The following is a 57,671-nucleotide window of genomic DNA, read 5'->3' as shown; positions in this document are numbered from 1 at the left end:
GGCGCGCATGTATTCGTCCCAATGGCCGCGCTCCGCCAAGTCGGCCGACGAGAACTTCCAGTTCTTCTCCGGTCGGTCGAGGCGATCGAGAAAACGCTTCCGCTGCTCCTCTTTGGAGACGTGCAGAAAAAACTTGAGCACCACCGTGCCGTTTCGCGTCAGGTGACGCTCAAAGGCATTGATGTCTTCGTACCGATCCTTCCAAAATCGCTTCTTGCCGACGCCGACCGCCAGCTTCTGCCGCGCCAGCAACTCGGGATGGACCCGTACCACCAGGACGTCTTCGTAGTAGGACCGGTTGAAAATTCCGATCCGTCCCCGCTCCGGCGCCGCCTTGGCGTATCGCCACAGGAAGTTGTGGTCGAGTTCCTCGGCCGACGGCTGCTTGAAACTGAAGACCTGACACCCCTGCGGGTTGATCCCCGACATGACGTGCTTGATCGTGCCGTCCTTGCCGGCGGCGTCCATCGCCTGAAAGACCAACAGAACGGCATAGCGATCGTCCGCGTACAGCAGTTCCTGGGCGGCGGCCAGATCGGCCAGATTCTGGTCAAGGATCGCCTGGGCCCGCTCCTTGACGGCGGTCTTTCCCAACGCCTTCATTTCCTTCGTCTGAGCCCAACCCGGATCGTAGTCTTTCAGACTCACCTTGCTGCCGGGGGCGACGCGAAGCCGAGCGAGAATCTCTGCCTGAATCATGCCCATCTCCTCGGGCCGGCGAGCGCCACCGCCCGCGTCGCCGGAGTCGGTCAATTGGTTCGAAGAGAACGCGCCCCTTCAGTCGCGAACGCGAACGGCTTGTCGCCGAACTTGAGCCTACGAGTCGCCGAAAGCAGCAGCATTGGACCTTCGTCCAATTCCCCGCGTCATGGCGGCGCTTTCCAATGGGACCGGCTCGAACCAAACCGGGCGGTCGTCGCTGCAAACCTCGCCTTCCAAGGCCAGCGGCTCCGCTACGAGAGTCGCTGGCCGACACGGCACGACGGATCGTCCTGTACGCTCGCCTTCACTTGTCCTTCTCGCGTTTTGGAGCGTCATGCCATGAATTGGCTTCCTGGGAAGTTCGCCGCCTTGGTCGTCGCGTGGTTCGCCGTCGGCCGCAGTCCGGCCGCGGAAACGTTCGAGTCGCTCGCGACGCGGATTCCGGGGGCCGCCAACGCCCTGGTCCTGATCGACGTCGAAGCGATCCTGGCAACCCCCGTGGCGCAGGCCGGCGGCTGGTCCAAGAAGCTGGAGGTCGCCTACGTCGAGCGGCCCGTGTTTCTCCCCCCGGAGGCGAAGAAGATGGCCTTGGGCGCCGTCCTGCAGCCCAGCACCGACTTCAAGGGACTGTGGCAAGTCGCCCTGATGGAACTCGCCGAGCCGGTCGGAATCCGGGCCATCGCCCGTAGCGAAGCAGGGTATGTCGACGAAATCGGCGGCCGCACTGCGGCAATCACTCCGCAAGACGCCGCGTTCGTCGATCTGGGCGACAACGTCCTGGCCGTGCTGTGCCCCGTCGATCGGCAGTTCCTTGGCCGCTGGCTCGCCCGCGTCGACGCCGGTGCGTCGGCAGACCTTGGCGACTATCTGAAATCGTCGCTCGCGCTGGTGAACAACCGCGTGCAAGTGCTGCTGGCAATCGACCTGCAAGACGTTATGACGCCGCGCGACGTCGAGTCGAGACTCGCCGCCGCAGCCTGGGCGCCCAAGAACCAATCGGAACTCGCCGCCATGACCAGCGCGATAACGAGCCTCCGCGGGGCAGTCCTGCGAATCGCCATCGGCGAGGATTGCCAAGGCCAGTTGCAGGTCGATTTTGCCGATGATCTCAGCCCCGTCCGCGAACACGCCCAGGAACTCGTCCTGCAAGCCTTGGGAAACCTCGGGATGTCGACCGACGAGTTGGCCAAGTGGGACGTTTCGACGACGACCCGCTCGATTCGCCTACAGGGAGATTTGTCGCCCGACGCCATGCGCCGCATTTTCAGCGTCATCGAACTTCCGACCGCCGACCTGCAGTCCGGCGACGGCGGGACGGAGACCGCCGGCACGCCCTCAGAGAGCCAGGTCCGCGAGAGCTCGCTCGCCTACTTCAAATCGACGCAGGTCCTGTTGGACGACCTCCGCAAAGGGCTCAAGGACACGAAGGCCACGTCCGCCTGGATGGAACGCTACGCCCGTCGCATCGACGAGTTGCCCGTGCTGCACGTCGACGAGGTGCTGCTCGACTACGGCGACAAGCTGGCCGAGACGTTGCGGATCATGGGCCTCTCGAAACGCGAAGCGGGCATCCGCTACGGCGTCCGGGCGACCGAAGGGGGCGGGGGAGGGGGGTACTACGACGGCTACTACTACGGCGACGACGCGTACACCCGCGCCGCGGAACGCTCGCAAGCCCGCAAGGAAGAAATGGCCGTCGCCTCCGACACCCGCGTCCAGGGATGGAATCTCATCGACAACGCCACCGCCGACATCCGTCGGACGCTGACGAAAAAATACGACACGGAGTTCTGAGCAAGCACGACCGAACTTGCGAATCCGCCGACAAGCCCCGGCAGATCAAGGCCGTCTGCGCCGCGCTCCCCCTGCCGCGGCGCTGGCGCTCATCTGGCAAGAAAGGTCGTCTGTCGCCCCGCAGCGACCTCTTCCTTCCTCCCCCCCGAGCCGCGAGGCGTCAGCCCGCGGAGCGCAGCAACTTAAGCTGATAGATCGGCAAGTGCCGGTAATAAACCTCCAGCATGAAGGTGTGGAGACACGTCACCAGCAACCGCCCCCCGCCGCGCGAGCCCCACTCGTCCCCTTGCGGGTCCCAGCTCCCCCGCTCGCGACCTTCCTTCACCTGGTGCTCGGGCAGCACGACGCGCATCACGGCGTTCCACTTGCGCCACGGTTCCCCTTCCATGTGGTGGCACGCCTGGGCGGCGTAATACCAGTAGTAGCTGTCGCGCAGGCCCTGCTTGGGGCTCCAACTCGGCAAGTTCTGCGTCAGCACCTCGACCCCGCGGTTCAGCGGCGCGCTGTCGTGCGTCCACCCCAGGTACTGCCGGCAAAGCAGCCCCTCGGCCGTCATGCTCAGTTTCTTCCCCTGACCGCGGACGTACGCATACTGGGCCCCGCCGTCGTGCGACACCGAATCAAGAAACCGGCTCACCCGCTGAAACGTTTCCGGCGGCACGTCGAGCCCCGCCATCCGCGCGCTTTGCAGAGCGATGACGAACCACCCGGTGACCGACAGGTCGGAATCCTCGCCGGGGAAATACCGCCACCCCCCCTCGGACGATTGGATCTTCACGCAGTAGTTGACGGCCCGCTCGGCCTGCTCGCGATAGATCGAGTCGCGCGTCATTCCGTACAACTCGCACAGCGCGATCGTGCACATCGCTTGCGTGTACAACCGCCCGTGGGAGCTCCCCTCCTGGAAGAAGTTCCCCTGTTCGTCCTGGCGCGCGAGCAGCGCCTTCCACGCCTTGCCGGTCAGGCGCGTGTACGGGTCGTTGGAATCGCCCGCGGGCGTGTGGCCGTTTCCTTGAAAGGCGATCAGCGCCAGCGCCGTCGCCGCGTCGCGATTGTTCGGCCCGGTCCCGTCGGCGTACGGCCCGTCGAGATGCCACAGCCCCGTCTTCTGCTGGTTGCGGGCGAGCCACCGCAACGCCTCCTCGACGGCCAATTGCGTTCCCGCGGTGCCGCCGTAGGCCTTCAGCAGCCCCTCCTTCATCCCCGCCTCGCGCCCGCTGAGCGCCGCTTGGATCGGCTCGGTCGCCGCGGCGCTGGCCGCTCCCAACGCGGCGGTCGGCACGGGCAAGGTCGACGTCAAATCGGCCGCCTCGGCCACGGCGATCGGTTGCGGCTCGAAGCCTCCCGCGTCGTCGAGCGACGCCGCGTCGAAGTCCATCGGCATGTCCAAATCGCCCGCCAGCAAATCCTCGCCCGCCTGCTCCGGCCCCAAGGTCAGCGTAAACCGCTCGACGATCGGCTGGCCGATGGCGATCAATCCCAGAATGATCATCAGCAACATGTGAACGACCGCGCTGGCAAGCCACGCCGGCGCTTCGCGCACCAAATCGGCCCCGCCGGGAAGCGCCGGCAAGTCGTCGTCCGGATCGCCTTCGGTCGGCGAAGCCCCCCGTCCGGTCGCGGCCGCCAGGGAAAGCTCCTCGAGCTTCGCTATTGGCTTCGCAACTGACCCCGCGACATCGCCGAGCGGAAGCGGCGGCGCCGGGGCGGGCGTGCGAGCGACCTCGGCGCCGGCCGGCAACGGCAACGCCGTCGGCAGCGAAGCGAGCTCCGCCGTCAATTCCGACGCCGTCGACGGCGATGAGTCGGCCATGGGGCGCTGCGATGCCTCACGAGTCACAGCTACGGGGTCTCATGCTCACGGCAGTCTTCCGACGCAAGCATGCTGAATCCACGGGGGTCACGGCACGGTCCCGACGCGCGCCTGGTCCGCACCACGGCCCCGCTCCACAAAACGACCGGCCCGGCCCCCGTCCGGCGAGGACCTTCGCCCCGTCGCACCGGACCGCTTCGGCAAGAACGCCAGCAGCCGCGGCTCCCCGCCGAAAGTCTATCGGCACTCGTCGCCCCGGGCAAGGAAAGTACCGTCGCGGCAACCGGTTGCGTCGATTCTCCGGCCCGCGAAACCCGGCCGTTGCTTCGTCTCGCCGCGACGAGCGATCGCATGCCTCGGCGAGTGCCGTTTGAGCCTCCGGGGCTTGCCCCCCGGCCCAATCCATCGGGCCTTGCTGCCCGGACTCGGGTCGTGATCCCATTTGCCAATATTGAGGGGCGCCTGGGGTCGCAGCACAGCGGAGCCCCCAGGAAATCACCTGGGGGCTCACTTTGTTCGACCCCAGCCACCCGTCCATGTCCATCGCCGCAAATGGTATCGCTGTCCGGACTCGTTCCCCCGCCAGCAGATCTTCTCCGCCCTGCGCCGCCCGAACTTCGCGCCCCGCGAATATTCCGCCGGCGCCGATTCCGCACCGCGGTCCGCCGATTCTCCGGAGGTTTTTCGCGTTTCCGCAACTTGCCGAAGTCCCGGCTGCCGAATAAGATACGGAACCTATCGCGGGGTGGAGCAGCCAGGTAGCTCGCGAGGCTCATAACCTCGAGGTCGTCGGTTCGAATCCGGCCCCCGCCACTTAACCTAAGTCCTTATCTGACAACGCTTTAGAAGTACCGGCCTGCGGTTGGCCGAGCGGCTTGCTGAACGCAAAAAGGGTAACCAAACGAGGTACGCCTCGGAGGTCTACCCTGTTTGGTTTCCAATCAGCGAGTTCCGCCGTGCCCAAGCTCATCAACCGCCCGCCCCAGTACCGTCTTCACAAGAGCACCGGTCAAGCCGTCGTCTCGGTCCACGGCAAGGTCATTCAGCTCGGTCCGTTTGGCTCCCGAAAGAGCCACGCGAGATACCAAGAGGAGATCGCCAACTGGCGTGCCCTCCGACTGAAGCTAGAAGTCGAAAAGGCCGCCGAGCCGGAACCAGAAGTCTGTCTTAAAGAGCTGCAGGCTCGCCGGATGCGCGGCTACCCGGTGGTGATCGACGAGCTGGCCCTCGCCTACCTCGACTTCGCCCGCGGCTACTACAAGAAGAACGGCCGCGTGACCCGCGAGGCGGAGATCATCGGCGACATGCTCCGTGTCTTGGTTCGCCACCACAGCGGCGAGGCGGCCGAAGAGTTCGGGCCGGTGAAGCTCAAAGAACTTCGCGAGAGCATGATCGAAGAGGTCGATTGGTGCCGCAAGCACATCAACAAGCAGGTCTCGCGACTGACACGGATGTTCAAGTGGGCGGTCTCCAACGAACTGATCGGGCCAACCGTCTACCAGGCGCTTGCCACGGTTCCTGGTTTGAAGCGGGGACGCTCCGAAGCGCGAGAGACCGGGCCGGTGTTGCCGGTCGAGGACTCTGTGGTCGACGCCACGCTGCCCCATCTGCCGCGGATCGTCGCCGACATGGTGCGTGTCCAGCGGCTTACCGGCGCGAGGCCGGGTGAGATTTGCTCGCTGCGGCCATGCGACGTCGATCAGTCAGGCGAGGTGTGGGTCTATGAGCCGGGCGAGCACAAGATGGAGCACCACGGAACGAGCCGCTTGGTGATGATTGGTCCCAAAGCCCAGAAGTTGCTCGCTCTCTACCTTGATCGTCATCCTATGGCACCCTGCTTCCTCGGCGACGAGACGGTCTGGCTCTCCCGCCGCCGCGGCGAGGAGGCTGACATGCCGCTTAACGCCGACCTGATCCAGAGAGCCCACCGCTTCGCCCTCGGCCGCGGCAGGTTGGAGCCCTACAACGTCAACGCCTACCGCATCGCGATCCATCGAGCGTGCGAAAAGGCGGGCCATGCGAAGTGGTCGCCTAATCAGCTGCGGCACACGGCGGCGACGGAGGTGCGGAAAAAATTCGGGCTTGAAGCAGCCCAAGTAATCTGCGGACATCAGTCAGCCGACGTGACACAGATTTACGCGGAGCGGGATGTCGCTTTGGCGAAAAAGGTCGCCCACTCGGTTGGATAACCGATTCCCGCTATCATGGTGGCTTTCGGTTTAACCCGGTTTGGTCGAGGGAACTGATGGCCAAGGAATCTGCGCCCACTTGGGAAACACTGTTGAGCAGCAACCGCCTCGGCCGTGACCACAAGCAAGGTTTCTCGCATAGTACGCGCACTGATTTCGATCGCGATTTTGATCGGATAGTGTTCTCAAGTGCGTTTCGTCGCCTTAAGGACAAGACGCAGGTGTTTCCGCTTTCGCGAAACGACTTTACCAGAACTCGCCTGACTCACAGCATCGAGGTTGCGTCAGTAGGTCGCTCTCTTGGACGGATGGTGTGCGATGAGTTGCGAGCGAGCGGAGTTTTGTCAAACGATTGCGCTGATCTCGGCAGCATCGTCGCTGCAGCATGTTTGGCACACGACATCGGCAACCCGCCGTTCGGACATTCAGGAGAAGCAGCAATCCAACACTGGGCATCTAATCGAGTTCGCCACGACGCTGCAGAAGGTGCTTCTGCGACGAAAGATGAATTCGCATCGCCAATAGTGGTGGGCAACCATCAACAAGCTAGCGACCTCCAGAACTTTGAAGGCAATGCTCAGGGCATTAGGGTGGTAACTCGCCTTCAGACCAAACGACGCTCGGGAGGCATGCAGCTGACACTTGCAACGATCGGTGCCATGATGAAGTATCCCTGCACCTCGCTTTCCGGCTGCAAGGGAAAAGCCGCATCAAGTGTTGACCAGAAGAAGTTTGGATTTTTTCAGGATGATCAGTCCTTGATAATAAGCGGCCTGCGAAGCCTCGGTCTGCCTGAGTATGAAGATGGAGCATTCAGGCGTCACCCGCTCGCATTCCTAGTGGAGGCGGCTGATGATATCACCAACGCGATTGTCGATCTGGAAGACGCTGTCGATCAGGGGGCAGTGGAAATAGACACTGCTATAGCACTAATGGAGCCGATAGCACGACATGTCGATGGGTACAAAGACACAGGATACACAGGCACTTCGCGACTTCAGTGGCTGCGTGCATATTCAATTGACGCACTAACCGCAAAGTGCGTTGAGTCATTTGTTCAGATGGAGAGGCAAATCGTTCAAGGTGAGATGTGTGAGCCGCTGATCGACTCGACTTCATTGCTGAAGGAGTACAATGATGTGAAGTCCGAAGTAGAGAAGAATGCATACACGGACCGCCGTGTGCTGTTGGTTGAGGTTGCCGGATTCAAAGTGATTGCTGGATTGCTGGAAGAGTTCACGTCTGCATTGCTAAGCCCTGACACACCGTCCGGTAAAAAACTCTTGCAACTCTTTCCGGTCAGCTATTTGGGTGTTGAGCAGCCCGATGTGAGCAAAGAAGATGCCGTCAAGAAGCTCAGTACGTACCAGCGGCTATTAGCGGTTACCGACTATGTGTCCGGCATGACCGATAGTTTCGCGTTGAACCTTTATCAGCAATTGTCCGGCATTAGATTGCCTGAGTAACTTGATTGCAAATACTCTGCGTTAGTCGCGTCTGATGCTACCGGACGCTGTTGTGCGGCGGAGCCAATCGATAGCTGGTACTTCGGCCCCCGCCGGAATTCTGGATCAAGACGCCCCGCTCCAACAGTTCGCGGATGTCTCGCAATGCGGTGTCGGTCGAGCACTTGGCCAGCTTGGCGTACTTTGAAGTGGTCAAGAAGCCTTCCCAGTCATCGAGCATCCTGTTGATGACGGTGCGTTGCCGTTCGTTGACGGGGCGGTCCTGCAGCCGTTGCCAGATGTGGGCCTTATTCAGGACTCCAGCCAGTTGTTCGCCCGAGCGGTCGATCGCGCGGCTGAGGCAGCCAACGAACCAGTCCAGCCAGGCCGTGACGTCGAGTTTTCCGCGCTGCGCGATTTCCAGTTGGCGGTAATAGTCCTTCCGCTCGGACTCGATCTGCGACGACATGCTGTAGAAACGGTCCTTCGAGCCATCGGCGCGGGCCAGCGACATGTCGGCGATTGCGCGGGCGATGCGGCCGTTGCCGTCCTCGAAGGGGTGGATCGTCACGAACCAGAAATGAGCCAGCGCGGCCTTCAGCACCGGGTCGATGTCTTTCGAGCCATTGAACCATTTGAGGAACTGGTCTGTTTCGATTGCCAAGCGGTCCGCCGTTGGCGCCTGAAAGTGAACCCGTTCTTTTCCTATCGCCCCCGAGACGACCTGCATCGGTCCCGCCTCGTCGGTGCGCCACTTCCCGACATCGATCTTGTGAATGCCACTGTGGCCAGTAGGGAAGAGTGCCGCGTGCCAGCCATAGAGGCGGTCGGCGGTAAGCGGCTCTTGGAACTGCTGCGTGGCGTCGAGCATCATCTCGACCACGCCGTCCACGTTGCGGCTTGGCAGCGGTAAGCCAGCCACGTCGAGCCCCAGCTTGCGGGCAATCGAGGAGCGGACTTCGTGGGGGTCGAGCTGTTCCCCTTCGATCGCCGAGGAGTTCACCACGTCGGCCGTGAGCACCACCAGGCTCGCCTCGCTGCGGAGATCGAAGCCGAGTGTTTCCATCTTGCCAAGCAGCCGCCCTTGCTGGTGACGCACTTCAGCCAGCGGGGCCGCCAGCTGGTCGTTGTCCCACGTCAGCTGGGGCCAGTCAGGTTGTTCATGGATATAAGCCATCTATTCACCGCATCTCCTGCGGTAATTATAGCCTCTATTCGCCGCAGATCGCAAGTTCTTATGCGGATAGGCCTTACAGCTCGGTAAATGCACGCATTCGCGGGCATTCAGCCAGCGGCGGTCCCCTTTTCTGCCAGACTTCGCTTCTGGTCACGCCCGATCGACCTCGCCACTTGCCGGTCGGCTTTCCTCCACGGCAGGGTGCCGAGGACTCCTCCGCTGCGCAGCTATCTGACGCCTTCCCACTCACTGACACGGGCAGTCCTCCGGAGAGTCCCTCCCTAACTGAAGCCGCCGGGTTTCAATTTTCGCCGGCCATCGGCAGTCACTTGCTGTGTCATCCGAGCAGCCCCGCGGCAGTAGCCTGGAAAAGCTGGCGGCTCATTCCGCTCTCGTCCTTGGTGATATGCATCGCGGGAGTCAGTCCTCGCTTCGTGCATAGGGTTCGCGGAAGAGTGTTCTGGCTCGTCGTTCTTCCTGCTTTCAAGTCAGATTGACTAGCGCTATCCTGTCCCCCGCAGCGGACGAATCAAATGCCAAAAACAATTTCACGGAGACGCTAACGCTTGAAATTCTTTTGTGGTCCCTCCGGGCAAACATTTGACACGACACGCTTTGCGGGGAATGCTACTTGCTTGCGCAGACCCTTGAAGACAACCTGCGCTACCCGGGCCGCACTGATGGGTAGCCCAGGTTGTCCCCAACCTGGGTGGCGCAGCCGCAAGAGGCATCCCACTGTCGCGCGGCGCTCCAGTTTGGGGCGAGGGTGGGAGAAATGCTTCTTGCTTGCGCACACCCTTGGGGACAACCGGTACTACCCTGGGGGGCCGCGACAAGGCCGGAATCGTCCGCTCAATTCCCCGCGGGATTCTGGTAGAAAATGGGCCGCCGCATCGCGTAGAACAGAGGCTGCACGCCGTGCGCTTCACCCGCGCTTGCGACGCAATCGCGCGTCGGGCGCGACCCGGGGCCGGTCGCGAGTTTTGCTCGCCCGCTGCGAGTTTTGCTGGCAAAACCAGTCAGCCCGCGATCAGCGTCCCGGCGCGCAAGACGTTGGCCCCCAACACGTACGGCGATGTCCCCGTCGAACCGCACCCCGGAGTTTTGCACGAGATAATGATGTCATTTTGCTCGCCGGCAAAATGCTAATGCGTTCTCCGCCCCCAGCCCCCCTTCCATGGCGCACATCGCAACACGACCGCCCCCGGTCGTTTGCTGGCGTGCCGACCGCCGGAGGATTATCCTGGGGTTCCTGCTCATTTCGCCTTGACCGGCCGTGTTCCCACGGCGGGTCGCGTTCTCTCGGGACGCGGGACTCGCGCCGGGCGTTTGAACTCTCATTTCGACCTGCTTGGAGTGCCGACCATGATTCGGTTGATGTTGCTCGCCGCGTGTTTGTTGAGCGTCGTCGTCACCCGTGGAACTGCCGCCGCGGCTGAGGCGCCCCCCGCCGCCGGGGCCGATCAGTTTTTCAAGGCCTATGTCGAAGCGTTCGCCGCCGGCGACGCCAAGAAGCTGGCCGCCATGTGGACCGCCGACGCCGAGTGGACCAACGGGGTGACCGGCGAGCACAGTTCGGGACGTGACGCGGTCGAGGCCGACTTTGCCGCGTTCTTTGCCGACAACCCGGGCGCCCGGCTGACGGGGGACGTGGAACGGGCGAAGGAAGTGGCGCCGGGGGTCATGTGCATCGAGGGAGTCGCGGTGGTGAGCACCCCCGGGGGCGAACCCGCGACAAGCGCGTTCACGGCGGTGCTCGTCTCGCAGCAGGGCGCGTGGCGACTGGCCAGCGTCCGCGAGTCGGCCCCGGCGACGCCTGACACGCCCTATCTCAAACTTAAGGAACTGGAGTTCCTGGTCGGCGACTGGCGCGACGACGGCGGCGAAGCCGAGGTGAGAACCTCGTTCCGGTGGGCCGCCGAGGGGGCGTTTTTGGTGCGGACCTACTCGGCGACCCGCGACGACGTGACGACCACCGGCACCCAGGTCATCGGGTGGGACCCGCGGCAGAATCGGATTCGCTCGTGGAACTTCGTCTCCGACGGTTCCTTCGGCGAAGGGCTGTGGTCCAAGAGCGGCGACGAGTGGCTGGGTCGACAGAGCCAGACTCTGGCCGACGGCGGCGTCGCGGCAGCCACGCAGATCATCCGCCAGGTTGATGCGAACACTCTGGAAGTCCAAACGATCGGCCGCGAGATCGACGGCGAGCCGCAGCCCTCGACGCCGCCGGTGCGCGTCGTGCGCGTTGCGGACGAGGACGCCGCGACCGAGGCGACGACGGCAGAAGGAGGGCAGTCATGAACCGCTTTACGATCACGCTGCCGGCGGTGTTGATCGCCGGGACGCTGTTCGTCTGCGACGCCGCGGCCGTGGGTCGCGGGGGAGGGGGCGGTCGCATGGGCGGGGGCGGCATGGGAGGGGGCATGTACGGCGGCGGGCGCCCGGCGATGAGCGCTCCCCACTACGGCGGCGGGCGACCGCAGATGAATATGCCCGCGATGAACCGCCCGCAGATGAGCCGGCCGCAGATGCCGCAGGCTCAGATCAGCCGCCCGCAGATGAACTATCCCTCGGGCGGCATGTCTCAGGCGGGCCGGCCCTCGATGAGCCGTCCGCAACTGCCGACGACCCGGCCCGGCAGCGGGCTGAAGCCGGTCACGACGCGTCCCGGCGCAGGCATGGCGACGCCGTATCCTGGGCGTCCGTCGGGGCCCGGCGCGGGCGCGACACGCCCCGGCGGTTCGAGCAGTCTGCCTCACTTGGGCGGCGCTCGCCCTGGTGACGCGCGCCCTGGCGCCCGGCCGAGCCCGGCGCCCTCGACGCGCCCCAACCCGGGCGCGGTTGACGACTTTCTGGGGATCAGCCGACCGGGGGGCGCGACGCGACCGGCCCCGCTGCCGGGACAAATCGGCGGCAATCGCCCAGGCCGCCCCGGCGGCGATCGGCCCGGCGGAGCGACGCGGCCGACGCCGCTGCCTGGACAGATCGGCGGCAACCGCCCCGGCGGAAATCGCCCCGGCAACCGACCGGAGTGGATCGGCGGAGGCAATCGCCCTTGGAACCCCGGCGGGAACAACGGGCACATTCACCGTCCTCCCTCCTGGTCCAATCGCCCCGGCGCCGGCAACGTTCACGACAACTGGTACAACATCGTCAATCGCCCCGGCCACCCGGGCATGAATCAGTGGCTCGATCGCCATCCCTCGCGATACGCCTATTGGAACTACTGGGGAAGCAACGTCCGGCAGCACTGGGGGCATTATCACGATCACAACTCCTGGTTCCGCGCCGATTGGTGGAATCGCTATCCCCACCATCTGGGCGGGTGGCACTACATGTATTGGAATCGCTCCCGCGGCTGGAATTACTGGTGGACCGTGCCGACCTACATGAACGTCGTCACGTGGTTCAACTGGTCGGCGCCGCAAGCGGTTTGGTCGCAGCCGATCTACTACGATTACGGCTCGGGGGGCAACGTCTACTACGAGGACAACTCGGTCTACGTCAACGGGCAGCAGATCGGCACGGCCGAGGATTTCGCCGCCAGCGCCGCGACGCTGGCGACCGTCGAACCGCCGGCGACGCAGGAAGAAGCCGAGTCGGCCGAGTGGATGCCGCTCGGCACGTTCGCGGTCTCGTCGAACGAGTCGGAGACGGATCCGTCGCGGATCGTGCAGTTGGCCGTCAATCGCCAGGGGATCGTCAGCGGCTCGTTCTACAACACGGCGACCGACGAGGCCCAAGCCGTGCTGGGACAAGTCGACAAGGACACGCAGCGCGTCGCGCTGCGGATCGGCGAGAGCGACGACGTGATCCTGGAGACCGGGCTCTACAATCTCACCAAGGACGAGGCGCCGGCGATGGTCCACTTCGGCCCGGACCGGGTCGAGTACTGGCTGTTGGTGCGATTGAAAAGCGACGAGGAGGCGCCGGGCTCGGGGCGCTAGACTCAGTGCGCCAGGCGTTGTCGGGCGTCGAGACTTCAGCCGCGCCGGTCGTCTCGCCGGCTCGGTTCGCGACGAGGAGGAGTCAAAACGCCCATACGCGGGGGATGATGAGAACCGCGACCGCCCACAACACGAGATTGAGCGGCGTGCCGACGCGCAGGAAGTCGCCGAACCGGTACCCGCCCGGGCCGTAGATCATCATGTTCGTCTGGTATCCGATCGGGGTGACGAAACTCGCCGAGGCCGCCAGGGTCAGCGCGATGATAAACGGTCGCGGGCTTACGCCGTAGACGGCGGCGGTCTCGATGCACACCGGGAACAGCAGCACCGCGGCCGCGTTGTTCGTAATCATCTCGGTCAAGAGCGAGCCGATCAGATACAGGCACGCCAGTGCGGCCACGGGCCCCCACGACTTGATCGAGTCGAACATCCCCTCGGCGAGGGCCGCCGCGGCGCCGGAGTTTTGCAGCGCCGCGCCGACGCCGAACGCCGCGGCGATCGTCACCAGCACCTGCCACTCGACGCTCTGGCGCGCCTCGCCCGCCGAAATGCAGCCGCAGCCGATCATCGCGACGGCCGCCAGCCCCGCGGCCAAGTGCGTCGGCATGAGGTTGGTCGTCATCATGACCAACAGCACGACGAAGATCAGCATCGCCAGCCACGACCGATCGTGTCGCACCGGGCGCCATTCCTCGACGTCGCTGATGAGATAGAACGCGGGATCGTTGCGATACGCCCGCAGGAAGTGGGGTTGGGTTTGCAACAGCAGCGTATCGCCCGGACGCAACCGGACGTCGCCGATCTTCTGCGTGACGCGCGCTCCCCCGCGATGCACCGCGACGACCGCCGCGCCATACGCGGCGCGGAAGTCGGCGTCGCGGATCGTCTTGCCGATCAGCGGGGAGTTGCTCGAAACCACCGCCTCGCACAACCGGCGTCGCCGCTGCTGGCCCGGGGCGACCTCGTACGTCGGATCAGCGGCTGGAACGAACCCGGGGATTCGCTCGAGTTCTACGATGCTGCTCACGACCCCGGTGAACAAGACCCGGTCGTTCACGCGGATCAGTTCGTCCGGTCCTACGGGGCTGATGAGCTTGTCTCCGCGGTCGATCTCAATGAGGAACAACCCCGGCAGGTGGCGCAGCCCGGCCGCCTCGATCGTCTGGCCGATCAGGCGGCAATGCGGCTGCACCGACATCTCGACCAAGAATTCGCGCCGCGATTCGCCCAATTGTTCGAGCAGCTCTTTTCGATCCGGCAACAACCGTCGTCCGACGGTCGTGAGATAGACGAGCCCGATGATCGCATAGGGAACGCCTGCGGCCGAGATCTCGAAGAGCGTCATCGGCTCCATCTTGCTCGTCTGCATCAGGCCGTTCACCACGAGATTGGTCGACGTGCCAATAAGCGTGCAGGTTCCGCCGAGGATCGCCAGGAACGACAACGGCATCAGCACCCGCGACGGGGCGATCCGGTGACGTCGGCTCCAACTGAGGATGACCGGAACGAACATCGCCACGATCGGCGTGTTGTTCAGAAACGCCGACATGGGCAGCACGACCGCCGCCAGGCGCAACAGCAGTTGCCGATCGGTTTGGGCGGCGCCGAGCACCCGTTGTCCCAGCGCGTCCAGCACGCCCGTCTCGCGCAAGCCCGCGGCGACGACGAACAGAAACGCGACGGTCAACATGCCCGAGTTGGCGAACCCCGAAAACGCCTCCTCCGGCGTGATGATGTCCAGGGCCGCAAACACGAGCGTCGCGCCGAGGAACAGCGCATCCGGCGGAGCGATCCCGCGCGCCAGCGACGCGAACAGACCCCCGACCATCGCCAGCGTAAACCAGGCTTCCCAACTCATGTGAACTGTCGCAGGCTCGGCGAACGGCTTGGCGGGAATGGAATCCGGCGGCAGGCGGAACGAACGCCGGGGGGCGGACCGGGGCGTTTTGATCTCGTCGCCGTCGTGAAGGCGAGTGTAATCCGAACCGCGAAGTTTGCTAGCGCAGAATCGGGGTCTCGGCGGCGGCGACCGGATCGTCCGGGCCCGACCCCGCAAGCAGCCGGCCTGCTCGCGGCAAATCCTGCCAATCGGCCGGAAGCGGGGGAATTTCGGCTCCCGGGACCACGGTCGCGTCCGAGGCCAAGCGACGGCAGTCGGCGCACAGGTCTTCGACCGTCCAGCGATACGTCGGAACCGTTTCGACGATCGTTCGCTTCATGAGCTTCTTCCGGGTGAACATCCGCGCCCCGCCGGGGAGCCACTCGGTCCACTGAAACGGCTTTGCCGGGGAGCGAACCAATTCGCTTCCTCCCGCGCCGCATTGGCAGTCGATCAGCTTGCACCGTTCGCACTTCACGCGACTGGGGCGCGGCACGCAAAACTCCTCGCACCGACACCCCCAGCACGTCACCTCGACCTTCGTCTCTTCGCAGACGAGCCGGCAGACCTTCGTGCAGCGCTCAGGACGACGACAATGCGCGCAACCTCCGCAATGCTCGTTTGTGGCGGCGACGGACGCAGCGCATGCGACGATGCAAGCGAACACAGTCGCGAACGGGTGCAAGAATCGACTGCCGGCGACGAATCGAGCACGCGAGCGGGCGGGCTCGCAAGCCGCTCGTTCCGCAGGAGACGTTGCTACGGTCCGCAGGCCAGCGTCTCGATCCGACGACTTGCCAGGCATGAATCAAGTCCTTGATGGAATGCAGAGATTTCGCAGTGACGGCGCCGGATGTGAAGCGCAACTTACCAGTTCACGTCAAACCGCATGGCGATCAGGTCCGACTCGGTCGCACCGAACGGGGTGTCGGAGGTCGTCAGCGGATGAATCCAATCGAACATGATTCGCGTCCGGTCCGACCAGTACCAGTTGAACCCGACAGTCAGGTCGTTGTATTGCCCGCTGGCAAGGTCGGTCAGGTCGAGGTACGACCACCGGGCTTTGGCCTCCCAGGCGCCCCAACCGACTCCTCCCGGAGTCGCGAAGAAGTTGGTGAACGGCTTGTTCCGTCCGAATTGGGCTCCATGCTGCCCGAACCGCTCGTAGACGCGATTTTCGCCGGTCAGGAACCAGCTCAGGTGGGAGTAAGCCCCGCCAACGTGAGCGTCGGCCCCGGCAAGCGTATGCACGCTGGACAGGAAAGCCTCGTTCTGCCACGTGAAGCGGCCCCAGACGATCGCGAGCTCGAGATTGCCGGTGGTGTAGGAATCGGCCGCCACGTTGCCGCTGTCGATCAGGATGGGCCCTCGCTGCACTTGCGGGCGGGCAAAAAAGCGGACGCTGTTGTCGTAGTCGTTGGTATGCAGCACGCCGACGCCCGTGTGGACGAGATACCGGCCGTTCGACGGCTCGTCGTAGTAGGGGAGCCAGACGAGGCGCCCGCTGAGGCGATAGCCCTGATTGTCGTCGAACCGCGTCTTGACCGTGTCGCTGATGCTGTCGAAAAACATGCCCCCCGCCCAGGAGACGTTCTGGTCCTCCGTGCAGTTGTAGACGGCGATTCCCACTTCCCGGTCGGCGGCAAAGACGCCCTGGGTCGGGATCGACCGTTCATTGAAGATGTTCATCGTATCGTTGGTGACCTGTTCCAGGCTGAACGGCACGAAGAAGTTGCCGATGCGAACTCGCCCGATTCCGGGAATCTCGTTCATCGACACGTAGGCGTCTTTGACGTCGGGGGAGGCAAACTGGTTGTCGTTCGCTCCCGAGCCCGGTTCGAGCGTCATTTGCAGGCGGAAGTCAAATACGCCGTAACCGACGCCGTCCGCCACCAACCGCAGGCGTCGATAATTGAAGTAGTTCTGAGCGTCGACAATCGCCGGGTCGGCGTCGGCCCAAGTGACGTAGTCCATTTGGATGTGGCCGCCCAGCTTGACGGTCCATTTCTCGTCGGACACGTCGATCCAGTCGCCAAGCGGTGAGGATTCCTTCGCCGGGGCGGCGTCTTTCTTGCCCGGGTCGGTTTCCTTCTTCTCCGGCGGCTTCGCGAGCGCCGAATCTGCTCCCGCCGCCGGATCAGGCAAGGCGTTCGTCTCGCCCGGCGCCAGTTCTTCAGGCTCGTCGAGCCGCGCTCGGAGCCGATCGAGCTCAGCTTGCTGTGCTTCAAGCTGCCGCCTGATCGCGGCTAGTTCATCGGCCGGATCGGCCCAGGCCGACGTCGCGACGAGGGGCCAAACAACCAACGCCGCCTTGAGCTTCGGCGCGCATCGGGCCGAAGCTCGCAAGCACGCTAGCAACAGGCGCCAGACGACTTCCAGGAGGACGAACATCTGATGGCCTTGAACGGTATGCAGCCCTCTGCTGGTCGCCCAGTGAGCCGCCTGTTCGTCGTCCTTGCCTCCCGAAATTCCGGGTCAGCCTGAGTCGAAGGAGTCTTCGACTTTATCGATTATCGGAATTCTGACGCCGAACCCTTAAAGCTAGTGTTTTGGCAGTTCGACTATTTCGGGCTGGCGACGACGCAATCCGTTGGCAGAGAGAGCTGTTTCGTCGCCGCCACCCCAATATCTAGCCCGTGTCAAAGCGCCGGCCTCTGCGATGCGTGCGAGGACTGCGAGAAGCGACGTGCGAACGATCCCGGTCGATGGCATTGCCAGCAACGACGGCAGGAGCGGTTCAGCGAACCGCCGTCAGTTCGGCCCCCGCGCGGGTCACCAACCGGGCGTAATCCCGGATGTCGATGTCGTCGCGCAGGGAGTGCACCGATCCGTCGCCGTAGACGTGGTTCGCAATCCCGGGGTGAAACGCAAACGGCTCGCTGGTGCCGAACGTCACGTGATACGGGTGCGGATAGCCCGATTCGACAATGTCGCTGCCGTTCGCGCAGTTCACCGCGCACGTGCCGGTTTCCGTGAGCCCGTCGGCCGAGAGCCCCGCCACGATGATGTCGGACGCCGGTCGGCACCAACCGCCGCCGTTCACGCGGGCCTGAGTCAGATCGGAGCTCACCTTGCCGCCGCCGCCCTTTCTATACAAGAAGGGGCGTCCCGCCGACTCGGCGAACAGAATCGTGTTCGACAGACCGTCGGTCACATAGGCAAAGCTCGCCTTGGGATTGTTGTATTCCATGATCCCCGGCTCATTGTCAGGAGTGCCGTCGGGGTTGTTCGTCCGATCCACGAGCCCCGCGGAGAGGAGTCGCTTGTCGACCCACACTGTGGGGGAGTAGTCGGTGGGGACGCTGATCTCGGGCGTCCAGGGGCTGTTTTCCGGGAGACCGTCCAAGCGATCGGGCGCCTCGGGAGTCGACGGGCAGTTGAGGACTGGGATCACTGAGTTGACCGCAGTGCGATTGGCGGTCGCCCCCCAGTTCTGCTTGAGATCGAAGACGCCGTGGATGTTGCCCGCCTCAAGATAGGGCAGCAGGTGCGTCATCGCTGCAATGCGCGGCAGGTTCGTCAGCCCGACCGGTCGGGCGCTCACCGGCACGGCTTTGTAAGCGTCGTGATAGTTTTGGACCGCGAGCCCAAGCTGCTTCAGGCCGTTGACGCATTGCATGCGCCGGGCGGCCTCGCGAGCGGACTGAACGGCTGGCAGCAGGAGCGCGACGAGCACGCCGATGATGGCGATCACCACCAACAGCTCGACCAAAGTGAAACCAGAACGTCGGCGAGTCATGGGAGATCCTTTCGAGATCGAGTATGGCTTGTTCAATTGACGGCGCGAGAGATATCCAGTGCGTAGTTACAGCTTGATCGGCGGCAGTTCGGTTGCGTTGGCGGCCACCGAGACGACGAGACCGGACGTCCGCGGCGACGTGTATTTCTTCGGAATGACGTTCGGCCCCGGGACGACGTCGGCGCCCGTCTTGATCGGCTTGTACCACTCGACGGTCAGCACGTACTCGCCCTCGGGAGCGCCGTCGCCGCCGTCATAGGTCGAGATTTTCAGCTTGCCGTCGGGGCCGACGCTGGCCCGCGGCGCGGGGACGTTGGGGAGGGGCGTCTTGGGGTGCATCGCCACGAACGCCCCGGGGATCGGCCCCCCTTTGAAGGTGATCGAACCCGTCACCGGGAACGTCGGGACGCGCTCAGGCTTCGCCTCGCCGCAGCCAACGAGGCTCGCCGCGACGACTGCCGCGAACAGTCCCTTCCAGAGGCGCGGCAGGCTTCCGGCCCAGCGACCAGAGCGACGCTTGAAATCTGGCGGAAGCGGCGTCGCACCGGACGACCGCTCACGACCAGTTGCGGACACGAGGGGCAATTCCGATCGCAACACCTCCAACTCGTCGACGACGGCTCGCACTCCCGCCATGTGGCGGACCCGATCGACGATGTGATTGCGAACCGTCGCGGTCGCGACGACTCCGCCCAGCTTGACGACGGCGTTGTCGACTTGAATATCGATCGCGTGGGCGGATCGATCCAGTCGCAGCGTCAACGCGATGCCGACGCGAGTCAGCAATTCGGCGTCAGATTGATCTTGGAACGTGCGGTTTGAGTTTGAAGCAAATGCGCTCACGGCAGGCGTTTCCTGTACGGAATTCGTCGCCTCCGGAGAACCGGTCGGACTTGTAACAGAACGTCCTCTCGATGGATTCGAGTCGGATCAAGCAGCAGGGCCTAGCCCTACGAGCGGCTGACGCAATCGCCGCGGCTTCTCAATCGGCGTTTCTCCGTGCGATCAATCTGGATGACGACCCCGTCCTGCACGACGATGTTCACCGAGCCGAACCGCAGGCCCCGCAGGGCCCGCGAGATCTGCAGCAGTTCCTCATTCGTCGGCCGGTCGGCGTCCGTTTCCGCGGCGGGATTGTCGTTCATCGGAAGTCCTTTCACGAAACCGGACCGACGGCGAGCGGCTCAGCGGCCTCCGGGGCCGATTGCGCCTCGCCTTGCACGAACACGCGGGCCTGTTTGGGGTACAGGTGCACCGACTCGCCGTCCTGCAGGTCTAGCTCGCGCAGGTCGTCGAGCGGCATCTCGACCAGGATCAAGCGTCCGTCGTCCGACGTGAGCGACACCCGGGCCAGCGAGCCCGCCGCGTTGATTCGCTCGACGGTCGCGGGCACGCACGGTTTGCCGTTGGCGATCCGGCGAATCTCGAAGTCGTGCGGCCGCAGGTACACGTTCGCCGGCCGCTCTTCGGCCCCGGCGTAGCTCGGGTACTCGACGCACAACGGGCCCGCCGTCGCCTTGCCGTTGCCCACCCGGCCCTGAAACACGTTGACTTGACCCAGAAATTCCATGACGAACGGCGTCCGGGCCTGATGGAACAACTCGTCGGGCGGCCCGGCTTGTTCGATGCGGCCTTCGTTCATGACGACGACCTTGTCCGCCACCTCGAGCGCCTCCTCCTGATCGTGCGTCACCAGGACGGTCGTCACGTGCATCTTGTCGTGCAGCCGTCGCAGCCACTGCCGCAGTTCGAGCCGCACCTTGGCGTCGAGGGCCCCGAACGGCTCGTCGAGCAACAACACCTTGGGCTCGACCGCCAGGGCTCGGGCGAGCGCCACTCGCTGCCGCTGCCCCCCCGAGAGCTGCGAGGGGTAACGCTCGGCAAACTGCTGCAACTGCACCAACGACAGCAGGCTCTCGACTCGCTCGCGAATCTCTTCTTTGGACGGCCGTTCACGCCGCGGCTGGACCCGCAGCCCGAACGCGACGTTTTCGAAGACCGTCATGTGCCGAAACAGGGCGTAGTGCTGGAAGACGAAGCCCACGCGCCGCTCGCCGACGCTACGAGCCGACACGTCTTCGTCGTGAAAACTCACGGCCGCGCCGGGATGCGGGTCAGGCTGCTCGAGCCCCGCGATGATCCGCAACAGCGTCGTCTTGCCCGAACCCGACGGCCCGAGCAGAGCCACCAACTCGCCCGCGTCGACCCGCAGGTTGACGTCGTCGAGGGCCTGGTATGCCCCGAAGCTTTTCGAGATGTGTTGAACGGAAATGCTCATAGTCGGCGTGGTCTCGAGTGAATTGCAAACGGTCGCGGCATTCGAGCCGGCGACGTCAAGACTTTTCCGTGGCTCCGCGCTCGTCGTGCAGGCGCCATTCCACCGCGGCCTTCAGCGCGAGCGTGACCAGGGCCAGCAGCGCCAAGACGGACGCGACCGCGAAGGCCGCGACAAAGTTGTATTCGTTGTAAAGGACCTCGACGTGCAACGGCATCGTGTTCGTGCGACCGCGGATGTGCCCCGAAACGACCGACACCGCTCCGAATTCGCCCATCGCGCGGGCGTTGCTGAGAATCACGCCGTACAACAGGGCCCACTTCACGTTCGGTAGCGTGACGCGGAAGAACGTCTGCCAACCGCTGGCGCCCAACGAGACGGCCGCCTGCTCCTCGTCGGCCCCTTGCTCCTGCATCAGCGGAATCACCTCGCGGGCTACGAACGGAAAGGTGACGAACACCGTCGCCAGCACGATTCCCGGCACGGCGAAGATGATCTGCACGTCGTGCCCCGCCAGCCACGGCCCCAACCATCCCTGCATGCCGAACACGAGCACATAGATCAGCCCCGACACGACCGGCGAGACCGCGAACGGCAGGTCGATCAGCGTAATCAGCAGGCTCTTGCCGCGAAACTCGAACTTGGCGATCGCCCAAGACGCAGCGAGCCCGAACGCCAGGTTCAGCGGCACGGCGATCGCCGTCACCAGCAGGGTGAGCCGCACGGCGGACCAGCAATGCGGATCGTTGAAGCTCGCCAGGTAAGCGCCCCAGCCTTTCCGCAACGCTTCGGCGAACACCGCGGCCAGCGGCACGAACAGGAACAACCCCAGGAACCCGACCGACAGCGCGATCAGACCCCAGCGCACCAGCGGCGATTCCTCCGTGGCGATCCGCGGACGCGTCGCCGGGCGGACGCTCAAGGTCGGTTGTGGGAGTGCAGCGTCCATGTCAGAGCGCTCCTTGATAGCGGCGACCCGACAGGCGTTGAACCAAGTTGATCGCCAAGAGCAGCATGAAAGAGATCAACAGCATCGTCACCGCCACCGCCGCGGCCCCCGCGAAGTCGTACTGCTCGAGTTTCGAGATGATCTGAAGCGAGGTGATTTCGGTCTTCATGGGCATGTTGCCGGAGATGAATACGATCGATCCGTACTCGCCGATCCCTCGCGCCAGCGACAGGGCGAACCCCGTCAGCAGCGCCGGCAGCACGCTGGGCAGAATCACCTTGAAGAACGTCTGCAATCGCGAGGCCCCGAGACTGGCCGCCGCCTCCTCGCTCTCGCGTTCCAGGTCGGCCAGCGCGGGCTGCAAGGTTCGCACGACGAACGGCAGCCCGATAAACGTCATGGCCACGATGATCCCCAGCGGCGTGAAAGCGACCTTCACCCCCAGCGGCTCCAGGTGCTGGCCTAGCCATCCGTTCTTGGAATAGACGGCCGTCAGCGCGATCCCCGACACGGCGGTCGGCAGCGCGAACGGCAAGTCGACCATCGCGTCCACAAGTCGCCGCCCCGGGAACTGGTAACGGACCAGGGTCCAAGCGACGATGAATCCGAACGCCGCGTTCAGCGTCGCCGCCACGAACGCCGTGCCGAACGTCAGCCGATAGGAGGCCATGACCCGCGGACTGGTCGCCGCGGCCCAGAAGTCGGTCCACCCCAGCCCCGCGGCCTTCAGCAGCAAGGCCGCCAAGGGGATCAGGACCACGAGACTCAGATACAGCACCGTATAGCCCATCGTCAGGCCGAAACCGGGCAGCACGTTGCGTGATCGTCGGGCGGACATGAGCGATACCTTTCTGCGTCCCTGCGGAAGCGGTTTGTGCGATGCGTCACTTGGCCTGGTAGATCGCGTCGAACACGCCGCCGTCGGCAAAGTGCTTCCGCTGGGCTTCCTGCCACCCGCCGAATTCGTCGTGGACGGTAAACAACTCCAGCTTCGGGAACCGAGCGACATCGGCCGGATCAGCCAACTCGGGCTGCTGCGGACGGTAGTAGTGTTTGGCCGCGAGTCGCTGCCCTGCGGGCGAGTACAGGTACTGCAAGTACGCATTGGCGACCTCCAGCGCCTCGTGGGCGGCGGCGTTCTTGTCGACGACCGCCACGGGGGGCTCGGCCAGCACGCTCACCGAGGGAATGACAATCTCGACGGTCCCGGCTCCCAACTCGTCGATGGCCAACAAGGCTTCGTTCTCCCAAGCCAGCAGCACGTCGCCGATGCCCCGCTGGACGAACGTCGTCGTCGACCCGCGGGCGCCCGAATCAAGGACCGGAACGTTCTTGAAAAGCCGAGCGACGAACTGCTGCGCTTTCGCCTCGTCGCCGTCGTTCTGGCGAAGGGCGTACCCCCAAGCGGCAAGGTAGTTGTAGCGAGCCCCGCCGGAGGTCTTGGGGTTGGGCGTGATTACCTCGACCCCCGGCTTGACCAAGTCTCCCCAGTCTTGAATCGACTTGGGGTTGCCCTGGCGGACGAGAAAAACGATCGTCGATGTGTAGGGTGCGCTGCGATGGGGAAGACGCGATTGCCAATCGATCGGCAGCAGTTGGGTCCGCTGGGCGATCTCGTCAATGTCATACCCAAGAGCGAGCGTGACCACGTCCGCCTTGAGCCCGTCGATCACCGCCCGGGCCTGCTTGGCGGCGCCGCCGTGCGATTGCTCGACGACGACGTCTTGGCCCGTTTCGTCCTTCCAATGCTTCGCGAACGCGGCGTTGAAGTCGTTGTACAACTCACGCGTGGGGTCGTAAGAGACGTTCAACAGCGTCACCGAGTCAGCCCGCTTCTCGCGCGAGCCGGCGTCGACGGAGGCCGACGTGGGGGCGACGCGGGAGGACGCCCCCTGATCGCTGCAACCGACTGCGGCAGCCAGCGTCGCGAGGAACAAGAAACTCAAGGGAACACGATGGGGGGACATTGCCGACTCCGTACGGATAGAGATTGCGGGACATTCAGACATTAAGCACTCCTCATGCCAGATCCCCACAAAACGACGCAACAGCTTATTAAATAACACGTTACAGGATTTCACAGACATTTAGCGCAACGATGTACTTGCACATACCACGGATTGATCCATGATATATCACGGACCCGTGACATAATCTGGATTCTCTGCTGATGCCCCACCGAAATGTCCTGCTGCAAGTCTGGCGCGAAGCATGCCAGCACATCGAGATTCAAGAGTCGGTCGCCGGGATTGCCAGGCTGCTCGACGAACATTTGCCGCTCGAAAAGCTCTTGGTTTATCGCGTCGAGCAGGACCATCACTTCGCGGCGTGCGTCGCTGCGACGCCGCAATCCGCACGGCCCACGGTCGGAGACGGCGAGCTCTCGCCGGCAGATTTCAAGCGGCTGCTTGGCTGGATCCGTCAAGGTCGTCCCGCGACGCCGGACGGCCGCAACCGGCTCGTCGAGTTGCTGCAACTTGCCCGCTCCATCGAGCCAAGTCGCGACCTTCGTGCGGCCCCGCTGGCTCATGGCGACGATTCCTTCGGGGCAATGGCAATCGTAGCCCCCGCGGGGGTCCGCTTCACTCTTCGAGATGAAGAGATCATCGCCGCGCTTCAGGAGCCGCTCTCCGCCGCGCTGGCGAACGATCGCCGCTTGCACGAACTGGCAACGTATCGCGAGGCCGCCGAGGCCGACCGGCGCTCCTTATTGCGTCGCCTGGGACGCACCGACATCACCGACGATATCGTCGGGGCCGAGGGGGGGCTTGCGCAGGTGATGTCTCGCGTCGAACTCGTCAGCCAATCCGACGCCCCCGTCCTGCTCTTGGGCGAAACGGGTACGGGCAAGGAGGTCGTCGCTCGCGCCGTCCACCAGCGCAGCGGACGCCGCGACGGTCCTTTCATCCGCGTCAATTGCGGCGCCATTCCCCGCGAGCTCGTCGACTCGCACCTCTTCGGCTACGAGAAGGGGGCCTTTACCGGCGCCACCGAACAGCGGCGCGGCTGGTTTGAACGCGCCGACGGCGGAACGCTCTTTCTGGACGAGATCGGCGAACTGCCTCCCGACGCCCAGGTCCGATTTCTGCGCGTTCTGCAGGACTCGTTCATCGAGCGGGTCGGGGGGGGCGAACCTGTGCGGGTCGACGTCCGCGTCGTCGCCGCGACTCACCGCGACTTGGCCGGAATGGCGCAGAGCGGCGGCTTTCGCGAGGATCTGTGGTATCGGATCGCCGTGTTTCCGATTCTGCTCCCTCCGCTACGGGACCGGTTGGGCGACATCGCCGAACTTGCCGAGCACTTCGCCGGCCGTGCGGCGACGCGATTCGGGCTGTCGCCCGTCATGCCGAGCGCTGCCGACGTTGCACTGCTGCGGAATTACGACTGGCCCGGCAACATCCGCGAACTCGGGGCAGTCATCGACCGCGCCGCAATTCTCGGCGACGGACGGAGCCTGGAGATCGAAGCGGCCTTGGGGTTCTCGACGACGGCGAAGGCGCCCTCGCGGGAGACGAGTCGACCGAACGACGGCATTGAGGTCATCACGCTCGACGCGGCTACGCGGCAGCATATCGAACATGCCTTGACGACGACGCAGGGACGAATTGAAGGGGGCGCCGGCGCAGCCAAGCTCCTCGACGTCAATCCCCACACCCTCCGGGCGCGGATGCGAAAGCTGGGGATCGATTGGACGACGTTTCGCGGTCCAAGGTAGCGGCGCAGCGCGGTTTAGTGCCGCTGTTCGTCCCCTTCGGGAATCTCCTCGGTCAGCGTGCTCTTGCCGTCGGCCGACTTCTCCAGCTTGAAAGCGTCGTACAGTTTGCCAGTGGCGAGCCGGGCCTCGTAGCGGATGCTCTCCGGCGAAACATGGATGACCTGAAACAACTGCACGCCCGAGGCGACCCGGCTCACATCCCACGATTCGGCCAGCGAGTATTGCTTGGGTCCGCTGACGCTGACGACATACACCGTATTGCTTTCCTGTCGGCGCAACCCTTCGGCCACGTTCTTGGGTCCCCCCAGCCCGCTGCGAGCGTAGGCGTGGTCGTGACCCTGCAGCACCAGATCAACGCCGTACTCTTCGATGATCGGCCGCCATAGCTCGCGCAGTTTGGAATTGTCGCGGTCCTTCGCGGCTGAATAGATCGGATGATGGAACGTCAGCACCGTCCACTTAGGCCGCTGAGGATCGGCGAGAACGCCCTTGAGCCACTCGCATTGCTCCTCGGTCCGCTCGTTGGAGTTCAGCGACACGAACCGGGCGCCCTGGTAATCAAACCAGTACGCGGTCTCCTCAAGTCCCGGCGGGCCGTTCAGAGGAAACGCGAACTGCGGTCGCCAGTGACGATCAAGCTTGAAGATGCTGCCGTATTCGTGGTTGCCGGGCGTGGCGACCGACGGAATGCTGCCGTTGAGCCACGCCCCGGCGCCGAACCATTCGCCCCATTCCGCGTCGCTGTTCGAGGAGTTGATCAGGTCGCCGGCATGCAGCATGAACGACGCGCGGGGCGCCCGCAGATTGGCCTCGCGAATCACGCGCGACCAGAGCGAACGAAGCGCATTCTGGGCGTCGCCGAAGTAGATGAACGTGAACGGCTCGTCGGTCGCGGCGGCCGTGCGAAACTGGAACCACTCGCTCCAATTGACGCCGTCCCCCACGCGGTAGGCGTACATCGTCGCCGGCTCCAAACCCTCCAGTTTTACGGAGTGAACACGGGACGACCCCAGGTCGGACTCAAACACGACAGAGCCGCCCTTCGCCTTGAAGCAGCCGTCGACGTTGCCGTCGCCGTGGTCCCCCACAATTTCGGCGGCGGGCAGGAACTCGGCTACGGTTCGTCCGACGGAGTCCGAGGTTCGCCAGGTGACGTCGATCGAAGTCGTCGGATCGCCGCTCCAGGTCAGCACGACCCGATCCGGCAGCGGCGTAGGCTTGAACTGCTCTTTGGGAGCGACTTTGACGTGCGGCGCATGTTCATGTGCCGCAGAGGGCACGAGCATGACAAAGCACGTCCCGAGCGCCACGAGAAATGCGACCGACCGAGGTTGAAGCAAATGAGACCAAGATGAACGGCAAGGCATGGCAAAACTCAGAGGCGACGACCTTAGCGGAAACCTACGACCCACGGGAAACGCAGGGGCAATTGCGCTAACCGTGGCATGCATTCTATACTGCCGGGCGTCGTCTCGCCTACCGGCGAATCGGCTTGGCACGTCAACGGCCGAGATCGGCCGACGTTTTGCCCGCTATTCTACCGATTTGGCTTGCGCCGCGCGTCGTAGACAAACCGCAGCCAGGCTGCCAGAACGCACGCAGCAGCAACCAAAGACGACGGTTCAGGAACGGCGGCGATTGAACTGTCGCCGATGAGCGGTTCGCCGTACTGGGACTGCCACAAGACAAGATCGGCGATATCGACGACGCCGTCAAGCGTTCCGTCCGCAAGGGGATAGGCGCCGGTCGCACCCAGCGTCCTCTGCCACAGCATAAAGTCGCCGCCGTCAACTGCGCCGCTCGCGTCGAAGTCGCCCGCGAACGCCGCGGCCAGATTGATCGCATAGGCCCCGGCGGCGTACTGCAGCGTGTCGATGCCGTACCCGAACGCAAGCAAAACAGGCTCCGAAAAGGCGTACCCTGGAGCCAGGACGCGTGCGAAGAACCCATAAACGCCGAACGCAGCGGCCGGTACGTTGTCCAACTCATAGCGCAAGTAATGCTGATGCGAATTGAGGCCGAGCGATTCGGTGATCGGCAACACGCTGGCCGAGGTCCCGTCGAACTGGTCGAAGGTTACGCTCCCCAGCAAGTCCTTGCGGCGGAGCGTGAAATCGGGGTCCTCGCCTGCAGCGGCCACCGTCGCGAGCGTCGGGTCCCAGTACCACAACCAGCGCTGCGGGGCGCCGGGGGTCGATAAGTCCCGCCGCGAAAGAACCTCCAGTTGCAGCACCCCGCCGGCGACGTTCGTCACGTCGTACCCGGGAAGGTCTGTGCGGACCGTTACGCCGGGGAAATCGAGCCCCGCGTCCTCCGAGGGATCGAAGGCCTGAGCGACGAATCCGGGACCAAGAGCAAGTCCCCCGCTCACGACCAGCGCGCCGCTGGCACCGTTGATCTGCAGCGGCGCACCATGGCCGAAGGTCCGCGCAGCCGGCAGCGCAGCAATCAGCCAAACGCAGCAGACGCCCAGCGCATGAACAAGGCGACCTCCCCAACTCGCACTCGCGAGCAAATCGTTCGTCATGGTTGTCATCCCATTCCAGTATGCAGTTTTCATCTCACTGTCGCCGAAGCGACGTGGCGCACCTCGGCCCTCGCGTCGTCACTCCGCCTTGGCGAAGTCAAACCCCTCGGCGGCCCACGCCGCGACTTGGTCCGCAGGGACAAGCGTCACGTGACCGTCGAGGTACAGAAAATGGCTCGCCCGGTGATGGCGGTCGAGCTGCACCTCGCGGGAAATCTCCTGGAGCACGACTCCGTCGAGCACGTTGAGCGGCGCGAACCACTCGGTCGAGTGCGTGTGTTCGTAGAGCGGCTCCGCGGGGAGCGCGTCGGCCAGTTCCATGGTCGCCACCGTGCGCGAGGTCGCCGCAACTTGCCGCAGGAAACGTACGGCGCCGGGACCGGTCGTCGTCAGGTAGTTGTTGATCGCGTAACTCGAGGCCCGAGTGGCCAGCCGATCGTCGGCGCGGGCGTCCTGGGGACAAACGCGGATTGCGTCCACGTTTTCCATGAAGGGCGCCAGCGTGTAGATCCAACTCCGCGAGCCTTTGACCGCGCCGGAATGCCACCAGTCGGGCAGTTCGCCGTCGTGGGCGTCGCAGTAGCGCAGCATTGCGATGCCGATCTGGCGAAGCTGGCTCTTGCAGACGGCAGAGCGCGCGGTCTCCCGCGCGCTCTGCACCGCCGGCAACAAGAGCGCAGCCATGGAGCCGATGACGGCGATCACCACCAACAGCTCCACCAGCGTAAAGGCTCTTGGGTTTCGTCTCACGATCGGACTCCCCAAGCTTGCCGGCGCCAACCGACCGCTAGGGCGCACACGCCGCTGGCGATCAGGGCGAGGGTTCCCGGTTCCGGGATCGTCACTAGGCTCTGGACTTCTCCCGGAGCGTACCCCAGCGCCGCCACGGCCGCTGCGACCGTCTCGGGCGCAGCGCCCTTGACCAGCAGAAACCTGAACGGATCGCTCGCCGTCAACGACGAATCCGTGCTGTCGAGTTGCATGCTCAGCAGGTACAGACCGTCGGCCAACGGACTGGTCGTCGACGCTCCGTCCCCCAGCATCCGGTAGTGGACCGATGCGTGCACGTTCGCGTTTGAAAACGCCAACGGATTGGGAAACAGGAAACTCTCGTACGGCCCCGCATCGCTGGTGGTCATCAGCGCCGAAGGACTTGCCGACGACCCGCGATAGGCCTGAGCCTGAACGTCGCCGGCGTCGACGAACGCCGCGCCGTCCCAGGCCTTCAACCCGTCGACGAACCCCAGCACAAACCTCGACCCGAGCGGAAACGGCGCCGGGTTCGTCGCGGCGTCATAGCCGTAGCCGTACGCAAACCCGGGCCAGCCGATGTAGTTCGGCGTGCCGTCGAGTTGAGTCGACCCGTCCGGCTGGGCCCGCCACACCCCCAGGTACTCGGCAAGCGGCATCACGTACAGCGACGTCGCCGGCGTCAGCGCCGTGCTGTACGCCGAGTCGTCGACGATGCGCCGAGTGACGATCTTGCCGTTGTCATTGGTGGTCTGAATCTGCGGACCGTGGGCCGAAGCCGTTCTCGCAGCCGAAACGAATGCGACGGAGACCGTCGCAACATACAACATGAAACGCATTGAGCGCACTCCTCAAGATGAAGGAACCACTCGCCGCGAGCTGCGGCGCAAGCGAACGAAGCCTGCGCGACGCGCGAGAACCGCCGAGCAACGAGCCCGACCTCAAACCCGCGGCGAAGTATCAATCAGAATTGCCGAAACCGGCGCCTAAGCGCACGCGGCGTCCGGCGGAGGAGCGGCCACGTCGTACGCGGGAGACACGTACAGGGGCGGCGGCAGAGGGATCGCCGCAACGATCGGGAGCAAGGCAAGGAGCGTCTCGGGCGCCGTGCCGGGAAGGGCAGGGGGCATCAGCGAGACGGTGACGTTCACCCCCCGACACCGCAACGCAGCGAAGTAAAGCGCAACGCGAGGACGGCCCCGCTCGGGCCGCACGGCTGGCGACGACGCTGAGCTCGAGCCCGCCGAGTCGCCGCACAACGAACGCTCGCCTGCCGGCAATGCGGGATTCCCAGGCGGCATGTCACTTTTGCTGCGGCAACAGGGGGGCGTCTTGCCGCCGGAGCGGGCAGCAACGGACCCGCAAGTCTCGTCGCGGCGCTTCTGAGCGGCGGCGAACAGCACGAATTCCGGCGGCACGACCCCCTGGTCGCGAGCCCAGGCGAGCTTCTGCTCCGAGTTGAAGCAGCAACAATCGCGCCAACATGCCGCGGCCGAAGCACAGCCGCAGCCGCAACTCTCGCAGGGGAATCGCTCCCCGCCGCCCGTCCCGATCCTTGCGGGGAGCGGCACGCCCACTGAGCACAGCGTCACCATCGCTAGCACGAGCAAGCTTGTTGCCCGGCATTTCCAGGCGCGACGGCGATGACGGGAAGAAGCAATCACGATCGTGGCGGGGCTGGAACGCCGGCAAGGCAATTCACGATAAACGGCGCCGCCAAGAAGGGCTACCCCAGCGAGCACCGAATTCCGCCTCAAGATGCCGTCGGCATTGCCGCTTCTCGATTCCGGATGGCACGGATCGCCGGGATTTCGGGGCTGCGGGGCGACGCCAAGAGGCCCGGTAAATCTAGCGATGGAGGAAACCGCGATCCTACCGCTCGACGCGGGCCCCAAGATTCTTCACCAGCTTCTCGACCTCGGTCAACGAGGCCATCGAGGTATCGCCGGGGGTGGTCATCGCCAGCGCCCCGTGGGCGGCTCCGTACTCGACGGCTTGCTGGGGCGAATCAAGTTCCATGAGCCCGTAGATGAACCCCGAAGCGAAGCTGTCTCCCCCGCCGACGCGGTCCAGGATCTCCAGCCCCGGCCGATGGGTCGCTTCGTAGAACGCACCGTTGCACCAACTGATCGCTCCCCAGTCGTTCACCGTCGCCGATTTCACCGACCGCAGCGTCGTGGCAATCGCCTGAAAGTTCGGGTACGCGGCCACGGCGCCGACGATCATTCGCTTGTATGCGTCGATCGGCAATTCGGCGAGCCGCTGCTGGTCGACGCCGTCGACCTTCAGCCCCAGGCATGCGGTGAAATCCTCCTCGTTCCCCAGCATCACGTCCACCAGCGGCGCCAGGCGGCGATTCACGCGTTGGGCCTGCTCTTGGCCGCCGATGCTCTTCCACAGCGAAGGGCGATAGTTGAGGTCGTACGACGTGACGACGCCGTGCTCCTTTGCCGCCCGGAGCGCTTCCTCGGCCACTTCCGCGGTCGAGGAGGACAGGGCCGCGAAGATGCCGCCGGTGTGGAGCCACCGGACCCCTTCATCGGCGAACAACCGCCGCCAGTCGACGTCGCCCGGTTTTAGCTGCGACGTCGCCGTGAGCCCGCGATCCGAACATCCCGCGGCCCCGCGAACGCCGAAACCCCGTTCGGTGAAGTTGAGGCCGTTTCGCACCTCTCGGCCGACGCCGTCGTAGGGGACCCACTTCACATGCGACAGGTCGACGCCCCCCTGCAACATGAGATCCTCGATCAACCGGCCCACGTCGTTGTCGGCCAGCGCAGTGACGATCGCCGTCCGCTTGCCGAAGCAGCGGCGCAGACCGCGGGCCACGTTGTACTCGCCTCCCCCTTCCCAGGCGCGAAACGTCCGGGCGGTCCGCACGCGTCCCTCGCCCGGATCGAGTCGGAGCATCACCTCGCCCAGCGAAACCAAATCGAAGCGGCAGTCGGCCGCGGGTCGCGTCGTCACTACGGGCATCGCCCCAACCTCCTCATGAACGGCACGATTGAACCAGAGCCACGGCCTCGCGAACGGCGTTCTCGACGGAAGCGAAATCTCCGGCGGCGTACAGCGACGGCTTGACCATCCAGCTCCCCCCGCACGCCACGACCGACTTGAACGCCAGATAGGCGGCGAGATTCTCGGGCCCGATGCCGCCGGTCGGCACGAACCGTACGCCGCCGTAGGGGGCGGCAATCGCCTTGAGCGTCCCCAGCCCGCCGAACGACTCGGCAGGAAAGAACTTCAGCGTCGTGACGCCCAGGTCGAGCGCCCGCTCGACGTCCGACGGCGTGCAGACCCCAGGCACGATCGGCAATCCGACCGACCGGGCGTGTTGGACGACGCGCGGATTGAGTCCCGGCGACACCAGAAACGAGGCCCCGGCGGACTGGGCCTCGTCGACCTGCTGCGGCGTGAGCACCGTCCCGGCCCCGATCAAGAGATCTCCCCGGGCCGCCATCCTCCGGATCGACTCGGCCGCCGCGGTCGTGCGAAACGTCACCTCGGCCACCGGCAACCCGCCGGCGACCAGCGCCGCTGCCAGCGGCTCGGCGTCGGCCGCGTCGTCCAAAGCGATGACCGGCACAAGCCGATGCCGCGCGAGTTGTTCTATCGGCGAGTCAGACATGGCAACCGCGTATCGCAATCTGTCGTGGAATTGAAACCGTCCGCCGTATGCCGGCACGCAATGTCACAACCGCGGCAGCGTCAGCCCGCCGTCGACCACAAGCACGGCGCCTGTGGCGTAGGTCAACTCGCCGCGACAGAGCATCGCCACGGCGCGGCCGACGTCGGCCGGCTCTCCCCACCGCGGCTCGACGGTAAGTCCCTCGGCGATTAGCCGATCGTACTTCTCCGTCACTGCGGCGGTCATGTCGGTGCGAATCACTCCCGGGCGGACTTCGTACACCCCGATGCCGAACTCGGCCAGTCGCGCCGCCCACAGCCGCGTCGCCATGGCGACCCCCGCCTTGCTGATACAGTAGTCGCCGCGATTGGTCGACGCCACGGCGGCGCTGATCGACGAGACGTTGACGACGGCCGGCCGACGCGAGGCGTCCTCGGCCCGCTGCTCGATCATCCACCGCGCGACCCGTTGGGTCAGAAAGTACGGGCCGCGCAAATTGATCGTCACCAGTCGATCGAAACTCGCCGGCTCGGCTTCCAGCAGGTCGGCCCGCACTTCGGGGGCGACGCCGGCGTTGTTCACCAGCACGTCGAGCCGTCTGAACCGCTCGCGAATCGCCTCCACCAGCGGACCATGATCGTCCAACCGTCCGACGTCGGCCGCAAAGTACTCTGCCTCGACGCCGACGCTGCGCAGTTCGTCGAGCGCCGCGGCGACGTCGTCCGCAGGCCGGCGACCGTTGATCGCCAGCGCGAACCCGCTCACAGCAAGTTCGCGAGCCACCCCGAACCCGATTCCCCGACTGCCGCCGGTCACCAGTGCGACAGGAGCATGCGAAACGGTCATGAATGTTGCTCCTGCTGGGGCGTGGATATCGACATGCGAAGCTCGGTTGACGAAAGTCGTTTGCGTTAGCGGGGCAGCGACACGATTCGTGCCAGCTCGTGCGGAACAATGAGGCGATCAGGCCGACGCAAACAACAACCAAGCCTCATTCTCGGGGCCGAGGCGGATTGTCCGCTTTTTGCGGCCATTTGGATCCTGTGCTCCGCGGTTGTCCCTAAGCGCTGCCGCAGCTCGTCGGTCCAAAGAACGTGTAGTAGGTCTCGTCGCGAGCCAGCCGCTGGACGTACAGCGCCAGCTCGCGCAAGTGGTAGTCGCCCCACATGCATGCCTCGCCGCTGGGGATCGCGCGGCCCGGCGGAATGAAATCCCAGCCGTTCGGGCGGTGATAAATCGTGTGCAGCAGCAGCCCTTCGTGTTCGGGATCGGTCGACAGGTACGGCTCGGCGAGCAAGGTGCGCAGCACAGCGAGCCCCGCGGAACGATACCGGTCGCCCCCTGCTGTCCCGCGACGGTCCAGTACGCTGGCCAGGCGCAGCAATCCCTGAGCGCCGATTGCCGCGGCGGAGCTGTCGACCGGCTCGTGGTCGTTGAGCGGTTCCGCGGGGCGATCGAGATAGTCCCCCAACTTCGCCAACCCCGGCGCCCCCGTGTCCCAGTACGGCACGCCGCACACCGGAGTCTGCTCGATGTAGAAGTCGCATGTCGCGGTCGCCGCGTCGAGGAACTCGCTCTCGATCTCGGCTCGGCCTCCGTACGGCGCCAGTTCCTCGTCGCTGCGCGTGGCGAGCCACTCCAACTCCTCGGCGAATCCGACCATCGCCCACGCCAGTCCGCGCGTCCACGTCGAAAACGGCGAGTATCCCTGCTGCGACGACGGGCAGCGGAAGTCCCCGTTGTTGCGATTGAAGATCGCCTCGTGCGCGGTCCGGCCGCGCAGGTCGTAGGCGTCGCGTCCCGTGCCGTACCACACATTGAACCGTGCGGTCGCCTGGGCGTGCTGCACCAACCGTCCCAGCAGGCACATGCGCTCGTCCCGTTCGCCCATCGCCGCGTGCCCCAACTGGTGAGCCCACGCCAGCGCCCGGCAAGACCGAATCGTGTCGACGAACAACGAATGGGGACCGTTGAACGAGTAAATGTAGCCCCCGCCGGCAGCCGTGGTCGACCACCGTGCGGCCTGCACGGAGCCGCTCGCCTTGAGGGCCATGACGTAGAATTGTCGTTGCCAAGGATCTTCGGGGAGCACCCTTTCGTTCATCAGTCGCAACAGGGCGCCGTAGGTGCTCACGTTGTTGAACCCATGGTCGTGAACCCCGAAGTGGGTCACGTGCGGGGCCATCAACTCGATCGTCGCCGTGCGGCCGAATTCCAGAAACCGCTCGTCCCGGGTCGCGTCGAACTGCAGCAGGGCCGAGCCGAACTCAAACCCTTGGGTCCACTCGGTCCACCCCTGCGGCTGGTATTTTCCTGCCACGGTAAACACGGGAGTCTTCCCGCCGCGAGCCGACGACGACGCGGCGATCGCATCGATCTTTGCCCCGGACAATTCCCACATCCGCTCGATCTGCGGCAACAACGTTTGAGGAGCAAGCTGCGGGTCGAGAGCGATCATGGGACAAGTCGGTCAGGTGTTGTGGGGAAGGGGTTGGGGGCGGGGGGGACAGCAACAATCGGTCGCCAGTCGCCAATCAGCCCCCGCTCTCCCGCTTGATCGCCTTGAGCTCCGCGTCCTCCGGCAACTTGCCGTAGTACGGGTCGAGAGGGTAACAGCCCGAGATCAGGCCGTTGCGGGGGGCGGTCGTGCAATCGCTGAAGGTGCGGCAGACCTTTTTGCGGACCAGCGTCCGGCCGGCGAGCGTGTCGGCGGGCAGTTCGGGGTACGACAACACCATTCGCCCCAGGCCGACGGAGTCGACCATCCCGGCTCGCACCGCCGCCTGCCCCACGTTCGGCAGCCACTCCTGGAGGTAGGTGTAGCCCGAACCGACGATCGCCAAATCGGGCTGCCGGCGTTTGAGCTCCGCGGTTACTGCGATCTGCCGCGCCACGCCGACCAGCGGGTCCTCGGGGGGCTGATACCCGTCCGACGGCGGGAATAGCGCCGGCCGCTGGATATGCGGATTGTAGTACGGGCTGCCGACCGAGACGCACACCAGCTTCACGCCCAACTCGCTTAGCATCTTGAGCACGGCCGCAGGCTCGGCGAGGTCGATCCCCAGCGGCGTGCCGTCTCCGCCGAAGGCGCACCGATACGGCTCGCCGACCGGGACGCAGGGCTGTCCGGTGCGGTCCGGGTCCGGTCCCGGTTCGAAGGGACTCCAGTCGAATGCGCTAATCCGCACCACCGACTTCAGCCCCGGAACCTCCGTCGCGATCCGCTCGATTACGGTCCGCATAAACCGCGTGCGGTTCTCCAGCGACCCGCCGTACTTGCCCGGGCGGTCGAACGCGCTGAGCATCTCGTGCCCGAGATAGCCGTGACAATGCTTGACGTCGACGAACTCGAACCCCGCCGAGTAGGCCAGCTTGGCCGCGACGAGAAACTTGTCGATCAGGGCGTCGATTTCGTCGTCCGTGAGCACATGGAGCGAGTCCTCCATGTGAAACTTCCGGTCGAGCACCGGATGCCGATACATGACGACCGGCTCGAGCCGCTTCTTGTCGTTCGGCCGCGCAAACCGTCCGGAGTGGGTCAACTGCAGGCCGACGTACAGATCGTCGGTCGTTTCGAACTGGTCTTTGTGGACCGCCGTCAACCGCTCGCGCAAGCGGGCGAGGTCGCCGACGGTCTGGTCGTTGATCAGCAGTTGATTGGGATTGGCTCGGCCGCTGTGTTCGACGGCCACCGCCTCGCCCCCCCAAATGAGCTTGGCGCCGCTACGGCCGAAGTTTTCCCACCGCCGGATCGTGTACTCGGTCGGCCGACCGTCGGGCGTGCCGTCCCACCCTTCCATCGGCAAAATGCAGAACCTGTTGCCGATCGTCCGGCCGTCGGCCTCGATCGTCGCCGCCAACGGCGACGCGGCCGGATCGCCCATGTCGTCGTCGAGCGGCATCTCGGCGCCAATCGAGGCCAAATGGGCCCGAAACTCCGCGGCGGTTTTCAACGTGGCGACGCGACGGTAGGACATGGACGGGCGATGGGGGAATGGAGTGAGGGTTCTAAAGGTTCGAGGACAACGTCGAAGGGCTGAGGTCCGAGCGGTCCAAGAGGAACAAGCCCCGAGCTTGCCGCGATGCCGTTGAGTGAAAATAGGGAACAGGCGCGCTCACGGAACGCAACGTTTATGAGCGCCTAGTTTGGTTCGCGAGCCAGTCCTCTTTTCAAGAATCAGCGTTCCCAGTTCACCCCGACAACCTCAAGCCGTCTCTGTGGGAAACTCGTACCCCGCGCGATATTCACGTTGCAGCAAGCTGTTGGCGACCTCGGCGTTCGGCCCCGCGAATGCGGCGTCGTCCGCGGCGATCGTCAGCACGCCGCTTGCCCGCAATTGCTCGTCGCCAAGGCCGATGCCGTGCGCCTGCAGATGATCCCCAAGCGCCCCCAACATCCCGTGCCATGCGGGGTCGTCTCCGTCGACCTTGCTCCCCCCGCCCGCGACGCCGGAGCGATAGGCGAGGTTGGCCATGTGGCACCAGTTCGTCGACGAGTCGCCGATGGCGACCTCGGCGTTGAGCAAGCCGCGATCGCGCGTCCGGACGGCTTCGAGAAAATTGTGCACGTGCTCTTGGGCGCCGCTCGTCCCGCGGAACTTGCGGAGTTCCTTCCCCCGGGCGTCGACAGCCACCCCCCCTCCGCGCCAACCGCAGTACCGCCCCCCTTCGCAAGAGACAATGTACCCGCTCTCGACGCCGTGGCGTTTCAGCGCGCCGCGGGCGCCCGGCTTCTCCGGCAGATTGCTCAGCCCGAACACGACGGGAAATTCGCCCGCGTCAAATCGGGCGAAGTGAACGTTCGGAGTCTCCCCCGCATCGTTCCATGTCAATCGCCCGCCGCCGGCCTGCACCGATCGGGGCAGCGCGAGCGAGTCGCGCAGGACGACGTTCAGCACGTCGTCGACCAGATGAACCCCCCAGTTGCCCATCTCGCCGTTGCCCGTGTTCCAGCTCCAATGCCAATCGTAGTGCAGGTTCGGCCGATAAATCGGCAGATCCTGCGCCGGCCCCAGCCACCGGTCGAAGTCGACCGACGCCGCCGGCTTGAGCGGGGCGTCCTGCTTGCCAATCGACGGTCGCACGCCGTAGCGGCAGACCTCGACCCCCAGAATCTTCCCCAGCGCCTGCTCCTCGTGCAGGAACTCGCGGATCCCCCGCTGCATCGGGTCGGACCGTTGCTGCGTCCCCAACTGGACGATCCGATCGTGCTTGCGGGCCGCGGCGACGACTTGCCGGCCCTCCCACACGTTCTGTCCCAGCGGCTTCTCGACGTACACGTCCTTTCCTGCGGCGATTGCGCGAACCGCCGCCAAGCAATGCCAATGGTTGCACGTGGCGATGACGACCGCATCAACGTCGTCGCTCTCGATCACGTCGGCGAGATTCTGCGAGCGGCTGGCCTGGGGCGCCTTCTTGCCGGCTTCGTCGACGCGCTCGCGGTCGACGTCGACCAGCCAGCGAATCTCGGCGCCGCTCTCGCGAAGGAACATGTCAAGCAACTCGTTCCCGCGCCATCCCAGGCCGATGATTCCCAGCCGAATGCGATCGTTGGCTGCAGCCGCCGGCGCCCGCCCCGAGGCCAAGAGCCCGAACCCCGCCGCCGACCATTTCAGACAGTCTCGTCGATTCAACATCGCAGGCCCCCGCGAAGCACGTGGCTCGCCGAACAACGCAAGAAGATGAAAAGCAGACGCGATTGCGTGCAGCGGGCGTCTTGCCCCGCCGCCGCCGAGTCTTCCATGATAAGTGGCGAGCCCCGGGGCCGACCAGCGTCAGCCCCGCTTTTTGCCCAATGGGCGAGGCGAATTGAGCGCCCGCCTGCCGAATCGTCGTCGCCGATCCGGAACGCGCCCCGCAAAGCCGGAACGCGCCTCGCAAAGATCGATGCCGCCGGAGACCCTTCGCATGCCACGCTTGCTCGCCGTGCTCGTCCATCTCGCGTCGGTCGCCGTCGCTGCCGGCGCGGCAACGGCCGCGACGCCGCTCGAGCAGCGGCTCGCCAAGCTCCTCGACCAGCACCCCTCGGCCCGGCGCACGACCGTGGCGCTTAAGGTCGTCGACCTGGCCGACAATCGCGTGCTGTTCGACCGCCACGGCGAACGGCTGTTCATCCCCGCGTCGAACCTGAAGATCTACACCGCCGCGTGCGCGTTCGACCTGTTCGACCCGCGGCACCGCTTCGCGACCGACGTCCTGGCCGCCGGGCCGATCGTCGACGGCGAGTTGCAGGGGAACCTCGTGATTGTCGGCGGAGGGGACAGCATGCTCGCCGCCGCCGACTTGCGCGCCCTCGCCACCCGCGTCGTCGCCGAATGGGGGCTCCGTACGGTCCGCGGCCGCGTCGTCGCCGACAACAGCCGCTACGCCCCGCGGCTGAAGGGCCCTGGGTGGATGTGGGACGACGACCCCGACTACTACAACATGTCCGTCACGCCGCTGATGCTCGACTTCAACGTGTTGACGGTGAAGTCGACCCCGCGGATCGACGGTCCGCCGCACGTCGTGTTCGATCCGCCGTCGCATTCGCCTCCGATCGTGATCGAGCCCGACCCCGCCGCGACCGAAATCGCGATCACCCGCCGCCCGTTCACCGAGCCGATCGTCGTCCGCTCGCCGCCAAGCGGGGGAAGCGAAACCAAGAAGGCCCTCACAATGCACGACCCGGGCCCCTGGGTCGCCGGGGTCTTCCAAGGGGCGCTCGAATCGCGCGGCGTGAAGTTCAAATCGCCGCTGGCCAGACAAGCCGACGACCCAACCGCCGCCGAATCCTCAAGCGTCGTCCTCGCGACGCGCGAGCTCTCCCACTCCGGCCGGACGCTCGTCGAGGCGATCAACCACTTCCAGGCGGTCAGCGAGAACGCCGTCGGCGAGGCGCTGCTGCACGAAATCGCCATCCGCCGCGGCGTCGAGCGGCCCGACTGGCCCGACGGCGCCGCCGCGATCGCCAACTGGCTGACGACCGTCGCCGGGCTGGACCCAGGCTCGTTCCGCATCGTCGACGGCTCGGGCCTGTCGCGCTACAACCTCGTCAGCGCCGACTCGGCCGTGCGGCTCTTGGCGTTCATGCACACCCATCGCCGCAGCCAGGAATTCTTCGACTCGCTGCCGCGCTACAAGCTGGCCGACGCCGCAGCGGGCGACGCCGCGGTCGTGATCGCCGCCAAACCGGGCGGCATGCAAAGCGTCTCGACGATCAGCGGCTACCTGAAAACCCGCACCGGCCGCCTGCTCGCCTTCTCGCTGCTCGCCAACGGCTACATCGGCAGCAACGAACCGATCCTCGATCTGAGGCAGAAGGTGTGGCGGGAGTTGGCGGATAAATGACGCCAGACGATCTCGGACTCCCGGCGCCTGTGGTCACTCCCCCTTGTTCAGCGTCTCTCCGTCCGAGTCTTCCGTCGGGTACGGCTCATGCTCGCCGCGCAGGCGGCAGATGGCGTTGTGGGCGGCGCGCTGTTCCGATTCCTTCTTGCTGCGGCCCCACGCCGGGGGGAAACGCTGTTCGCCCACTTGAGCCGAGATCTTGAAGCACTTGCTGTGGTCGGGGCCCTTTTCGTCGAGCAACCGGTAATTGGGCGTCACGCCATGCTCGCGCTGGGCGAACTGCTGCAGCATCGACTTGTAGTTGCCGCCGAACTCGCACGACACGGCCGACTCGATCTCGGCCTCGACGTGCTGCAGGATGAACGCCTCGGCGGCGTCGATGCCGCCGTCGAGATAGATCGCCGCGATCAACGACTCGAACGCCGCGGCCAGCACGCTGCGCGGCACGCTGGGGTCGGCCGCCATCCCTTTGCCGAGGATCAGGTACTCGGACAATCCCAAGGCGTCGCTCATCCGGGCGCAGGTGTCGCGACTGACCACGACCGACTTGATCTTGGTCAGTTCCCCCTCGGAGTACTCGGGGTAGCGGTGAAACAACCGCTCGCAGACGACCTTGCCGAGAATGGCGTCGCCGAGGAACTCCATCCGCTCGTTCGAGGAGAGCCGATGGGCGACCCCCGAGGCGTGCGTCAGAGCCGCCTCCAACATTTGGGGGTCGCGAAAGGCGTAGCCGATGCGCTCCTGGCACCCGGCCAGGTCGGTTCGGTCGTTCTCGACCGAATCGCTGGGAATGGTAGACATCGCTGGGGGGCGAAGGCTGCGCTGCGGCAGTGAGGCCGTCCGTCGCCGGATGCCACTGCCGCGGCAAAGCCGCCGCAGGCTTGGAGGAGATCCACTCAATCACGGACGCCGGCCCCAGACACGTCGGGACCGCTGCGCCGCTGGATGCAAGAGTAATCAGCGGCGCGATTTGTGTCAACGCGACCCCGCGCGCCGGGCAGCTCCCGGGCTGCCCAGACCATCCCCTGGACGGTAGACTTGGGCAAGGGGAGCGAGTCGCGCTCGACTCGCCGCCCCGCGCCCGGCTTGAGTTCGGCGCCGATTCCCCACGCCCGTCATGAAACGTCCTCCCCCTGATACGACGGGGCCGCCCTGAGCCGCCGCCTGCGTCCTCCCGGCTTGCCGCCCGATCGCCATGGTGAACACCCTCTACCTGCCGGAACTCCGCGAGATGCTGGCCGACGACGATCGGGCCGGCCTTGCCGAGTTTTGCACTGCGCTGCATGCGGCGCGGACGGCGGAATTTATGGAGGGACTCACTGCCGAGGAGTCGTGGCAGGTCCTGCAGCACACCGATCCGCGGAATCGGATCGAGATTTTTTCGTACCTCGACCAAGCCAAGCAGGTTGAGATCCTCGAGACGGCGCCCCCCGAGGAAACAAGCGCCCTGATCGCCGAGATGCCGGCGGACGACCGGGTCGACCTCCTCAACCAAGTGTCGCCCGAGGCGGTCGATCTGGTCATGCCGCTCATGCCCGCCGAGGAGCGGCGGGACATCATGCGGCTGTCGGCCTACCCCGAGGGGACGGCCGGTTCGCTGATGACGACCGACATCGCGATGCTCCCCGAGTCGCTCACGGTGCGAGCGGCGCTTGAGGAGATCGCCCGGCAGGCGGGCGAGCACGAAACCATCTACTACATCTACACGGTGGACGACGAGCGGCACCTTCGCGGGCTTGTTTCAGCGCGGCAACTGGTCACCCACCTGAACAAGCCGAACATGCCGCTTGCCGATCTGGTCGAGCGGGACCTCGTGACGGTGGTCGACACCGACGACCAGGAGACGGTTGCGGCGAAGGTGGCCGACTACGACTTCCTGGCGATCCCGGTCGTCGACGCCGAGCGGCGGCTGTTGGGGATCATCACGCACGACGACATCATCGACGTGCTGCGCGAGGAAGCGGAAGAGGACGCCTACTTGGCCGGCGGTCTTGAACCGCTGGCCGAAACGTACCTCGACACCCCGTGGTACGAGCTCGCCTGGAAACGCGGTTTGTGGCTGACGATTCTGTTCGTCGCCGCGACTCTTACCGCCACGACGCTCAAGACCTATGACGAGGAGCTCAAGGCCGTTCCTTGGCTGGTGTTTTTCATCCCGCTGGTCACATCCTGCGGCGGGAACAGCGGCACGCAATCGACCACGCTTGCGATTCGCGCCCTGACGAACAAGGACATCACCCCTCGCGATTGGTGGCGCGTGCTGCGGCGCGAGGTCGCCACCGGGTTATGCCTGGGGGGCTTCCTGGCGATCATCGGCTTCGGGATCGCGAGGGTCGTTGCGCGCGAACCGGCGCTTAGCGAAATCATGGTCGTGCCGCTGACGCTGATCGGGGTCGTCACCTGCGGCAGCGTCATCGGCTCGCAGTTGCCGCTCTTGTTTCGCCGGCTCGGTCTCGACGAAGCGCTGATGAGCAGCCCCTTTCTGGCGGGCATCATCGACATCATCGGCATCGTCATCTACATGACGGTGGCGATCGCGCTGCTCCAAGAGTTCTCGATCTGACCCCGTCCGCTACACGTCCAGCAGCGGCCGGCCCACGTACAGTTGCAGAACCTGACTCTGCACCTTGATCGCGCGGATCAGCACCCAGATTTGGTCGCGAGTGAATTTCTCCGGATCGCTGCTGGCCAGGTCTTCCAGCTCCTGCGTCATCGCCGCGTGTTGGTCCGTGGCGGCTTGCAGCTTCATTCCCGCTTCCTTCCAAGCCGCGCGCAGCGTGGGCTCGTCCGCCAATCGTTCCAACTGGTCGGTCTGGTTGGCCAGCAGCAGACACACCCGAGCGACGTCTTGCGGCCGGGCCGCGGGTTCCAAACGCTCGATCTGCAGCGCGAGTTCATGGCAATTCATCATGTTTCTCGTCGTCAATTCTGCCGTCTTCGCGGGTAGAGGAGCATACTCGACGGTTGCGGACGGTCGATTTCTGTCTCTCTTACGGCGTCCGGCCGACGTTCACAGCCGGGGGTGCGAAAAGCCCGGAGGCGTACGGGCGACCTTCTGGCCAGCCCAGTTCAGGTCCGTTGGTTTCCAAGCAAAGGTAGCTCGACCCCGCGTCGGAGCAATTCGCTCGCCCCTTGAAAACGGGCCTCAAATCCCCGCCTGGTCGGCTTGTGCCGAATGTGCCGCCCTCGCCCCGCGAACCTGCGTCGTCCGAGCCGCGTCGGTGCGCAGCGGGGGATTCTTTCGGCTGTCGTCTCAGTTCAGGAAAACGGCCCGGGCGCCGCAAGTTGCAGGCTCCTTGGTTTCACTCCGAAGCACAGAAAACCGCAGCAAGTTCTGAGAGGGAATCGCCTGGAGTCAAGCCGTGTCTTGACGTACAGAACCCAATACCCGAAGCGAAAAAGGGCGTTCCCGGTTTGTCGTCAAGGCCAGAACGAGCCACGGCGCGGTTTCGGCGTGTCTCGGCGTGAGATTTGTGCGGAGCCACAAGACACTGCAAGTCGCCCGGCTCGCTTCCGCAGGTCCTGGACGAATCCGACTCGCGTCGGCGATATTGGGCCCCAGGGGCGCAGCCTCCGCGGCTCCCCGTCCCCTCCTGAGTCCAACAAGAGACTCCCGACATGGCACTATTGGGCGTCAACATCGACCACGTCGCCACCGTGCGCGAGGCCCGCAAGACGAACGAACCCGACCCGGTGTGGGCCGCTTCGCTCGCCGAGATCGGCGGGGCCGACGGCATTACGCTCCACCTTCGCGAAGATCGTCGACACATCCAGGAACGCGACCTGCATCTGCTCCGACAAACGGTCACGGTGAAGCTCAATCTGGAACTCGCCTGCGACGCCGAGGTGCTGCGGATCGCTGCTGCGGCACGCCCCTATCAGGCGACCCTCGTCCCCGAGCGCCGCGAGGAAGTCACCACCGAAGGGGGACTCGACGCCGCGGGGCAGAAGGCACGCGTCGGCGACGCCGTGAAGCAACTGCAGGACGCGGGGATCGTGGTGAGTCTGTTTCTCGACCCTGACCCGCGGCAAATCGAAGTCGCCGCGGAACTCGGCGCCGAAGCGGTCGAGATCCACACCGGCGCTTACGCCCTCGCCAGCGCCGCGTTCGGCGGACACGCCGAACTGCAGGTCCTCCGCGACGCCGGCCAAGCGGTCCGCGACGCTGGGCTGGTGCTCCACGCCGGCCACGGACTGACCTACCGCAATGTTCGCCCCGTCGCCGTGATTCCCGGCATGTGCGAGCTGAACATCGGCCACAGCATCATCTCGCGAGCGATTATGGTCGGCCTGGAGCAGGCAGTCCGCGACATGAAGCGGCTGATCGAATGATGCGGCGACGCGCGTGGGAGCAGGGACGACAACTCGTCCAAGCGGTCCCCCGCGCCCCATCGCGAAATGCGCACCGATTTCACGGTTCTGCGCGGGTTAGCCGATTGCCGGCCCGGCCGGCCGGTCGTATCATCACGGGCCCCGCGAATCTGGGATGATTTGCGGTCGGCACCCCGCGTACCGGAGCGACCCCGTTGAATACGACCAAAGCTGAAGCGTTTGCCGGCCTGTCGGTGGCGATCGTCACCCCGTTCAAGAACGGCGAGGTCGACTATGACCTCCTTCGCGATCAGATCGAGTTCCAGGTCGCCGCGGGGACGACCTGCCTTTGCCCCGTGGGCACCACGGGCGAGTCGCCCACCCTGACCCACGACGAACACGATCGGGTCATCGCCTTCGTCTGCGACACCGTCGCCGGGCGGATGAAGGTCATGCCGGGCGTCGGCTCGAACAGCACGGCCGAGGCGTTGCGGCTCACCAAGAACGCCCAGCGGAACGGCGCCGACGCCGCTCTGCAGGTGGCGCCGTACTACAACAAGCCGACACAGAAGGGATTCTACGAGCATTTCAAGATCCTGGCCGAGGAGACCGGCCTGCCGCAGTGCATCTACAATATCCCCGGACGCACGGGGAAGAACGTCGAACCCGAAACCATCATTCGCCTCGCGGAACTTGAGAACATCGCCATGGTCAAGGAGGCGACCGGCTCGCTCGATCAGGCCTCGGCGATCATCGGCAATACGAACCTCACGGTGCTCAGCGGGGACGATAGCCTGACGTTGCCGCTCTTGGCGATCGGCGGCCGGGGAGTGATCTCTGTTGTGGGGAACATCGTGCCGCGGGACATGATCGCCCTGCTGACGGCCTACGCCGCGGGGGACAAGGACGAAGCGATGCGCTGGCACCACCGGCTGTTCGGCTTGTGCCGCGACATGCTGGGGCTTGCCACAAACCCTATCCCGGTCAAAGCCGCGATGCAGATGCTGGGCCGCGATACGGGCGAGCTGCGCCTGCCGATGACTACGCTCGACCCGCCGCAGGAGGAAGCCCTGCGACAAACGCTGATCGCTTACGGACTGCTGTAGCCGATCCGGTCACGCTCGATCGAGCGACATCGAACCACGGCGACGCGACGGATCATGCGCTGCAGCGATTGGCTTCTGGCCAGGATTCCGCCGGTTGAGCGGCATCTGAGTTTCCGTTACGCCGTGTTGGCAGAAACGAGAGCAGCCGATTTGCTTCGTCGTCGTGCCCGGCGTGCCGTCGAAGTGAGCTTGAGACAGCACCAGCGATTCACCCCCTCGTGACGACGGCGCCCTGATTGTCGATCCCCGCGATCGTCAGTTCGCACTCCGCGAACGCCGGTTCGGCGCCCATTTTGATTCGGAGAAATGTCGCATCGGCGGCATTCGCGCACAAGCCGAACACCGTCGGCCCCCACGACGATTGGCCGACGCCGCAACAGCCCGCTTCGCGCAGTGCAGCGACGCGGCGAGCGATCTCGGGCGAGGCGTACGAGCCTCCTTGCACGGGGGCGAACATCGAACCGGCCTCGCGGCCGTACTCAGACACGCCGGCGCTGAACGTTGCGAAGTCCCCCGCACGGGCCGCGGGGACAATCGTCCTCTCAGCAAGTTGAATCAGTCGATCCGTCAACTCCGTCGGGGGCGCGGGAAGCTGGGCGAATGCGTCGCGCTCGGCGACGCCGCTCAATCCCGTCTCTTGCGCGGGGATCGCCATCACGACCCGCCAGGCGCTCGGCAAGGCGACCCGCTCGGCGAGTCGACCGGTCGACTCGCCGGGGAGCCTGCCGACTTCCCACACGAGCCCGCCTCCGTGAAACCCATGGGCGCCAACGCCGCTGCGCCGCCCCCGCCCGGCGACTCGCGCCAACTCCGCGGCGCTCGCCGGCGGCAGCCCGACGAGCGCCCGTACGCCGGCCGCGGCGGCGAGGGCGAGTTGCGTCCCCGACCCCAACCCCCGATGCGCCGGCAACGATGCGACGACTTCCACCTGCAACGCAGCAAGGCCGCTCGCTTGCCCCCACGCCTCCAGCGCCCGTCGCGCCGCCTGTTGCACCCGCAACGATTCGCCGGAGACCGTCGGCCACGAAGCGGCCGGGGCAAGTTGCAGCACCGTCCGTGGCGTATCGACCATCACCCCCAGACCGCCGAAGCTGCGACCTTCGGTCTGCTCGAATCGCAAGAGCCCGAAGTGGAGCCGCGCCGCCGCCGAGATGTGCACCTGGTGAGTCGTCACGGCGCCGTTTCCGTCAAGGCGCCCCCCGCCGCAGCGACGAACCGCTCGAGCACGGCGAACGCCTGCAACTCAGCCGCGGCGCCAGTCTTGCGGACGATTACGGCGAGCCGGTCGAACTCCGCGACAATCTCGTCCGTGGGGAGGATGCCGACTCGCGTCGCAAGGATCGCCGCTTCCAGCACGGCGTGTTTCGCCCGGTTGAATCCGCAACAGTCGCGGACCGCTCCGTGATCGACCACCCGAGCGAGCGCCGTCGTGCGTTCCGGCGCCACGTCGAACCACACCAATTCGAACGCATACCATCGGCAGCAGTCGGCCAGCCGCGGGACGTCAAACTGTTCGATTGGCACGAGCTTTGGCGCCCAGTCAGCCGGCTTCACGACGGCGGCGGCGAGCGCTTCGATATCGTCGGTCAGCTGAAACACCCCGCGCGGCATGCGTTCGAGATTCGCACAGGTCCGTGACGCAGCGTAAGGGCGAAGCAATAGGAAGTCGAACGCCGGACCGGCGATGGGGCCCATCGGCGCTACGTTCGTCGACCCGTCAGCGTTGCGGGTCGTGACGAGTCCTTCCCACACCCGGCCTGACTCGCCCAGAGTCAACTCCGCCGTCAGATCGCGGTGTTCGGCAGGCATCGACATTGTGGAACGGTCGTTCAAGAGAGTCCCGGGCGCCGCGCGCCTGCGTCTCGGTCCGAGGTTCAAAACGTCACGGGCCCACGGGGAACCGCAGTCTCCGTCGGAACAGCAAGGCGCCGCTCGCTCGCGGAGAGCGTCGCGACGTCGACCGAGGTCGAAAGTCCCGCGGCTGCGAGGAAATTCGCGAGCAGCCCGTACCCTCCCTCGGTCAGGATCGCCTCCGGGTGAAACTGGACGCCGAAGGTCGGGTGCGCGCGGTGCGTCAGCGCCATCACGATACCATCGGCGGTCGTCGCTGTCACATCGAGCGAGTCGGGGAGCGACTCGCGCTCGACGATCAGCGAGTGATAACGACATACCGTGAGCGGCCGCGGCAACCCGGCAAACAGCCCGCGGCCGTCGTGATCGATCGGCGACGTCTGCCCATGCACGGGCGCGGGGGCTCGGACGATTCGCCCTCCCAGAGCCGCAGCGATCGCCTGATGCCCCAAGCACACGCCCAACAGCGGCACGACGCCGCTGGCGCGCCGCACCAACTCGACCGAACACCCCGCTTCGCTCGGCGTGCAGGGCCCCGGCGACAACACGACCGCCGCCGGTCGCATCGCCAGGGCCTTGGCCGCCGTCGTTGCGTCATTCCGCACGACGCGCGTCTCCTGTCCCAGCCGCTCGAAGTATCGAGCGAGGTTGTGCGCAAAGCTGTCGTAGTTGTCGATGAGCAGCAACATCGCCGGGCGGCTTGGGACTGAGAGCACCCTCTACGTCACCAATCAAACATCAAGGCTCAAACACTCCTCCCGCCATCACGTCGGCCAGCCCGCGCGCCTTGTGCCAGCTTTCGCGATATTCTTCAGCCGGGTCGGATGCGGCGACAATCCCCCCGCCGACCGGCGCCTGCAGCCAGCCGTGCGCGGCCGTGATCGTGCGGATGAGAATGTTCGAATCCATCTGACCGTCGAACCCCAGATAGGCCAACGAACCGCAGTACGGACCGCGGGCCGTCGGCTCGAGTTCGGCGATGATCTCCATGGCCCGCACCTTGGGAGCGCCTGTAATCGAACCGCCGGGAAACGCCGCAGCGAGCAAATCGAGCGGCCCCCGCCCTGGCGCCAGCCGACCGCTGACGACCGACACCAAGTGCTTCACGTGGGCGTAGGTCTCCAGTTCGCACAGTTTGTCGACGCGCACGCTGTCGGCCGTACAGGATCGCGCCAGATCGTTGCGCAGCAAGTCGACGATCATTACGTTCTCGGCTCGATCTTTGGCGCTCGCCCGCAAGTCGTCGCCGGCGAACAGGTCGGCCAGCGGATGACGCGAACGGCCGCGGGTTCCCTTGATCGGCCGCGTCTCTGCTTGATCGCCGCGGACCGTCAAAAAACACTCGGGGGACGCGCTGCAAACCTGTGTCGAGCCCATGTCAAAGAATCCCGCATAGGGCGCCGGGTTCCGCTCACGCAAGCGCAGGTAGAGGTCCGCCGCCGATTGCGTCTGAGGAGCAAGCAGCCGCTGCGACAGGTTCGCCTGGAACACATCTCCCGCATGAATGTACTCGACGCCGCGTCGCACCATCGTCAGGTAGTCGTCGCGGGTGAGATTGCTGACGACCCCTGCAAGCTCGGCGGCGTGCTGCGGGGCGAGATCGCACGCCGCGATTTCGCTGACTTCGGCCCGGACTAGGCGTTTGGAGCCGTCGTCCCCGGCAAGCAACTGCCGGAACTGTGCGGCTCGGTCCCGCGCCCGCTCGCGCCGCTCCGCTGAGTCGATCGCCGGCCACCCCTGCGACACAAGCCATCCGCGACTTCGCCAGTGATCGAACGCCATGACCACGTCGTACGCACCGACTGCCACGGCCGGCGTCGGCAAGTCGTCGCACTGCGGTGCGGGCACGCGCTCGAAGCAGCGCGACAAACCGTACCCCAACACGCCGGCCAACCCGCCGGTAAACGGCGGCAATTCTTCGCCTCGAGGATGCGCGAACCGGGCGGCCAGCGCCGCCAGTCGATCGAGCGGGCGATCGTCCCCCTCGGCCGACTCAATCCAATCGAACGGATCGGCCGCTACGAACGACCAGCGGCCAAGCTCTCCCTGCGGCGCTGCGCTGTCGAAGAACACGACGTGCGGCAGCACCCTCAACCGGCGAAAGGCTTCGACCGCCGAGAGGCCCGTCGGCAATTCCGCCACCACGGGCAATCCCGGGGGGGCCGCGATCTGAGCAACCGCTTTCTCGCCCACGTCGCGGCTCATGGCGCTTCCCCTGCGGTCGCGTCGCGGCGCCGCTTGAGGTAGTGCCGAGGCTCGTCGCGCGTCAACAGACCCCAGCGCAGCGCCTCGTCCTGCTGGTATTGCTTGCCCAGCGCGAGCGCCGTGGCGGCCTTCTGCATTTCGTAGCCAAGGTAAAACGCGTGCCCGGCGTCGAGCCCCCGGGGAAGACCGCCGTCGGGCCCGCTGGTTCGCAGTCGGTCGAACAGCGCAAACGGATCGACATCGTGCAGGTGCAGCCCGCTCCGCACGACATGAACCTCGCCCGCCGAGGCGAAGATGCGGTAGTTGTCGTCGCGAACCAAGTCGGCCAGCGCGGCGATCTCCTCGACCGGCGTCTCGTCGACCCGCGGATCGCGAAGCATCACGAGCTCCGGCGCAAGCCGCTTCGGCAGCACGCGCCGCTCGACGGCATAGTGAACCAATCGCCGGGCACGGTCGCACTCGCTGACGCAACTCCGCGCCCAATTGATCACCTGGGTCGTCAGCACGCTGCGGATCCCCAGCTCTTGGCAGAATCCCAGCAGCACCACGTTCAACCCGGCGGAGTCGACGTCGGTCAACTCCGTCAGGTTGCCGATTCCCATCATCATCGCCGCGTCGGGGTGACGCCGCCGCACGTCGAGAAACCGCCCCAGACTCGCGGCGAACCCGAACCCGATCGGCTCCAAGATCGGATCGACCCGAAAGCGAACTCCTGAGTCAGCCAAGCGGACGATTGTGTCGTCTAGCCCCGCGAGCGTCGCCGAGTCGTCCGGTACGGCGACGACCTCGACACCCCACTCGGCGGCCGTCGCGACGTTGCTGCTGTTGACGCTGAGGACCAATTCGGCCCCGGCTCGCACGGCCGGCTCGATCTCGGCAGGGTTCATGCTGTCGATCGACACGCGATGCCCCGCGTCGCGCAGCGCACGGACCGTTTCGGCAACGCCGCTCCACGGTTCGCCAGGCTCGCAGCCGACGTCGACTACGTCGGCGCCGTCTCGGGCCAACGCCGCCGCAGTCGCCGTGATCTCGGCCAGCGTCAGCCGTGGGCAGTGATTGATCTCGGCGATGATCTCGACGTCCCATGCGCCGTAGTCGTCAGGGGGGGGCGCCTGGCAGAAAAACTCCGGAAGTTGTCTCAGATCCCGCGGGCCGGCCTCGACCGGCGCACAAGACGCACCGGTCAGCTTCGAGAGGTCGCCGCCGCAATAACCGGGAATGATCACCCGCGTCGCCGTCGCAGGCACGTTCCAATGTTTGGCAATCCACGCAGGGGTCATCAGCGCCGCAACGGTGATCGGCAGCACGTCGATCGAATACGCAAACCCCAACCTCTCGGCCAACGCCGCAACCTGCCGTCGCAGAGCCTGCTCGGCCAACCGCCCAGTCACGAAGTGGATGTGCTCAGCCATTGGGACGAGAACCGCCAAGGACGCCAAGAGCGCCAAGGGTTGAATCGTTGTTTGGGAGCCTCGACGGAAACAACGCCAGAAGCGACGCGTTGCTTCGCCGTCATCTGCGTTGTGACATCGTGGTTCCGTGAATTGCAGTCGCCTAGCGCTCCGGGCGCCGGCAGTCCAAGAAAGCGTCGCGGTTACTCCCCTTCGCGACCGGCAGGCGCATGGCCGGCGAAGCCGCCGTTGATCGCCAGCACCTGACCATTGACGAACTCCCCCGCGGGCGACGCCAGAAACAGCGCCGCCCGGGCAACGTCGCGCGGCTCGCCCCAGCGACCCACGAGCGCCTCGGCCTGGGCTCGCGCTTGCCAGTACGGCGACGCGTCGTCCCCCCAGGCGGTGCGAATCCACCCCGGGGCGAGGCAGTTGACCCGCACGCGCGGGGCAAGCGACTTCGCCAAACTGCAAGTAAACGCCGCCACGGCGCCCTTTACGGTCGCGAACATCTCGCCGCTGTCCCCGGCCATGCCGCTCGCGGCTTGGTCCCAACCCATGTTCAGGATGACGCCCCCGCGACCGTCGCGCATCGCGGCGCCGGCGGCCCGCGACAGTTCGATCGTCGCCGCGACGTCAACCGCCCACAACGCCGCGAGCTTTTCGGCGAAGGTCCAACTCGCCGCCGCGCCGGTCAGCACGTCAACCCCGGCGTTGTTGACCCACACGGAGACGGGCAAACCGGCCCCCACGGTCGCGGTCAGCAGCGCATCACGCCCTGCCGAATCGCTCAAGTCCGCAACAACCGCCAGGGCCTCGCCCCCGCAGGCGCGGACCTCGGCAGCGGTCTCCTCGGCCAGCTCGCCGCGCGATCGGGCGTGCACCACCACGTTCGCTCCCGCACCGGCGAACTCCAGCGCGATCGCCCGGCCGATTCCGCGGGAACTGCCGGTGACCACGGCCCATTGTCCATCGAGTTGTTGCGATTCGCGCCGGCTCACGCTGTCATGGTTACCTGGAAGGGAAGGGGGGCAGCCTGTTGCCGGCGTCCGGGGTGTTTCGGTTGTAGTCGGGCTGCGCAGCCGCCGCAACCGGGCTCAAGAAGCCGCCAGGAGGGTGGCTGTGGCGCCCGCGAAGCGAAGCCCGCAGGAAATCGCCTGGGGGCCCGCTCGGATCGCCCCCAGCCGCCCTTGCCATGCCCGAGCAAGCCGTCTGTTGTCGCTCCCGACTGCTCCCCCTACCATACAACACTGACGGCGTGGACCCGTGCCGCTCCCAACCGCCGTTCCCTCCGGAGCCCTCGCCTCGCTATGTCCGATCCGACCCTGCCGACGCCAGCCACGCGCCGCTTCCTATTCCCGATCGTCTGGCCCGCGGCGCTTGTCGCCGTGTGCGTCGTCGCCGCGCTGGCCCTCGAAGACCGCGGGCTGGTCAACAGTATGTGGCATGCAGCGGTGATTATGGGTGCGCTTGGCTGGTCGATCTGGCTGGTCGGTTTCGCAGACGGATCGGCGCTCGTTCGCCGCTTGCTCGGAGGCGGAATCGTGCTGGCCTTGATGGCATTTTATTTCCAGCGGTTGCCGATCAAGACGATCAACAACGGCGATGTGGGGATCGTCGGCTGGCGCTGGCGCTGGGATGAGCCCGACCGAGAACTCGCCCCCCCTGCCACGCCGACCGAAGTTTCGCTCGAATGGCGTTCCACTCCCCACGACTACCCCGCGTTTCTCGGCGGCAAGCCGTGGGCCGAGGCGAACGACGCCCGCTTGGCCGCAAAGTGGAATGCCCGGCCGCGGGAATTATGGAAGCAGCGCATCGGCGCCGGCTGGTCGGCTTTTGCGGTCGTCGGCAACTTTGCCGTCACGCAAGAACAACGCGGCGACGACGAACTGATCTCGTGCTACCGGGTCGACGACGGGGAAATCGTCTGGACCCGCTCCGACCCGGTGCGATTCGATCCCACAGGCGGCGGCTCCTTGGGAGGCATCGGCCCGCGGGCGACTCCGACCCTGCACGAAGGCCGCGTCTACGCTCAAGGCGCCACGGGGATCGTCAACTGTCTCGACGCGGCCGCCGGCAAGCTTATTTGGTCGTGCGACACGTTGACCAAGTTCGGGGGATCCAACCTCCTGTGGGGCAAGGCCGGCTCGCCCGTGTTGATGGGCGACAAGCTCCTCATCGCCGTCGGCGACGCCGCAGCCAACGTCGCCGCGCAGTCGACCGGCAAAGGAAGCTCGCTCGTCGCCCTCGACGCAAACACGGGCGAGGCGATCTGGCAAGCCGGCGATCGTCGCGCATCCTATGCGACGCCGGTCGTGACGACCCTCGCGGGGGTCGAGCAAGTCGTTGTCGTGAACGAAGAGTTCGTCACGGCCCACGACGCCGGCTCAGGGGCCGTTCTCTGGGAACATCCCTGGCCCGGCAACAGCGACGCCAACGCCTCGACCTCGCAACCCGTGCCCGTCGGCGACGACCGGTTGTTTCTTTCCAAGGGTTATGGCGAGGGCGCCGAGTTGATTCGTCTCGCCCAAAACGAGGGAGCGTGGACGATCGAACGGTTGTGGAAGAAATCAGTCATGAAAACCAAGATGGGCAACGTCGTCGTCAAGGACGGGTTCGTCTACGGCATCGACGACGTGAACCTGCAATGCATCGAATTGGACTCCGGCAAGCAAGCCTGGAAGAAGCGACGCCGCCCCGCGTTCGGGCACGGGCAGATCATGCTCGCCGACGACAAACTGCTGATCCTCAGCGAAGAGGGCGAAGTGATCCTTGCCGAGGCGAACCCCGCCAAATACGTCGAATTGGCCAGCTTCCCCGCCTTGGAAGGAGTGACCTGGAACAACCCGGCCCTCAGCAGCAACAAGCTCCTCATCCGCAATGCGGAGTGGGCCGCCTGCTACGAATTGCCGACTGTCGACCAATGAACATCTGGCGCCTGCGATGCGTCTTCGGACGACAAGCCTCGGCGTCCCGCCGCTATTCTCGCGGCGCGAATTCCAATAGCCAGTCTTCCAGGTTGATCTGCTTCACCTCCGGCGCCCGCAAGAGCGCCGCCCGGGTCGGCAGCAGCGACGCCAACCAGGGCCGCTCGACCAACCCCGCGACGGCACGCAAACCGAAGCTGCTCCACGACCGGCCGTTCGCTTGCTGGCGAATGTTCTCCGCCAGTCGGTGAAACGTCGCGGGGACGACGTTCGGTTCCGGGCCGACGTGGATCACCGTTCGCACTCCCGAAGCGAGCACGTCGCACACGGCGTCCCACAACCGCTGAGGCCGATCGACCCACTCGCGCAGCGTGCCGCGGGCCCCGCGTCCGTCGTACGCCCGGCGCCCCGCGGCCAGCGAGAACACAGGGGGCTGGGCGGCTTGCCACCCTCCCGGCAACCGTTCGAGAAGCACGGCCGAACGATCGGGAACATGTCGTTGCCGCACGATCGGCGTGTGGAGCGGCGGCCACCGATGCTCGTTGATTCGCAGGTGAAGCCGCGTCTTGCTGGCGGCGTCAACGAGTCCCTTGAGCCGCTGCACCGAGTCCCCTTGCCCGAGCACCAACAGCGAATTCGGCGACAGCACCGCGGAGACGCCGATCGCCCCGGCGCCCTCGCTGGTGACCCGCTCGCACCACCCTTCGATCTCCGCGGCGTTGATCGTTTCCTCGCGCGAGAACAGAATCCCCATCGTCACGTCGTGCGCCATCTCCGCGCAATCGGCGGCCATCGCCAACGGGACTGTGATGAGATCCTCGATCGCAAACACTCCGCCGCAACAAACGGCCGTCATCTCGCCCAGGCTGTAGCCGAAACTCAGCCGCGCCGCTCGGCAATCGATTCCGTGCACCTCGGCCAACAGCCGCAGTTGGGCCGTTTCAATCGCCACGATCAGCGCGACCGCTTCGGCGTAGCGGTCGAGTCCATACTCGCGCTGGGTGCGAACGGCCGAACCGAGATCAACAGACCGGTGCACCACGTCGGCGCAAATCTGCGAAAACCGGTCGAGCTCCTCCTCGACGATTCGACGATAGGCCGGAACGGCGGCCAACTCGGGAGTTCGCCCCAGGTTGGTCACGTTGTACCCGCGAAACGAGAGCGCAGACTCGGCAAGAGGCAGCTCGGACGCCATGGCGGTTCCCTGTGACGAGCGCGGCGGAGGAGAGGAGCGCCGAGCGAGCGGCTGTTGAATCTTATGCGACAGAACGGGACTGGACCATCAAATCGTCCATGTCGACTGCCGACGGCGCCGATCGTCGGGATTGCGCCGCTCGCAGGGATTTGATTTCGACGGCGGAAACTTCCCGCAGGCAACTGGCTCATACGCATTTCTGAACTAGGTTTTACCGGCGATTCGAGGGTTCGCCGGCGCGGACCTCCCGAGGCTGGAACCTTGATGCCGCCGCAGCCGTTTGTTCGCCCCCCTCGGCGTTCTTGTCCGCCCGTACATCGCACGCATAGGAATCCGTCCATGCTCGCCGTCCGACAAATCATGACCGATCGGGTCGTCACGATCACTCCGCAGGATTCGGTGCGGGACGCGATCGAACTGCTTCTGGCTCGGCGCATCAGCGGCTTGCCCATCGTCGACGACGCGGGCCGGTTGGTGGGGGTCCTCACCGAGTTCGCCCTGCTGGCGATCGCTTACGACCAGCGGATGCTCGATGATACGGTCGCTCAGCATATGACGACCGACGTGCTCACGGTCGAAGCCGACGATCCCGTCAGCAAGGCCGCCGATTTGTTCATCGTCCACCGCGTTCGCCGGGCCCCGGTCCTCCAGCGCGGCCGATTGGTCGGGCTCGTGGCGCGACGCGACGTGCTGGAGTCGCTCTACAAGGCCGAACCCGCCTTGACCAAGTAGGACCCCCGAAGGACGCCGACGCGGTCCGCGGCGCTCCCGCCCGGCGCATCAGGTCATGATCACTCGATCGCGCTCCGACAAACGAATCCACGCATTAGCGGCGGCGGCCCCAGCGGCTCGCCGCCGTTTGCCGTTTCTCGCCCTCGCTGCAACCGCCGCTCTTTGGTGCTGCGCTGCGGGCCGCGCTGCTGCGCTCAACGTGCTGCTAGTCACTCTGTCGTCCACGCCTTCAGCTTCGGAGAGCGCTCGAAAAACGCAGTTTGAGGGGTGGGGCCACACCGTCACCACAATTGCCGACGAAAGCTCGCAGTCCGCATTCGACACGGCGATGAGCGGCGTCGACGTCGTCTATATCCCGGTGACGATCGAAGATTGGGTTCTGACGACAAAGTGCAAGAACACGACCAAGGGGGTCGTCTGCGAGGAACGCTACCTCGACGACGACATGGGGTTTTCGACCGGAACCGGGTGGGACGCCGGCCACACTCAGACTGAGATTCTCGACAACACCCATTCCGTGACGACTGGCTTGTCGACGGGTTACGTGACGATCGTCAGTTCGTCGCAGCCGCTGGCGATGATGAACCCCACCGTCGCGGCAGGAATGACCGTGCTGTCGAAGCAGAACTATTCCGCGGGAAACATGCTCGGGGTGATCGAGGTCGGCGGCGCCCTGGCCGGGGGCGGTACGGCCGCAGGACGACGGGTGCGGCTCCCCTGGGGCGGCGACAGCTTCAATTGGTCGGCGCTCAACTCCAACGGCCTCAAGATCGCCCAACAAGCCATCGCCTGGGCCGGGGCCGACACCAGCCTCATGCTCCACTGGAAGCTCGACGCAACCGCCGGGACCGTGCTGACCGACTCCTCCAACAACGGGCGCCACGGCGCCTTTAACACCGGAACCCCCAGTTGGGTGGACGGGCGGCGTTACAAGGCGCTCCAGTTCAGCGGCTCGAACGACGCGAAGTCCAACGCCAACTTCGATCCCCCGGCCATCGGCTCGGTCGCCTTTTGGTTCCGAGGCAACGGCACGCCGGGATCGACCCAGCGGCTGACGGGAATCACCTCGAGTTGGAACGTCGCCTACCGCACCGACGGCAAGTTGGGATTCAACCTCGGCAACTCCAGCGGCCCGACGAGCAACACGGTCTTCTCAGTCGCCAACGACTGGCGGCATGTGGCCGTGGTCTACAACTGCAGCAGCGGCGCCTACAAGATCTACGTCGACGGAGCCCTCGACAGAACGGGGACGACCACCCTCACGGACCAAGGCGCCGGCATCCTGTCGCTCGGAACTCGAACCGGATCGACCGAGCGTTTCGCCGGAGCGATCGACGACTTCCGAATCTACGCCAAAGAGCTCACGCAAGCGGAAGTGTTGGAGCTCTACGGACTCGTCGGACACTGGAAGCTCGACGAAACGAGCGGCACGGCCGTCGCCGACAGCTCGGGCCTCGGCAACAACGGCACGGTGTCGGGAACGGCGACGTGGACGGCCGCCGCCCGCAAGAACGGGTTCTCGGCGAACTACACGAACGGCTCCGATTACGTCCAGATCGCCAACTCGTCGAGTCTGGAGAACGTCCAGGAAAACAGTTACAGCCTGGCCGCCTGGTTCAAGCCGAACAATCTCCCGCCCGGGACGGGCTCGGACAACACTGCCGCCTACGGCATTATCCGCAAGTCAGGGTGGCATACGGGCCTAGTCTACAGCAGCGAAGGCTACTTTTTTCATGAACACTGGATTGGAGCGACCCCCACTTGGAATGGCGCCGGGGCCTGGACTTACAATGCCCCAGGAAAATTCTACCATGTCACGGCCACCGTCGATCGCGACGCGGGGACGATCAAGTTCTATCTCAACGGCACGCTCGTCCAAACTTCGAATTTCACACCGGGCGCGGCGGCGTATGAATACGGAACCGAACCGTGGCGAATCGGCGTCTCTAATCCGTTTCACGGTGAGTGGGGCCACGCCGCCAACGGCGTTCTCGACGACGTCCGCATCTACAACCGCGTGATCGACGCCGCGGAGATCGCCCAGCTCGCCGGGATGGTCGGTCACTGGAAGTTTGAGGAAGCCTCCGGCACGGTCGCC

46 protein-coding genes and 1 tRNA gene (1 of these 47 running past the window's edge) are annotated in these 57,671 nt (G+C 65.4%); 14 read left to right on the top strand and 33 right to left on the bottom strand.

Features of this window, described 5'->3' with window-relative positions:
• Positions 1-705, bottom strand: partial view of a polyphosphate kinase 2 family protein gene (locus KF688_14845; protein ID MBX3426954.1) — the 5' portion only. Its footprint begins 207 nt before the window's first position; 705 of the gene's 912 nt are visible here — the first part of the coding sequence; its start codon is at positions 703-705; its stop codon lies beyond the left edge, outside the window.
• Positions 706-1,041: 336 nt separating this feature from the next.
• Between KF688_14845 and KF688_14840 the strand changes: the two genes are divergently transcribed.
• Entirely contained in the window at positions 1,042-2,496 is a 1,455-nt protein-coding gene (locus KF688_14840; protein ID MBX3426953.1) for a hypothetical protein, read from the top strand.
• A 160-nt stretch (positions 2,497-2,656) separates the two neighbouring features.
• Here the strand turns inward: KF688_14840 and KF688_14835 are convergent, their stop codons facing one another.
• Complete coding sequence (locus KF688_14835) at positions 2,657-4,309, bottom strand: terpene cyclase/mutase family protein (protein MBX3426952.1); 1,653 nt, start codon at positions 4,307-4,309, stop codon at positions 2,657-2,659.
• Positions 4,310-5,048: 739 nt separating this feature from the next.
• Here KF688_14835 and KF688_14830 point away from each other — a divergent pair.
• The 3 genes from KF688_14830 (at position 5,049) to dgt (ending at position 7,964) form a co-directional block, all read left to right on the top strand.
• Positions 5,049-5,122 (top strand) — tRNA-Met (locus tag KF688_14830).
• Between the two features lie 143 nt (positions 5,123-5,265).
• The gene (locus KF688_14825) at positions 5,266-6,498 is read left to right on the top strand and encodes a site-specific integrase (GenBank protein ID MBX3426951.1); all 1,233 of its coding nucleotides are present in this window, start codon (positions 5,266-5,268) and stop codon (positions 6,496-6,498) included.
• Positions 6,499-6,554: 56 nt separating this feature from the next.
• Positions 6,555-7,964, top strand: coding sequence for a dNTP triphosphohydrolase (gene dgt / locus KF688_14820; protein MBX3426950.1), 1,410 nt, complete (start codon positions 6,555-6,557; stop codon positions 7,962-7,964).
• A 37-nt stretch (positions 7,965-8,001) separates the two neighbouring features.
• Here dgt and KF688_14815 read toward each other — a convergent pair whose 3' ends face one another.
• The gene (locus KF688_14815) at positions 8,002-9,120 is read right to left on the bottom strand and encodes a Fic family protein (protein ID MBX3426949.1); all 1,119 of its coding nucleotides are present in this window, start codon (positions 9,118-9,120) and stop codon (positions 8,002-8,004) included.
• Positions 9,121-10,485: 1,365 nt separating this feature from the next.
• Between KF688_14815 and KF688_14810 the strand changes: the two genes are divergently transcribed.
• Both KF688_14810 and KF688_14805 read left to right on the top strand, forming a co-directional pair.
• Positions 10,486-11,421 carry an SgcJ/EcaC family oxidoreductase gene (locus KF688_14810; GenBank protein ID MBX3426948.1) on the top strand — a complete coding sequence of 312 codons (936 nt, stop codon included), beginning with the start codon at positions 10,486-10,488 and terminating at the stop codon, positions 11,419-11,421.
• Positions 11,418-13,067: a mu-protocadherin- cell-suface protein gene (locus tag KF688_14805; protein MBX3426947.1), complete on the top strand. Its 1,650-nt coding sequence runs from the start codon at positions 11,418-11,420 to the stop codon at positions 13,065-13,067. The genes KF688_14810 and KF688_14805 overlap by 4 nt, the downstream gene beginning before the upstream one ends.
• An 82-nt stretch (positions 13,068-13,149) precedes the next feature.
• Here KF688_14805 and KF688_14800 read toward each other — a convergent pair whose 3' ends face one another.
• The 10 genes from KF688_14800 to KF688_14755 all read right to left on the bottom strand — a co-directional run bounded on the left by KF688_14800 (position 13,150) and on the right by KF688_14755 (position 23,876).
• Positions 13,150-14,925, bottom strand: a complete 1,776-nt coding sequence (locus KF688_14800) for an SLC13 family permease (GenBank protein MBX3426946.1) — start codon at positions 14,923-14,925, stop codon at positions 13,150-13,152.
• 139 nt (positions 14,926-15,064) lie between these two features.
• Positions 15,065-15,442: a hypothetical protein gene (locus tag KF688_14795; GenBank protein ID MBX3426945.1), complete on the bottom strand. Its 378-nt coding sequence runs from the start codon at positions 15,440-15,442 to the stop codon at positions 15,065-15,067.
• A 371-nt stretch (positions 15,443-15,813) separates the two neighbouring features.
• On the bottom strand, positions 15,814-17,337 hold the full coding sequence (locus KF688_14790; GenBank protein ID MBX3426944.1) for a hypothetical protein: 1,524 nt from the start codon (positions 17,335-17,337) through the stop codon (positions 15,814-15,816).
• Between the two features lie 346 nt (positions 17,338-17,683).
• A complete protein-coding gene (locus tag KF688_14785) occupies positions 17,684-18,685 on the bottom strand; it encodes a DUF1559 domain-containing protein (protein MBX3426943.1) in 1,002 nt (333 codons plus the stop codon).
• Between the two features lie 66 nt (positions 18,686-18,751).
• The gene (locus tag KF688_14780; GenBank protein ID MBX3426942.1) at positions 18,752-19,528 is read right to left on the bottom strand and encodes a BON domain-containing protein; all 777 of its coding nucleotides are present in this window, start codon (positions 19,526-19,528) and stop codon (positions 18,752-18,754) included.
• A 107-nt stretch (positions 19,529-19,635) separates the two neighbouring features.
• Entirely contained in the window at positions 19,636-19,830 is a 195-nt protein-coding gene (locus KF688_14775; protein MBX3426941.1) for a YezD family protein, read from the bottom strand.
• Between the two features lie 11 nt (positions 19,831-19,841).
• A complete protein-coding gene (locus tag KF688_14770; GenBank protein MBX3426940.1) occupies positions 19,842-20,963 on the bottom strand; it encodes a sulfate/molybdate ABC transporter ATP-binding protein in 1,122 nt (373 codons plus the stop codon).
• A gap of 55 nt (positions 20,964-21,018) precedes the next feature.
• Complete coding sequence (gene cysW, locus KF688_14765; protein ID MBX3426939.1) at positions 21,019-21,909, bottom strand: sulfate ABC transporter permease subunit CysW; 891 nt, start codon at positions 21,907-21,909, stop codon at positions 21,019-21,021.
• A gap of 1 nt (position 21,910) precedes the next feature.
• Positions 21,911-22,747 (bottom strand): sulfate ABC transporter permease subunit CysT, encoded by an 837-nt coding sequence (cysT, locus tag KF688_14760; protein ID MBX3426938.1) that lies wholly within the window; start codon positions 22,745-22,747, stop codon positions 21,911-21,913.
• Between the two features lie 46 nt (positions 22,748-22,793).
• Entirely contained in the window at positions 22,794-23,876 is a 1,083-nt protein-coding gene (locus tag KF688_14755) for a sulfate ABC transporter substrate-binding protein (protein MBX3426937.1), read from the bottom strand.
• 203 nt (positions 23,877-24,079) lie between these two features.
• On the opposite strand from KF688_14755, the gene KF688_14750 reads away from it, so the two are divergent.
• Positions 24,080-25,624 (top strand): sigma 54-interacting transcriptional regulator, encoded by a 1,545-nt coding sequence (locus tag KF688_14750; GenBank protein ID MBX3426936.1) that lies wholly within the window; start codon positions 24,080-24,082, stop codon positions 25,622-25,624.
• Positions 25,625-25,638: 14 nt separating this feature from the next.
• Here the strand turns inward: KF688_14750 and KF688_14745 are convergent, their stop codons facing one another.
• The 11 genes from KF688_14745 to KF688_14695 form a co-directional block, all read right to left on the bottom strand.
• Positions 25,639-26,910, bottom strand: coding sequence for a metallophosphoesterase family protein (locus KF688_14745; GenBank protein MBX3426935.1), 1,272 nt, complete (start codon positions 26,908-26,910; stop codon positions 25,639-25,641).
• 251 nt (positions 26,911-27,161) lie between these two features.
• The gene (locus KF688_14740) at positions 27,162-28,151 is read right to left on the bottom strand and encodes a hypothetical protein (protein MBX3426934.1); all 990 of its coding nucleotides are present in this window, start codon (positions 28,149-28,151) and stop codon (positions 27,162-27,164) included.
• A gap of 78 nt (positions 28,152-28,229) precedes the next feature.
• Entirely contained in the window at positions 28,230-28,904 is a 675-nt protein-coding gene (locus KF688_14735; GenBank protein ID MBX3426933.1) for a DUF1559 domain-containing protein, read from the bottom strand.
• Entirely contained in the window at positions 28,898-29,740 is an 843-nt protein-coding gene (locus KF688_14730; protein ID MBX3426932.1) for a PEP-CTERM sorting domain-containing protein, read from the bottom strand. Before KF688_14730 ends, KF688_14735 begins: the two co-directional genes overlap by 7 nt.
• 147 nt (positions 29,741-29,887) lie before the next feature.
• Positions 29,888-30,031: a hypothetical protein gene (locus KF688_14725; GenBank protein MBX3426931.1), complete on the bottom strand. Its 144-nt coding sequence runs from the start codon at positions 30,029-30,031 to the stop codon at positions 29,888-29,890.
• Between the two features lie 742 nt (positions 30,032-30,773).
• Positions 30,774-31,877, bottom strand: a complete 1,104-nt coding sequence (locus tag KF688_14720) for a sugar kinase (GenBank protein MBX3426930.1) — start codon at positions 31,875-31,877, stop codon at positions 30,774-30,776.
• Positions 31,878-31,890: 13 nt separating this feature from the next.
• Entirely contained in the window at positions 31,891-32,529 is a 639-nt protein-coding gene (gene eda, locus KF688_14715) for a bifunctional 4-hydroxy-2-oxoglutarate aldolase/2-dehydro-3-deoxy-phosphogluconate aldolase (GenBank protein ID MBX3426929.1), read from the bottom strand.
• Between the two features lie 63 nt (positions 32,530-32,592).
• Entirely contained in the window at positions 32,593-33,375 is a 783-nt protein-coding gene (locus KF688_14710) for a 3-ketoacyl-ACP reductase (GenBank protein ID MBX3426928.1), read from the bottom strand.
• A 214-nt stretch (positions 33,376-33,589) separates the two neighbouring features.
• Entirely contained in the window at positions 33,590-34,939 is a 1,350-nt protein-coding gene (locus tag KF688_14705) for a glycoside hydrolase family 88 protein (GenBank protein MBX3426927.1), read from the bottom strand.
• Between the two features lie 124 nt (positions 34,940-35,063).
• A complete protein-coding gene (locus KF688_14700) occupies positions 35,064-36,506 on the bottom strand; it encodes an NADH:flavin oxidoreductase (GenBank protein MBX3426926.1) in 1,443 nt (480 codons plus the stop codon).
• A gap of 228 nt (positions 36,507-36,734) precedes the next feature.
• On the bottom strand, positions 36,735-38,165 hold the full coding sequence (locus KF688_14695) for a Gfo/Idh/MocA family oxidoreductase (protein MBX3426925.1): 1,431 nt from the start codon (positions 38,163-38,165) through the stop codon (positions 36,735-36,737).
• Between the two features lie 271 nt (positions 38,166-38,436).
• On the opposite strand from KF688_14695, the gene dacB reads away from it, so the two are divergent.
• Positions 38,437-39,855, top strand: coding sequence for a D-alanyl-D-alanine carboxypeptidase/D-alanyl-D-alanine-endopeptidase (gene dacB, locus KF688_14690; protein MBX3426924.1), 1,419 nt, complete (start codon positions 38,437-38,439; stop codon positions 39,853-39,855).
• A gap of 33 nt (positions 39,856-39,888) precedes the next feature.
• On the opposite strand, the gene rnc is transcribed toward dacB, so the two are convergent.
• The gene (gene rnc, locus KF688_14685) at positions 39,889-40,656 is read right to left on the bottom strand and encodes a ribonuclease III (protein MBX3426923.1); all 768 of its coding nucleotides are present in this window, start codon (positions 40,654-40,656) and stop codon (positions 39,889-39,891) included.
• A gap of 394 nt (positions 40,657-41,050) precedes the next feature.
• Between rnc and mgtE the strand changes: the two genes are divergently transcribed.
• Entirely contained in the window at positions 41,051-42,418 is a 1,368-nt protein-coding gene (mgtE, locus tag KF688_14680) for a magnesium transporter (protein ID MBX3426922.1), read from the top strand.
• Positions 42,419-42,427: 9 nt separating this feature from the next.
• Here mgtE and KF688_14675 read toward each other — a convergent pair whose 3' ends face one another.
• Positions 42,428-42,763, bottom strand: a complete 336-nt coding sequence (locus KF688_14675) for a hypothetical protein (protein ID MBX3426921.1) — start codon at positions 42,761-42,763, stop codon at positions 42,428-42,430.
• A 710-nt stretch (positions 42,764-43,473) separates the two neighbouring features.
• Between KF688_14675 and KF688_14670 the strand changes: the two genes are divergently transcribed.
• Together KF688_14670 and dapA are read left to right on the top strand one after the other, a co-directional pair.
• Complete coding sequence (locus KF688_14670) at positions 43,474-44,187, top strand: pyridoxine 5'-phosphate synthase (GenBank protein ID MBX3426920.1); 714 nt, start codon at positions 43,474-43,476, stop codon at positions 44,185-44,187.
• 194 nt (positions 44,188-44,381) lie between these two features.
• Positions 44,382-45,272, top strand: coding sequence for a 4-hydroxy-tetrahydrodipicolinate synthase (gene dapA / locus KF688_14665; GenBank protein MBX3426919.1), 891 nt, complete (start codon positions 44,382-44,384; stop codon positions 45,270-45,272).
• A gap of 208 nt (positions 45,273-45,480) precedes the next feature.
• Here dapA and KF688_14660 read toward each other — a convergent pair whose 3' ends face one another.
• From KF688_14660 to KF688_14635, 6 genes are all read right to left on the bottom strand, one after another.
• On the bottom strand, positions 45,481-46,446 hold the full coding sequence (locus tag KF688_14660) for a hypothetical protein (GenBank protein MBX3426918.1): 966 nt from the start codon (positions 46,444-46,446) through the stop codon (positions 45,481-45,483).
• Positions 46,443-47,081 (bottom strand): DUF447 family protein, encoded by a 639-nt coding sequence (locus tag KF688_14655; GenBank protein MBX3426917.1) that lies wholly within the window; start codon positions 47,079-47,081, stop codon positions 46,443-46,445. Before KF688_14655 ends, KF688_14660 begins: the two co-directional genes overlap by 4 nt.
• Before the next feature lie 65 nt (positions 47,082-47,146).
• Positions 47,147-47,812: an aminodeoxychorismate/anthranilate synthase component II gene (locus tag KF688_14650; protein MBX3426916.1), complete on the bottom strand. Its 666-nt coding sequence runs from the start codon at positions 47,810-47,812 to the stop codon at positions 47,147-47,149.
• A gap of 49 nt (positions 47,813-47,861) precedes the next feature.
• Positions 47,862-49,328, bottom strand: a complete 1,467-nt coding sequence (locus KF688_14645) for an anthranilate synthase component I family protein (GenBank protein ID MBX3426915.1) — start codon at positions 49,326-49,328, stop codon at positions 47,862-47,864.
• The gene (locus KF688_14640; GenBank protein ID MBX3426914.1) at positions 49,325-50,740 is read right to left on the bottom strand and encodes a dihydropteroate synthase; all 1,416 of its coding nucleotides are present in this window, start codon (positions 50,738-50,740) and stop codon (positions 49,325-49,327) included. Before KF688_14640 ends, KF688_14645 begins: the two co-directional genes overlap by 4 nt.
• Before the next feature lie 182 nt (positions 50,741-50,922).
• Positions 50,923-51,720, bottom strand: coding sequence for an SDR family oxidoreductase (locus tag KF688_14635; protein ID MBX3426913.1), 798 nt, complete (start codon positions 51,718-51,720; stop codon positions 50,923-50,925).
• A 309-nt stretch (positions 51,721-52,029) separates the two neighbouring features.
• Between KF688_14635 and KF688_14630 the strand changes: the two genes are divergently transcribed.
• Positions 52,030-53,646: a PQQ-binding-like beta-propeller repeat protein gene (locus tag KF688_14630; protein ID MBX3426912.1), complete on the top strand. Its 1,617-nt coding sequence runs from the start codon at positions 52,030-52,032 to the stop codon at positions 53,644-53,646.
• Positions 53,647-53,698: 52 nt separating this feature from the next.
• Here KF688_14630 and KF688_14625 read toward each other — a convergent pair whose 3' ends face one another.
• A complete protein-coding gene (locus KF688_14625) occupies positions 53,699-54,841 on the bottom strand; it encodes an ACP S-malonyltransferase (protein ID MBX3426911.1) in 1,143 nt (380 codons plus the stop codon).
• Positions 54,842-55,180: 339 nt separating this feature from the next.
• Here KF688_14625 and KF688_14620 point away from each other — a divergent pair, with 339 nt between their 5' ends.
• Together KF688_14620 and KF688_14615 are read left to right on the top strand one after the other, a co-directional pair.
• The gene (locus KF688_14620) at positions 55,181-55,573 is read left to right on the top strand and encodes a CBS domain-containing protein (protein ID MBX3426910.1); all 393 of its coding nucleotides are present in this window, start codon (positions 55,181-55,183) and stop codon (positions 55,571-55,573) included.
• A 328-nt stretch (positions 55,574-55,901) separates the two neighbouring features.
• The coding region (locus KF688_14615) for a LamG domain-containing protein (GenBank protein ID MBX3426909.1) at positions 55,902-57,671 on the top strand (1,770 nt) is incomplete at its 3' end.

The organism is Pirellulales bacterium (assembly GCA_019636345.1).
GTDB lineage: Bacteria > Planctomycetota > Planctomycetia > Pirellulales > Lacipirellulaceae.
Note: the sequence above shows the minus strand (reverse complement) of the source record. Positions and strands in the feature narration are given on the sequence as shown.

What these genes read in the sequence shown, in the direction of transcription:
- KF688_14725 (MBX3426931.1), bottom strand. Translation starts at nt 30,031, where the DNA reads ATGCCCCCTGCCCTTCCCGGCACGGCGCCCGAGACGCTCCTTGCCTTG.
- dacB (MBX3426924.1), top strand. Translation starts at nt 38,437, where the DNA reads ATGCCACGCTTGCTCGCCGTGCTCGTCCATCTCGCGTCGGTCGCCGTC.
- KF688_14740 (MBX3426934.1), bottom strand. Translation starts at nt 28,151, where the DNA reads ATGACGAACGATTTGCTCGCGAGTGCGAGTTGGGGAGGTCGCCTTGTT.
- KF688_14785 (MBX3426943.1), bottom strand. Translation starts at nt 18,685, where the DNA reads ATGACTCGCCGACGTTCTGGTTTCACTTTGGTCGAGCTGTTGGTGGTG.
- KF688_14805 (MBX3426947.1), top strand. Translation starts at nt 11,418, where the DNA reads ATGAACCGCTTTACGATCACGCTGCCGGCGGTGTTGATCGCCGGGACG.
- eda (MBX3426929.1), bottom strand. Translation starts at nt 32,529, where the DNA reads ATGTCTGACTCGCCGATAGAACAACTCGCGCGGCATCGGCTTGTGCCG.
- KF688_14840 (MBX3426953.1), top strand. Translation starts at nt 1,042, where the DNA reads ATGAATTGGCTTCCTGGGAAGTTCGCCGCCTTGGTCGTCGCGTGGTTC.
- rnc (MBX3426923.1), bottom strand. Translation starts at nt 40,656, where the DNA reads ATGTCTACCATTCCCAGCGATTCGGTCGAGAACGACCGAACCGACCTG.
- KF688_14695 (MBX3426925.1), bottom strand. Translation starts at nt 38,165, where the DNA reads ATGTTGAATCGACGAGACTGTCTGAAATGGTCGGCGGCGGGGTTCGGG.
- KF688_14815 (MBX3426949.1), bottom strand. Translation starts at nt 9,120, where the DNA reads ATGGCTTATATCCATGAACAACCTGACTGGCCCCAGCTGACGTGGGAC.
- KF688_14800 (MBX3426946.1), bottom strand. Translation starts at nt 14,925, where the DNA reads ATGAGTTGGGAAGCCTGGTTTACGCTGGCGATGGTCGGGGGTCTGTTC.
- KF688_14670 (MBX3426920.1), top strand. Translation starts at nt 43,474, where the DNA reads ATGGCACTATTGGGCGTCAACATCGACCACGTCGCCACCGTGCGCGAG.
- KF688_14745 (MBX3426935.1), bottom strand. Translation starts at nt 26,910, where the DNA reads ATGCTCGTGCCCTCTGCGGCACATGAACATGCGCCGCACGTCAAAGTC.
- KF688_14810 (MBX3426948.1), top strand. Translation starts at nt 10,486, where the DNA reads ATGATTCGGTTGATGTTGCTCGCCGCGTGTTTGTTGAGCGTCGTCGTC.
- KF688_14675 (MBX3426921.1), bottom strand. Translation starts at nt 42,763, where the DNA reads ATGAATTGCCATGAACTCGCGCTGCAGATCGAGCGTTTGGAACCCGCG.
- KF688_14720 (MBX3426930.1), bottom strand. Translation starts at nt 31,877, where the DNA reads ATGCCCGTAGTGACGACGCGACCCGCGGCCGACTGCCGCTTCGATTTG.
- KF688_14750 (MBX3426936.1), top strand. Translation starts at nt 24,080, where the DNA reads ATGCCCCACCGAAATGTCCTGCTGCAAGTCTGGCGCGAAGCATGCCAG.
- KF688_14700 (MBX3426926.1), bottom strand. Translation starts at nt 36,506, where the DNA reads ATGTCCTACCGTCGCGTCGCCACGTTGAAAACCGCCGCGGAGTTTCGG.
- cysW (MBX3426939.1), bottom strand. Translation starts at nt 21,909, where the DNA reads ATGGACGCTGCACTCCCACAACCGACCTTGAGCGTCCGCCCGGCGACG.
- KF688_14640 (MBX3426914.1), bottom strand. Translation starts at nt 50,740, where the DNA reads ATGGCTGAGCACATCCACTTCGTGACTGGGCGGTTGGCCGAGCAGGCT.
- KF688_14655 (MBX3426917.1), bottom strand. Translation starts at nt 47,081, where the DNA reads ATGCCTGCCGAACACCGCGATCTGACGGCGGAGTTGACTCTGGGCGAG.
- dgt (MBX3426950.1), top strand. Translation starts at nt 6,555, where the DNA reads ATGGCCAAGGAATCTGCGCCCACTTGGGAAACACTGTTGAGCAGCAAC.
- KF688_14835 (MBX3426952.1), bottom strand. Translation starts at nt 4,309, where the DNA reads ATGGCCGACTCATCGCCGTCGACGGCGTCGGAATTGACGGCGGAGCTC.
- KF688_14790 (MBX3426944.1), bottom strand. Translation starts at nt 17,337, where the DNA reads ATGTTCGTCCTCCTGGAAGTCGTCTGGCGCCTGTTGCTAGCGTGCTTG.
- KF688_14630 (MBX3426912.1), top strand. Translation starts at nt 52,030, where the DNA reads ATGTCCGATCCGACCCTGCCGACGCCAGCCACGCGCCGCTTCCTATTC.
- KF688_14730 (MBX3426932.1), bottom strand. Translation starts at nt 29,740, where the DNA reads ATGCGTTTCATGTTGTATGTTGCGACGGTCTCCGTCGCATTCGTTTCG.
- KF688_14650 (MBX3426916.1), bottom strand. Translation starts at nt 47,812, where the DNA reads ATGTTGCTGCTCATCGACAACTACGACAGCTTTGCGCACAACCTCGCT.
- KF688_14775 (MBX3426941.1), bottom strand. Translation starts at nt 19,830, where the DNA reads ATGAACGACAATCCCGCCGCGGAAACGGACGCCGACCGGCCGACGAAT.
- KF688_14645 (MBX3426915.1), bottom strand. Translation starts at nt 49,328, where the DNA reads ATGAGCCGCGACGTGGGCGAGAAAGCGGTTGCTCAGATCGCGGCCCCC.
- cysT (MBX3426938.1), bottom strand. Translation starts at nt 22,747, where the DNA reads ATGTCCGCCCGACGATCACGCAACGTGCTGCCCGGTTTCGGCCTGACG.
- KF688_14620 (MBX3426910.1), top strand. Translation starts at nt 55,181, where the DNA reads ATGCTCGCCGTCCGACAAATCATGACCGATCGGGTCGTCACGATCACT.
- KF688_14710 (MBX3426928.1), bottom strand. Translation starts at nt 33,375, where the DNA reads ATGACCGTTTCGCATGCTCCTGTCGCACTGGTGACCGGCGGCAGTCGG.
- mgtE (MBX3426922.1), top strand. Translation starts at nt 41,051, where the DNA reads ATGGTGAACACCCTCTACCTGCCGGAACTCCGCGAGATGCTGGCCGAC.
- KF688_14770 (MBX3426940.1), bottom strand. Translation starts at nt 20,963, where the DNA reads ATGAGCATTTCCGTTCAACACATCTCGAAAAGCTTCGGGGCATACCAG.
- KF688_14755 (MBX3426937.1), bottom strand. Translation starts at nt 23,876, where the DNA reads ATGTCCCCCCATCGTGTTCCCTTGAGTTTCTTGTTCCTCGCGACGCTG.
- KF688_14625 (MBX3426911.1), bottom strand. Translation starts at nt 54,841, where the DNA reads ATGGCGTCCGAGCTGCCTCTTGCCGAGTCTGCGCTCTCGTTTCGCGGG.